This is a genomic window from Pseudomonas sp. GW821-FHT09A09, assembly GCF_059418405.1.
This window is the reverse complement of the sequence record NZ_JBWKPU010000015.1, coordinates 1,751-59,421: the sequence shown is the minus strand read 5'-3', so window position 1 is coordinate 59,421 and position 57,671 is coordinate 1,751. Positions and strand designations below refer to the sequence as shown.

The window sequence follows — 57,671 nt, the reverse complement described above, 5'->3', positions numbered from 1 at the left end:
ATGCTTGACCTGGGTGAACGCCGACAGCGCCGCACTGCCCACCCGCTGCGTCGGTGAATCCCGCGTGACCAGCTCCGGATGCTCGGCCTCCAGGGCCTTGAGCTCGTGGAACAGCCGGTCGTACTCGGCGTCCGGGATGCTCGGCTCGTCGAGGACGTGGTAGCGGTAGTTGTGCTGATCCAGTTCAGCGCGCAGTTCGAGGATGCGGGTGTGGGCGGCGGTCATGGGTGTTCTCTCATAAAGCAAAAGAGCAGCCGAAGCTGCTCAATATGTTAGTGCACGGATTCTACAGACAACGCTTAAGATCGAACCTCAGCGTTTCTGTGTCAGGGCGCGACGCTCGAACTCGACGATGCGCTGACGGTAGTGTTCGATGGTCTGGGCGGTCAGGACGCTGCGTTGATCGTCCTTGAGTTCGCCATTGAGCTCCTGGGACAGCTTGCGGGCTGCCGCCACCATCACGTCGAACGCTTGTTTCGGGTGACGCGGGCCTGGCAAACCGAGGAAGAAGCTCACGGCCGGGGTGCTGAACAGGTCGATGTCGTCCAGATCGAACGTGCCCGGCTTGACCGCGTTGGCCATGGAGAACAGCACTTCGCCGTTACCCGCCATGCTTTCGTGACGGTGGAAGATGTCCATCTCGCCAAAACGCAGGCCGCTTTCCAGGATGTTCTGCAACAGCGCCGGGCCCTTGAAGCCGGCCGCGTCGCGGCAAATCACGCTGATCACCAGCACTTCTTCAGCGGCCGGCTGGTCGTTTACCGACTGACGCGGCGCGGTGCTCTTGCCAATGTTCTCGTCCGGGAAATCATCGTCGCGGCTGCTGAAGCTCGGGCCTTCATCGACGTCGAGGTTCAGGTCGCCCTGATGCGGCTCGGCGACCGCCGCGCTGTTGCGCTTGCCTCGCTTGGAAGACGGCTCACGGGCTTCACGCAGCGGCGCGCTCATCGACGGCAGGTCGTGCTCGTCCAGTTGCGGTTCTTTATGGGTATCCAGCACACGGGGCGGCCCCAGCAGCTCGGCACTGCCGTCGTCGTCCGGCAGGTTGGACAGGTTTCGGTCCAGGCGGAACTTGAGCTTGCCCTTGCCGCCGCGCATCCGGCGCCAGCCATCAAAAAGAATACCGGCAATGACAATAATGCCGATGACGATCAGCCACTCGCGCAGACCGATTTCCATGTAATCCCGTGCCTCTAATAAAAAATGCTGAAAAATAAGGGGTTTAGCACCGTGCAAACCGCTTTAAAACGTGGCGCCAACTCTATGTTCTGACTGACGTTTTGCCCACGCACACGAAAAATTGACATTAAACTAGCACGACCAAAGATAACTTTACACCGTCTGTCAAAATGCCTTGAACAAATATGTCCATTTGCCATATTTCACAGCCGGTTCCATCACCTTACATCCTGCTGAAAATTCTCTTTCAAAGCGTGGTTCAGGATTCCACCATCGCCATCGCTTCTTCCACGTCCACCGCCACCAGGCGCGAACAGCCCGGTTCGTGCATCGTCACACCCATCAGTTGATCAGCCATTTCCATGGCGATCTTGTTGTGGGTGATATAGATGAACTGCACCGTCTGGGACATCTCTTTAACCAAGCGTGCGTACCGTCCAACGTTAGCGTCATCCAGCGGGGCGTCAACTTCATCGAGCATGCAGAACGGCGCCGGGTTCAACTTGAAGATGGCAAATACCAGGGCCAATGCGGTCAGGGCCTTCTCGCCGCCGGACAACAAATGGATGGTGCTGTTCTTCTTGCCCGGAGGCCGCGCCATGATCGTTACCCCAGTATCGAGTAGATCTTCGCCCGTCAGTTCCAAGTAAGCGCTGCCTCCACCGAAAACTTTCGGGAATAAGGCCTGTAAACCGCCATTAATCTGATCAAAGGTATCTTTGAAACGATTACGGGTTTCCTTGTCGATCTTGCGGATCACGTTTTCCAAGGTGTCCAGTGCCTCGACCAGGTCGGCGTCCTGGGCGTCCAGGTAACGCTTACGCTCGGACTGTTGCTGGTATTCGTCGATAGCCGCGAGGTTGATCGCGCCGAGGCGTTGAATACGCGCAGCAATGCGCTCAAGTTCTTCTTCGGCGTCTTTCTCGTTGGCCTGGGCGGTCAGCGTATTGAGCACGCCGTGCAGGTCGTAGCCGTCTTCGAGCAACTGGTCCTGCAAGGTCTTGCGGCGCACGGTCAGGGCTTGCCATTCCATGCGCTGTTGCTCGAGCTGGCCGCGGATCAGTTGGGATTGTTGCTCGGCCTGGGTGCGGCGCTTTTCGGCATCACGCAGTTCGCGGTCGGCGTCTTCCAGGGCGATTTGCGCGGTCTTGAGTTCTTCATCGACGGTCATGCGCTTGTCGAGCAGCTCTTCGAGCTTGAGGCGCAACTCTTCCAGTGGCGCTTCGCCCTCTTCCAAGTTGAGGCTCAGTTGCTCGCGCTTTTCGGTGAGGCGTTCGGACTGCATCTCCAAACGCTCGAGGGCCTGGGCCGTGGACGCGTGCTGAGCCTTGAGCGAACCCAAACGCACCGCCAACTGGTGGGCGTGATCTTTATGCTGACGGGCTTCCTGGCGCACGCGGTCAAGGCGCTCGCGCAGGCTGTCGCGCTGGGCCAGCAGCAGTTCGCGCTGCTCGGTGTCCAGCGCCATGCTGTCGAGGGCTTCCTGCAAATGCAGGCGCGCCTCGCCAATCTGTTCGTGTTCCAGGGCGCGCTGCTCGCCCATCTCGGCGACTTCCTCGTCAAGACGGGTACGGCGCAGGGTCAGTTGCTCGACCTTGGCTTTGCTCGCGGAAAGCTGGGCTTTCAGCTCGCCTTGCTGGCGCGCTTCGTCCTGCAACAGGCGGCGCAGGTGTTCGCGGCCGGTCTCTTGCTGGCGCTGGGTGGCGCGCAAGGTTTGCAGCTGGGTTTCCAGGCCTTCAAGGGTGGCTTCGCGCTCTTCACGCTCGGCGATCAGGTTGACGATTTCCTGGCCTCGGGCCAACACGCCGCTTTCCGCTTCACTGGCGCGACGCACCCGCAAGAAGTGCCGACCGACCCAATAGCCGTCGCGGCTGATCAGGCTTTCACCAGCACCCAGTTGACCGCGCTGGGCCAGCGCCTGCTCCAGCGAATCCACCGGTTTGACCTGGCCCAGCCACGGCGACAGGTCAATCGCCGCCTCGACTTTATCCAGCAAGCTGCCCGGTACTCGCGTGCCGTCCGCTGCCGGGCTGAGCAAACGCAAGTCACCCTGGGCAAAACCCGACAGGTCGAACGCGCCAAAATCATCCACCAGCACCGCTTGCAGGTCAGCGCCCAGCACGGTTTCCACCGCCAGCTCCCAACCGGCTTCCACTTTCAAGCCTTCGGCCAAACGCGGGCGCTCGGCCAGGTGCTGGTCGCGCAACCATTCGGCGGTGCCAGTGCCCGGGTCCAGCGCGGCTTGCTGCAAGGCTTCCAGGGACGCCAGACGCCCGTTCAAGCGCTGTAAATCACCCTGGGCCTGCTGTTGCGCCTGGGTCGCCTGTTGCAGTTGCTGACGCAATTGCTCCAGGCGCTCCACTTGTTGTTCTTCGCTGGCTTCCAGCTCTTCCAGCGTCATTTCGCTTTCGGCCAGTTGCTCGCTCAACTCCATGATCGCCGCGTCTTCCGGGTCGGCGGAGAGCAACGCGCGCTCTTCCTGCATGCGGCGCTGGCGCTCGGCCAGGCGCTCCATGCTGGTTTCCAGTTGCTGGATGCGCGACTGTTGCACCTCAGCCTGACGGCGCGGCTCGGCGGATTGCAGGTTGAAGGTGTCCCACTGCTCCTGCCAGCCGTGCATAGTGGTTTCGGATTCTTCCAGGGCGGCGGCGGCCTCTTCGGCGGCGGCGCTGGTGACTTCCTGCTCGGGGGTGAGCATGTCCAGCTCTTCGCCGAGGGTCAGCAGCAAGGTGCGGTCATGGCCCAGGTGGGATTCGGTCTCCAGGCGCGCGCGCTCGGCTTCCTTCAAGTCATCCTGCAACTGGCGCAGGCGCTGCTGGCCGTGCTGGATGCTTTGCTCGACGCGGGCAATGTCGCCGCCCACCGAATAAAAGCGGCCCTGCACCAGATTGAAGCGTTCGGACAGGTCATGGTGACCGTCACGCAGGCGCTCGATGCTGGCGTCGGCATTGCGCTGCTCGGCCACCAGGGCCTCAAAGCTGATTTCCTGGGTGCCGATGATCGCTTCGCGCTGGCCCACCTGGTCATTCAACGCCTGCCAGCGCAGGGCCGACAGCTGTGCCTTGAGCTGGCGCTCTTCGCCCTTGTATTCCTGATACTTCTCGGCGGCCTGGGCCTGGCGGTGCAGGCGCTCCAACTGGCGCTCCAGCTCTTCGCGCAGGTCGGTGAGGCGGGCGAGGTTTTCGTGGGTACGGCGAATGCGGTTTTCAGTCTCGCGACGGCGCTCCTTGTACTTGGAGATGCCGGCCGCTTCCTCGATAAAGTTGCGCAGGTCTTCGGGCTTGGCTTCGATCAGCTTGGAGATCATGCCCTGTTCGATGATCGAGTAGCTGCGCGGGCCCAGGCCTGTGCCGAGGAAAATATCGGTAATGTCCCGACGGCGACACTTGGTGCCGTTGAGGAAGTAGCTGTTCTGGCTGTCGCGGGTCACTTTGCGGCGGATGGAAATTTCCGCATAAGCTGCGTATTCGCCGATCAAGGTGCCATCGGAGTTATCGAACACCAATTCGATGCTGGCCTGGCTCACCGGCTTACGGCTGGTGGAGCCGTTGAAGATGACGTCGGTCATCGACTCGCCACGCAGGTTTTTCGCCGAGCTCTCGCCCATCACCCAACGGACGGCGTCGATGATGTTCGACTTGCCGCAACCATTGGGCCCGACCACCGCCGCCATGTTACTGGGGAAGTTCACCGTGGTCGGGTCGACGAAGGATTTGAACCCCGCCAGTTTGATGCACTTGAGCCGCACGTTTAGGCGTCCGCCAACGCAGCGATGACCAGCGAGCAACTGCGCTGGCCATAGGCCGAGAGTACTTGGCGGATCTGCACCAGGTCACGGGCGAGCACGGCGGCGAGCAGTTGCTCGAACAGCGTCAGGTACTCGCTCATCGACGCCTTGCGCTGATCCAGCGCCAGGTAATAAGCGCGGTTCATCGCCGGTTGCAGGTTCTCGACGGTTTCCTGCAGGTACGGGTTATTGGCGAAGGGGTACGCGGCGCGCATCACGTTGAAGCTTTCTTCGACGAAGGCGCGGATGTCCTGGCGCTCGAAACTCGCCACCAGGCGCTGTTGGATCTGCAGGAACGGGCCCATGTCAGCCTGGGTCTGCCAGCCTTGGGCCACGGCGTTGCCCAGCAGGATGTACAGCTCGCCCATCAAGGTGCACAGGCTCTGCACCTTGTGCGCGGTGAGCTCGGTGACGTGGGCACCACGGCGCGGCAGGATCGCGATCAGGTGGCGGCGTTCGAGGATCAGCAAGGCTTCACGCACGGAACCACGGCTGACATTGAGTGCCAGCGTGACCTTCTGTTCCTGGATCCGCTCCCCAGGCTTGAGATCGCCGCGAATGATACGTTCGGCGAGGTGGTGAGCAATTTGCTCGGCGAGACTGTCCGGCGCCTTGAACGTCATGTTTTCCCTTCAAAATCTTCTATCGGTACAAGCGCGGCAGTGTAGCGCATTGGCCCGCTGATGGCGCTACGCCCACCGTGGCGAATTTGGCATGAAATAAGCAGCGCTGAAAAGCCAAAAGCCCCTGAAAACGCCGGTTCCAGAAGACTGGACCATAATTGAAAGTGTTGCGACTGCATTTTCTTGACCTTCTGGTCAGAAAATCATTGACCGAAAAGTCAGAGATGACTAGATTCGGCGCAAAGCGGTTAACAACAATAATGAGTCTGCGAGGCCTTCCGTGATCCAGTTTTTACTTAACAGGGAACTCCGTAGCGAGCACGCCCTGGACCCCAACCTGACCGTGCTCAACTACCTGCGTGAGCACCTGGGCAAATCCGGTACCAAGGAAGGCTGCGCCAGCGGCGATTGCGGTGCGTGCACCGTGGTGGTCGGCGAGCTGCATACCGATGCACAAGGCGTCGAGCAGATCCGTTATCGCAGCCTCAACTCGTGCCTGACCTTTGTGTCTTCCCTGCACGGCAAGCAACTGATCAGCGTCGAAGACCTCAAGCACCAGGGCCAACTGCACAGCGTGCAACAGGCCATGGTCGAGTGCCACGGCTCGCAATGCGGCTTTTGCACCCCGGGTTTCGTGATGTCGCTGTTCGCCCTGCAAAAGAACAGCGATGCCCCCGACAGCCAAAAAGCCCACGAAGCCCTGGCCGGCAACCTGTGCCGCTGCACCGGCTACCGCCCAATCCTAGCCGCCGCCGAACAGGCGTGCTGCAACAAACCCCAAGACCAGTTCGACAGCCGCCAAGCCGAGACCATCGCCCAGCTCAAAGCCATCGCGCCAACGCAAACCGGTGAACTCAACAGCGGCGACAAGCGCTGCCTGGTGCCGCTGACCGTCGCCGACCTGGCTGACCTCTATGACGCCTACCCCCAAGCCCGCCTGCTGGCCGGCGGCACCGACCTGGCGCTGGAAGTCACCCAGTTCCACCGCACACTGCCGGTGATGATCTACGTCGGCAATATCGACGAGATGAAGCGCATCGAAGACTTCGACGATCGCCTGGAAATCGGCGCCGCCACCGCCCTCTCCGACTGCTACGCCGCGCTGCACCACGCCTATCCGGACTTCGGCGACTTGCTGCACCGCTTCGCCTCCCTGCAGATCCGCAACCAGGGCACCCTGGGCGGCAACATCGGCAACGCTTCGCCCATCGGCGATTCGCCGCCGCTGCTGATCGCCCTGGGCGCGCAGATCGTGCTGTGCAAAGGCAACACCCGCCGTACCCTGGCGCTGGAAGACTACTTCATCGACTACCGCGTCACCGCCCGCCAAGACAGCGAGTTCATCGAGAAGATCATCGTGCCCAAGGGCCACACGCTGTTTCGCGCGTACAAGGTTTCCAAGCGCCTGGACGATGACATTTCCGCTGTCTGCGCCGCGTTCAACCTGAAGCTCGACAACGGTGTAATCAGCGATGCCCGCGTGGCCTTTGGCGGCATGGCCGCCATCCCCAAACGTGCGAAGCACTGCGAAACCGTGCTGATCGGCGCGACCTGGAACGCTGCCACCGTGGAAAAAGCCTGCGCCGCCCTGGCCGAAGACTTCACCCCGCTTTCTGACTTCCGCGCCAGCAAGGAATACCGCCTGCTCAGCGCCCAGAACCTGCTGCGCAAATACTTCATCGAGCTGCAAACGCCACACATCGAGACTCGGGTGACCGCTTATGTCTAACCATCACGCCGTCGTTAAAACCCAGGCTGAACTGGCCGAGCTGTTCGCCCAGGACCTCACCTCAGGTGTGGGCCGCAGCGTCAAGCATGACAGCGCCGCCAAGCATGTGTCCGGTGAAGCGCAGTACATCGATGACCGCCTGGAATTCCCCAACCAGTTGCACCTGTATGCACGCATGTCCGACCGCGCCCATGCGCGCATCATCAGCATCGACACCGCGCCCTGCTACGCCTTTGAAGGCGTGCGCATCGCCATCACCCACGAAGACGTGCCGGGCCTGAAAGACATCGGCCCGCTGATGCCCGGCGACCCGTTGCTGGCCATCGACACCGTGCAGTTCGTTGGCCAGGTGGTGCTGGCAGTGGCGGCCCGCGACCTGGAAACCGCACGCAAAGCGGCGATGGCCGCCGTGATCGAATACGAAGACCTGGAGCCGGTGCTGGACGTGGTCGAGGCGTTTCGCAAGAAGCACTTTGTGCTCGACAGCCACACCCACCAGCGTGGCGACTCAGCGGGCGCATTGGCCACGGCGAAACACCGTATCCAGGGCACCTTGCACATCGGCGGCCAGGAACACTTCTACCTGGAAACCCAGATCTCTTCGGTGATGCCCACTGAAGACGGCGGCATGATCGTCTACTGCTCCACGCAGAACCCCACCGAAGTGCAGAAGCTGGTGGCCGAAGTGCTGGACGTGTCGATGAACAAGATCGTCGTGGACATGCGCCGCATGGGCGGCGGCTTTGGCGGCAAGGAAACCCAGGCCGCCAGCCCCGCGTGCCTGTGCGCAGTGGTTGCACGCATCACCGGCCAGCCGACCAAGATGCGCCTGCCGCGCGTCGAAGACATGCTGATGACCGGCAAGCGCCACCCCTTCTATATCGAATACGACGTGGGCTTTGACGACAGCGGCCGCCTGCACGGGATCAACCTGGAATTGGCGGGCAACTGCGGCTGCTCACCAGACCTGTCCAACTCGATTGTCGACCGCGCCATGTTCCACTCCGACAACTCGTATTACCTGGGCGACGCCACGGTCAACGGCCATCGCTGCAAGACCAACACCGCGTCCAATACCGCGTATCGCGGCTTCGGCGGCCCGCAGGGCATGGTTGCCATCGAAGAAGTGATGGACGCCATCGCCCGCCACCTGGCGCTGGACCCGCTGGCGGTGCGCAAGGCCAACTACTACGGCAAGACCGAGCGCAACGTCACTCACTACTACCAGACTGTCGAGCACAACATGCTCGAAGAGATGACCGCCGAGCTGGAAGCCAGCAGCCAATACGCCGAGCGCCGCGAAGCGATCCGCCTGTACAACGCCCACAGCCCGATCCTGAAAAAAGGCCTGGCGCTGACCCCGGTGAAGTTCGGCATTTCGTTTACCGCCAGCTTCCTCAACCAGGCCGGTGCGCTGATTCACATCTACACCGACGGCAGCATCCACCTGAACCACGGCGGCACCGAGATGGGCCAGGGCTTGAACACCAAGGTCGCACAAGTGGTCGCCGAAGTGTTCCAGGTGGAAATCGACCGCGTGCAGATCACCGCGACCAACACTGACAAGGTGCCCAACACTTCGCCAACTGCCGCTTCCAGCGGTGCCGACCTGAACGGCAAGGCCGCACAGAATGCTGCCGAAACCATCAAGCAGCGCCTGGTGGAATTCGCCGCACGCAAGTACGACGTGAGCGAAGCGGACGTGGAATTCCACAACGGCCATGTGCGGGTGCGCGACCAGATCCTGACGTTTGAGGCGTTGATCCAGCAGGCGTATTTCGCCCAGGTCTCGCTGTCGAGCACCGGCTTCTACAAGACCCCGAAAATCTACTACGACCGCAGCCAGTCACGGGGTCGGCCGTTCTACTACTTCGCCTTTGGCGCCGCCTGCTGCGAAGTGATCGTCGATACCCTGACCGGCGAATACAAGATGCTGCGCACCGACATTCTCCACGACGTGGGCGCCTCGCTGAACCCGGCCATCGACATTGGCCAGGTGGAAGGCGGTTTCATCCAGGGCATGGGCTGGCTGACCATGGAAGAGCTGGTGTGGAACAACAAGGGCAAGCTGATGACCAACGGCCCGGCCAGCTACAAGATCCCGGCCGTGGCCGACATGCCACTGGACCTGCGGGTGAAGCTGGTGGAGAACCGCAAGAACCCGGAAGACACGGTGTTCCATTCCAAGGCCGTGGGCGAGCCGCCATTCATGCTCGGAATTGCCTCGTGGTGCGCGATCAAGGATGCGGTGGCGAGCCTGGGTGACTATCGCCATCAGCCGAAGATCGATGCGCCGGCGACGCCGGAGCGGGTGTTGTGGGGATGTGAGCAGATGCGGCAGTTGAGTGCGGCGAAGGCTGTTGAGACTGAAACCGAGCTGGCTTCGCTTTAGGACCGAGGTGCTGCTATCGCCGGCAAGCCGGCTCCTACAGGGAACGCGATCAACTGTAGGAGCTGGCTTGCCAGCGATAGCGGTCTCACAGACACCACAAGAGGTGACTATGAATTATTGGATCAGCGCCCTCGCCGACCTGCAAAACCGCGGTGAACCCTGCGTACTCGTCACCATCATCGAAGAACTCGGCTCCACGCCACGCAACGCCGGTTCCAAGATGGTGATCAGCGCCGCGCAAACCTTCGACACCATCGGCGGCGGCCACCTGGAATACAAGGCGATGCAGATCGCCCGGGACATGCTCGTGCGTGGCCAGCAGAACACCCACCTGGAGCGCTTTAGCCTCGGTGCCAGCCTGGGCCAGTGCTGCGGTGGTGTGACCGTGTTGCTGTTCGAACCCATGGGCCAGGTGCAGGCGCAGATCGCTGTGTTTGGCGCCGGCCACGTGGGCCGCGCACTGGTGCCGTTGCTGGCCAGCCTGCCGTGCCGGGTGCGCTGGATCGATTCCCGTGACCAGGAGTTTCCGGAACATATCCCACAAGGCGTGCGTAAAATCGTCAGCGAAGAGCCGGTCGACGAAATTGCCGACCTGCCGGTGGGCAGTTACTGCATCGTGATGACCCACAATCACGCGCTGGACCTGGAACTCACCGCTGCCCTGCTCAAGCGCAACGACTTCGCCTACTTCGGCCTGATCGGCTCGAAGACCAAACGCGTCAAGTTCGAACACCGCCTGCGTGATCGCGGCTTCGACGCCGCGCAACTGCAACGCATGCGCTGCCCCATGGGCCTCACCGAGGTGAAGGGCAAATTGCCGGTGGAAATCGCGATCTCCATCGCCGGCGAAATCATCGCCACCTATAACGCCAATTTCGGCCAGCACACCGCAAGCGCCGAACCCATTGCCAAACTGCTGCCGGCGTCACGTCGCAGCCAAGCCATTTGAATTGAGATCACCATGCCTTTGACTCGCAAAGCCTACCGTGCCGCCCTCCTGCACAGCATCGCCGACCCTGCGCAAGTGGGGATCGAAGCCTCCTATGAGTACTTTGAAGACGGCCTGCTGATGATCGAAAACGGCCAGATCAGCGCCATCGGCCATGCCGGTGACTTGTTGCCGACGCTGCCTGCCGACATCGAAGTCACTCACTACCAAGATGCGCTGATTACCCCCGGCCTGATCGACACCCACATCCACCTGCCGCAAACCGGCATGGTCGGCGCCTACGGCGAGCAGTTGCTGGATTGGCTCAACACCTACACCTTCCCGTGTGAAAGCCAGTTCGCCGACAAGGCCCATGCCGAGGAAGTCGCCGACATTTTCATCAAGGAACTGCTGCGCAACGGCACCACCACCGCACTGGTGTTCGGCAGCGTGCACCCGCAGTCGGTGAATGCCTTTTTCGAAGCGGCCGAGAAGCTCGACCTGCGTATGATCGCCGGCAAGGTGATGATGGACCGCAACGCGCCGGACTACCTCACCGACACCGCCGAAAGCGGCTACCAGGAAAGCAAGGCGCTGATCGAGCGCTGGCACGGCAAAGGCCGCCTGCACTACGCGGTCACCCCACGCTTTGCACCGACCAGTACGCCGGAACAACTGGCACTCGCCGGGCAATTGCTGGGCGAATACCCGGACCTTTACATGCAGACTCACATCAGTGAGAACAAGCAGGAAGTGGAGTGGGTGAAAGAGCTGTTCCCGGAGCGCAACGGCTACCTGGATGTGTACGACCACTACAAGCTGCTCGGCGAACGCTCGGTGTTTGCCCATGGTGTGCATTTGTGTGATGACGAGTGCGCGCGCCTGGCAGAAACCGGCTCGGCGGTTGCGTTCTGCCCTACGTCAAACTTCTTCCTCGGCAGTGGCTTGTTTAACCTGCCAATGGCGGAAAAACACAAATTGAACGTAGGCCTGGGCACCGACGTGGGCGGCGGCACCAGCTTCTCGCTGCTGCAAACCCTGAACGAAGCCTACAAGGTGATGCAGTTGCAGGGCGCGCGGTTGAGCCCGTTCAAGTCGCTGTACCTGGCAACCCTGGGCGGTGCGCGTGCGCTGCGCCTGGAAGACAAGATCGGCACGCTGCAGCCAGGCACCGATGCGGACTTCCTGGTGCTGGACTACAACGCCACGCCACTGCTGAGCTATCGCTTGAAGCAGGCGAACACCATTGCCGAGACGTTGTTTGTGCTGATGACGCTGGGGGATGATCGGACGGTGTTGCAGACGTATGCGGCGGGGCAGCTCGTGCACCAACGCTAAGTTCAGGTACACCACAAAACCAAATGTGGGAGCGGGTTTATGTGGGAGCTGGCTTGCCTGCGATGCAGACACCTAGGTCTTTCTGTTAGACCCAGGTGATGCCATCGCAGGCAAGCCAGCTCCCACACAAGCCGGCCCCCACATTTTTTATCGGGATCAGAGTTTGATCGAGGAACGCCCTGGCTTCTTGGTCTGCAACAGGTGCGAAAACACCGCATGCAAATCATCCGACGCGCTCTCTTCATCGAGGTTGAGCTTGCTGTCGATGTGATCCATGTGATGCATCATCAAATCCACCGCCAGCACCGCGTCCCGCGCTTCGATCGCATCGATCAACTGGGTGTGTTCATCGTAGGAGCAGTGCGAGCGGTTGCCGCTTTCGTACTGGGCGATGATCAACGACGTCTGGGACACCAGGCTGCGCTGGAAGCTGATCAACGGCGCGTTCTTCGCCGCTTCGGCCAGCTTGAGGTGGAATTCACCGGAAAGGCGGATGCCCGCACCGCGATCGCCCCGGGAGAAACTGTCGCGCTCATCGTTGACCATCTGGCGCAGTTCGGCCAGTTGTTCGGCCGTGGCGTGCTGTACCGCCAGTTCGGTGATCGCCCGCTCCACCAGACGCCGCGCCATGAACACCTGGCGGGCCTCTTCGACACTCGGGCTGGCAACCACGGCGCCACGATTGGGCCGCAGCAGCACCACGCCTTCATGGGCCAGGCGCGACAGCGCACGGCGAATGATGGTGCGGCTGACGCCAAAGATTTCGCCCAGTGCCTCTTCACTCAATTTGGTACCGGGTGCCAGGCGTTGTTCGAGGATCGCCTCGAAGATATGCGCGTAGACGATATCGTCCTGGGTTCCGCTGCGACCGGCCTTGCCAGCTCGCGGTTGTTTCTTGAGAGGTTGCAACTGTTCGTTCATGGGCACTCGGGTTTGGAGAACGGCGGCGAATTAACGGTAATACGGCAACAGCGTGTCGCTGGCAAGTATCACCTAAAAACAGGGCACATTGTACACAACCGGTTGCGCCAACACACTGTACGGCTGTTTGCGGTGTCGGCTGTATTGCAATGAGTGGTTACGTTTGAGTTTAGGCTTGAATTCACGCCTTCATCGGTAAAAAGCCTCAGGTAAAAGGAACACCTCGCCATGACACACGCCACCCAAGCGCCGTTGCGCCCGTTGGCCGACACTTCGCCGTCCGCGGTCGTCGCCGGTTTCATCGCCATGATGACCGGCTACACCAGCTCCCTGGTGCTGATGTTCCAGGCCGGCCAGGCCGCCGGCTTGACCACGGCGCAGATTTCCTCGTGGATCTGGGCGATCTCCATCGGCATGGCGGTGTGCAGCATCGGCCTGTCCCTGCGCTATCGCACGCCGATCACCATTGCCTGGTCCACCCCCGGCGCGGCGCTGTTGATCACCAGCCTGGGCGGCGTGAGTTATGGCGAAGCCATTGGTGCCTACATCACCTGCGCAGTGCTGGTGACGATTTGCGGGCTGACCGGCAGCTTTGAAAAACTGGTCAGGCGTATCCCGGCATCGCTGGCGGCGGCCTTGCTCGCCGGCATCCTGTTCAAGATCGGCAGCGAGATCTTCGTCGCCGCGCAGCATCGCACCGGCCTGGTGCTGGGGATGTTTTTCACCTATCTGGTGATCAAACGCCTGTCACCGCGCTATGCGGTACTGGCCGCATTGGTGATCGGCACCGCACTGTCGGGGCTGATGGGGTTGCTGGATTTCAGCGGCTTTCACCTGGAAGTGGCCACGCCGGTGTGGACCACCCCGCACTTCTCCCTGGCCGCCACCATCAGCATCGGCATCCCGCTGTTTGTGGTGGCGATGACCTCACAGAACATGCCGGGTGTTGCCGTGCTACGTGCCGATGGTTACAACGTGCCGGCCTCGCCGCTGATCACGGCCACCGGCCTGGCTTCCCTGGTGCTGTCGCCCTTCGGCTCCCACGGCATCAACCTGGCAGCGATCAGCGCGGCCATCTGTACCGGCCCCCATGCCCATGAAGACCGCAACAAACGCTACACCGCGGCGGTGTGGTGCGGTGTGTTCTACGGGATTGCCGGGGTGTTCGGCGCTACCTTGGCGGCACTGTTCGCAGCCCTGCCCAAGGAGCTGGTGCTGTCGATTGCAGCCTTGGCGCTGTTTGGCTCGATCATCAATGGCTTGAGCATTGCCATGAATGAGCCGAAGGAACGGGAAGCGGCGCTGATCACCTTTATGGTCACCGCGTCTGGCTTGACGCTGTTTTCCATCGGCTCAGCGTTCTGGGGGATTGTGGCGGGAGTGTTGACGCTATTGATTCTGAACTGGCGCAAGGCATAAAAAAACGGCGACCCTCAGGTCGCCGTTTTTTTGAGTATCACTTAGCCGCGTTGATCGGCTTTTCCGGATACCACACGTCCAGCAGCGGGCTGACTTCAGCCTTGGTCAGCTCGGAACGGGTTTTCAGCCAGGCTTCAACAGCAGCACGTTGCTCTTCGGACACCGAGCCGCGCTTCTGCAGGCAAACCAGACCGAAGTCGTCGCCGCCCACGTAGCCCAGGCCGTTGGCTTCCATGGCTTCTTTGATGAATGCTTCGAGGAAAGCGTCGATAGCTTCTTCACTCAGGCCTTCGTTGAAGTCCAGGTTCAGTTCGAAACCCAGCTCTTGAAATTCATCAACGCACAGTTTTTTGCGCAGACGCTGGGAACGGTTAGTCGCCATTGGAACAATCCTCTTAAGTAATAACGGGCGGCACTTTAGCAGTTTAAGGCGGCGATTGCCCGACTCTCTGGGACAGGCGGCCATTAGCCCGCAAAAAAAACGCCTAATACCAGCTATCGTTCAGCTACAAGTGGATCCACCTTGGGGCATAATGCCGACACTTTCATGACCATTGAGGGATTTTTCCTATTTACCCCTCGCCTTTTTCACCCTCCTCAGCAGTAGGGTTTTACTTCTTATGATCAAATCTTTGCGTCCATTTCTGCTTGCCAGCGTTCTCCTGCCCCTGGCCTTTTCCGTCACCGCCGCCCCGATCAACAACACCCTGCCGCCGAATGTCCAACAGGCCCTGCAGAAAGCCAAGATTCCCAATACCTCGCTGTCCCTGGTGATGCTGCCGCTCAACGGCCCCGGTACACCGACCGTGTTCAACGCCGACGTGTCGGTCAACCCCGCCTCCACCATGAAGCTGGTCACCACCTACGCCGCCCTGGAAATGCTCGGCCCCAACCACCAGTGGAAAACCGAGTTCTACACCGACGGCACCCTCAGCGGTGGCGTGTTGCACGGCAACCTGTACCTCAAGGGCGGCGGCGACCCCAAGCTGAACATGGAAAAGCTCTGGCTGCTGATGCGTGACCTGCGTGCCAATGGCGTGCAGCAAGTCACCGGCGACCTGGTGCTGGACCGCAGCTTCTTCAACCAACCGCAATTGCCCGAGTTCAACGACGACGGCAACGACGAGAACAAGCCGTTCCTGGTCAAGCCGGACGCCCTGTTGGTCAACCTCAAGGCCTTGCGCTTCGTGACCCGCAACGATTCGGGCCGGGTGATCGTGTCGGTCGAACCGCCGATTGCCAGCATTCGCATCGACAACCAAGTGAAAGTCTCCAACGCCAAGCAGTGCACCGGCGACGTGCGCTACAACCCGGTCACGGCGGCTGATGGCAGCGTGACCGTCACCGTCAGCGGCCAGTTGGGCGATGGCTGCAGCTCGCAGACCTACCTGTCGCTGCTCGACCACGCCACCTACACCGCCGGCGCCGTGCGTGCGATCTGGCAGGAACTGGGCGGCACCATCCAGGGCCGTGATATCCAGGCGCCGGTACCCAAAGACGCCAAGGTGCTGGCCCGCGCATTCTCGCCGGACCTGGCGGAGATCATCCGCGACATCAACAAATACAGTAACAACACCATGGCCCAGCAGCTGTTCCTGAGCCTGGGCGCGCAGTTCCGCAACGATGCCGACGGCGACGATGCCAAGGCTGCGCAACGCGTGGTGCGTCAATGGCTGGCGAAAAAAGGCATCACGGCACCGCACCTGGTGATGGAGAACGGCTCCGGCCTGTCCCGCGCCGAACGGGTCAGCGCCCGTGAGATGGCGGCCATGCTGCAAGCGGCCTGGAAAGGACCTTACGCGGCGGAATACATCAGCTCGCTGCCGATTGCCGGCACCGACGGCACCATGCGTAAACGCCTGAAAACCACGGCCATGCGCGGTGAAGCCCACGTGAAGACCGGCACCTTGAATACCGTGCGCGCCATCGCCGGGTTCAGCCGCGACAACAACGGCAACAGCTGGGTGGTGGTGGCGATCCTCAACGACTCGAAACCGTGGGGCGCTTCGTCTGTGTTGGATCAGGTGCTGCTCGACCTGTACCGCCAACCCAAGGCCGTGGCTGCCGCCCCGGTCCTGTAGGCCTTTGTAGGAGCCGGCTTGCCGGCGATGGCACCCGAAAGATCACCCTTGAACTTTCGCCTCATCGACGGCAAGCCGGCTCCTACAGGGAGAATCAGGCGCTTAGGCGTTCGGCCTCCACACGGTCCCGGCCCGCCTGTTTAGCCACATACACCGCCGAATCCGCACGCAGCAGCAGCCCATCGATGCCTTCATCGATACGCCAACTGGCCACGCCAAAGCTGGCGGTCACCACCCCCACCGACTCCATCGGCGCACCGCGCAACGCTTGCCACAGCTCCATCGCCAGGCTGTAGGCCTGGCCTGCATCGGTGTTGGGGCACAGCACCACAAACTCTTCGCCCCCCAGGCGGCAGAACACGTCGGTGCGGCGCAGGCGCTGGCTGATGCGCTTGCACACTTCCTGCAACACGCCGTCGCCCACACCGTGGCCGTGCTGATCGTTGATGCGCTTGAAGTGATCGATATCGAGCATAATCAACGACAGCGCCCCCGACGTGCGGTTGAGCCGGATCATCTCGGCCTTGAGGCGATCCTGGAAATAGCGCCGGTTATGGATGCCGGTCAGGGCGTCGGTAATCGAGAGCGCACGCAGCTCCTCCTCCACCCGCTTGAGGTCGGAAATGTCCGACACATAGCCATGCCACAACGTACCGCCGCCCGGCAGTTCTTCTGGCGTCGCTTCACCCCGAATCCAGCGCAGGCCGCGTTGCGGCAACAGCACGCGATACTCTTCGCGCCAATGGCTCAACTGCAACGCTGACAGGCGAATCGACACCCGCACCCGCTCTGCGTCCAGCGGGTGAATGCGCTCGAACACCTTGCTCGCGTCCTGCTGCAGCACGCCCGGCTCGATTTCATAGATATCGCGCATGCCATCACTGGCGTAGATGAAACGCCACTGGTCCTGAGGTTCGAGGGTGAACTGGAAGATCCCGCCGGGCACATGGGCGCTGAGCTTTTTCAGCAAGCGATCGCGTGCGGCCAAGGCTTCGTAGGCGCGCTTTTGCTCGGTGACATCCAGGTAGATCGCCAGGTGTCCGATCCACAGGCCATGGTCATCCAGCAACACGGTGCCAAGCATGTTCACGGTCAACGGGCTGCCGTCCTGGCGCAGCAGGGTCCACTCCCGGGCCTCGTGCAGGTTGTCCGGGCTTTCCACCAGCATCGCCTGGCTGGGGGGAATGCGCTTGCCCAAGGTCACGCTCAAGCTGGCGGCGCGTGCGTCCAGCTCCGATGCCAGGTGCAGGCTTTCCAGGGTCATGCGCCCCAGCACCGCGTCAGCCTTGAACCCCAGCATCTGCTCGGCACCGGCGTTAAAGGTGTTGATGACCCCGCGCAAGTCCGTGGCGATGATCGCGACCTGGGTGGCGGCATTCAGCACACTGCGCAATTGCCCATGGGCGCCGCGCAATTCCTGCTCACGCAAACGCAACTGCTCGGTACGCTGCTCGACCATTTTCAGTGCCCGCTGGCGCTGGCTGACCAACACATAGAGCAAGGCGCTGAGCAACAGGCTGAGCAGCCCGCCCATGGTCAAGATGGTGCTCAGGGAAGAATGGTTGGCCAGGTCAAAAACCTTGCTTGCCCGCAGGTTCAGGGCGTAGACATGGTCGCCCAGGCTGAGACGACGCGCAGCAGCAAGGTCGCTGTCACCCACGGCATTGCTGGAGGCGTACAGCACCCGTTGCTGGGTGTCGGAGGTGTCGATGATCTGCATCACCAGGTTGTCGCGGTTCGGCTTGGGCAAGCCGTCGGCGACCAGTTGGCGCATGCTGATCACCGCCATCACAAAACCGAAGGGTTCGGTTTCCGACAGCTTGCTGACCGGCGCCACCAGCAACACGCCGGCAGCATAAGCGGGCTCAACGCCCACCAGTTGCATGGGTTGGGACACCGCAGGCTTGCCGGTCTTCTGTGCACGTTCAAGGGCCGAACGCCGCAGGGGCTGGGCCAGCAGGTCAAAGCCCAGGGGCGAGCCGAGCAAGCTCTGGGTCTGGCTGTACAGCACCGGCACGTATTCATCCCGTTCGGCAGCGGGAGCCAGGTCGCCCGACGAATTCAGCTCCCGAATGCTGAAGGGCGTGCCGCGCTGACGGGAGATTTCCTGTTCAAACTGGCTGCGCTGGTCGCGAAAAATCCGAGGGGCCCAGGCGTAGGCCCGGGCGCGCAACAATAGGGGCTGGGCGAAGCCGTCAAACTCTTCGCGGGAGACATCATCGGAGTTGACGAAGAAACGCCGCAGGCTGCCCAGGCGTTGTTCCTGGTCCTCGAAGCGCTCTTGAAGGCGGGTGTAGCGTTCGTTGACGAGCAGCTGGAAACGCTGGCGAACTTGCTGTTGATAGAGGTCGGCAGCCGCCCAGGCGATGATGGCCGTCAGCGCGCAACCGGCCAATAACACCACCAATGCCACCAGCCAAGCCGACGCCTGCTCACTGATAAAGCCAAGGATTTTCGGGCGGACGGCTTGCATCGGCATAGGCAACACTCACAACGCCAGCGTGCGGGGGGTGTCACTTTGGCTAGGCCTTAGTTATAGCGAGCGGCCCAGGGTTTGACCAGCGTAAAAAAGCCGCAAACCCGGAATTATCAGGCGTGCGGCTTTTGTGTCACGGCGATCAGCGCGCGGTGATTTTCCACGCGCGATGGATCTTGGCGTTGCGCGCAAAATCCGGGTCGATGGTCTTGTCGCTGATTTCCTCGACCGCGTAGCGTTCGCTGAGGTTGTCCTCCAGCGCGAACTTGCGGAAGTTGTTCGAGAAGTACAGCACGCCGCCCGGCGCCAGGCGCGCCATGGCCAGGTCGAGCAACTGCACGTGATCGCGCTGCACGTCGAAGATGCCTTCCATGCGCTTGGAGTTGGAGAAGGTCGGCGGGTCGATGAAGATCAGGTCGAACTCATCGCGGCTGGCCTCCAGCCAGGCCATCACATCACCCTGCTCCAGGCGGTTCTTGTCGGAGAAACCGTTGAGGGAGAAGTTGCGGCGGGCCCAGTCCAGGTAGGTCTTGGACAGGTCGACGCTGGTGGTGCTGCGTGCGCCGCCCTTGGCTGCGTGCACACTGGCGGTCGCGGTGTAGCAGTACAGGTTGAGGAAGCGCTTACCGGCCGCTTCTTTCTGGATGCGCAGGCGCATCGGGCGGTGGTCGAGGAACAGGCCGGTGTCCAGGTAGTCGGTGAGGTTGACCAGCAGCTTCACGCCGCCTTCGCTGACTTCGGTGAACTTGCCTTGGGCGCTCTGGCGCTCGTACTGCTTGGTGCCGCTCTGACGCTCGCGGCGCTTGACCACCACACGGCTCTTGTCGATGTTCAGCGCCTGGGGAATGGCGGCCAGGGCATCGAACATGCGTGCGGAGGCTTTTTCCGGGTCGATGGACTTCGGCGCCGCATATTCCTGCACGTGGACCCAATCGTGGTACAGGTCGATGGCCATGGAGTATTCCGGCATATCGGCGTCGTACACACGGTAGCAATCCACGCCTTCACGCTTGGCCCACTTGCCCAGCAACTTGAGGTTCTTCTGCAGGCGGTTGGCGAACATCTGCCCGCCCTCGCTCAGCCGCGCTTGCTCGACCACAGGTGCCGGTGCGGGTTTGATCGGGTTGCCGTTCTTGTTGTATTGGCGCTCTTGCGGCGCGGCCGGGGTTTGATCATAAGCGGCTTGCTCACGCTCAGCCTGACGCTGCTCCGGGGTACGGCGCTCGCCAGTGACGAACTGATCCGGGTTGACCTTGATCAGCAGCAGCTTGCACGGCAACGCGCCGTTCCAGAACGAATACTGCTTGTGGCTGCGGATGCCCATGCGCTTGCCCAGGTCCGGCGCGCCGGTGAACACCGCGGCTTCCCAGCCCATGCACGCCTGGCGCAGACGCTCGCCGAGGTTCTGGTAGAGGTACAACAGGCTGGCTTCGTCACCCAGGCGCTCGCCGTACGGCGGGTTGCAGATGACCAGGCCTTTCTGGTTCTGGTCCGGGCGCGGCTCAAAAGTGCCGACTTCGCCCTGGTACACCTTGATCCAGTGGCTCAGGCCGGCACGTTCGATGTTGTTGCGCGCGGGCTGGATCAGGCGCGGGTCGGCTTCGTAGCCACGGATCCACAGCGGCGGCTTGTTCATGCCGATGGCGGCACGTTCGGTGGCCTCGGCGTGCAGCTTCTTCCACAACGCAGGGACGTGGCCCAGCCAGGTGGTGAAGCCCCACAGTTCACGATTCAGGTTGGGCGCCATGTCGGCGGCGATCATCGCGCCTTCGACCAGGAAGGTGCCCACGCCGCACATCGGGTCGCTCAGCGCGCCGCCTTCAGCAGCAATGCGCGGCCAGCCGGCACGGATCAGGATCGCGGCGGCCAGGTTTTCCTTCAGCGGGGCCGCGCCCTGCTGCAGGCGATAGCCGCGCTGGTGCAGGCTGTGCCCGGACAGGTCGAGGGAGAGGATGGCTTCGCCACGGTCCAGGCGCAGGTGGATGCGCAGGTCCGGGTTGATCTTGTCGATGGACGGGCGCTCACCGGTCGGCGTGCGCAGCTTGTCGACGATGGCGTCCTTGACCTTCAAGGCGCCGAAGTGGGTGTTGTCGATGCCCGAACCGTGGCCGCTGAATTCCACCGCGAGGGTGCCGTCAGGGACCATGTGGTCGGCCCATTCGATATCCAGCACGCCGTGGTAGAGGTCTTCGGCATCCTTCATCGGGAAGCGCTTGAGGACCAGCAACACGCGGTTGGCCAGGCGTGACCAGAGGCACAGGCGGTAGGCGGTTTCCATGTCGGCCATGCCGCGCACGGCCGAGGTGTGCTCGCGGGCTTCCTCAAGGCCAAGCCCGACGGCTTCCTCGATCAGCAGGCCTTCGAGGCCCTTGGGGCAGGTGAGGAAGAGTTCAAAACGGTCCGACATGGGGCATTCCAGGCTTTTCAGCAATAAATGAACGGGCGACGCATCGCCGGTTCGGTTTTCAATCAAGCACTTTTCTTGAAGAGCGCTCGCGTGGCACGAATGTACCGTCCCACCCCGGCTGCCGGGCCTTTTGGCCGTGATTGCCGGGGCAGATAAATAAATAGTTGCAACAAAAAGAAATATTCCGACCCTTCGTCGAATAATAACCGACTGCAACGAGCGGGCATTCTCACTAAAGGATTAAACCCATCCTCTATGCAGGGTGCATCATAGCTGGCTTTGCCAGACAAATGGGGCGAAAAGCCAGCCCAGCTTATGGCTATAGCATCGTTATCGTTACGTGCTTATGACAAAACGGTCATTGAATCCATGTGACCTATTGGTTAGAACTCAACACAGGTTGGCGCCGTAACGACGCCGACACATTGGCTCGCCACGCCGGCAGCGAGCCCACCAACGGCAGAAAAACTCTGCCCGGCCTCGGACGAGGCCGAAGGATATCTAGACAGTCAACAAGTGAGGGAAACACCCTATGAGAAGACTTAAGCGTGATCCGTTGGAAAGAGCATTTTTACGCGGATATCAATATGGCGTTCATGGAAAATCCCGTGAGCTTTGCCCATTTACTCTACCGTCGGTACGCCAAGCCTGGATCAACGGCTGGCGAGAAGGACGCGGCGACAACTGGGACGGTATGACTGGCACTGCGGGCATCCACAGACTCAACGAACTTCACGCCGTCGGCTAATCAGGGCACTTAATTCCGACACACCACCTTTGGATTTGTAACGACTTACCATGCACGCCCCATCCGGGCGGCGGGCTTCGGCCCAGGGGGCTCCTTTATGGAGCCCTTTTTATTGGCTGGAAAAAACTACCCGACGTACTCGGACTCAGGGTGGGAGCGGGCGTGTGTGGGAGCCGGGCTTGCCCGCGATGCAGCCACCTCGGTGTGTCAGTCACACCGCAGTGATGCCATCGCAGGCAAGCCAGCTCCCACACAAGCCTGCTCCTGCAATAAAAGTGTCAGCGCAGTGCAGCGATCGCATCCACCGACTGGCGAATCAGTTCCGGGCCCTTGTAGATAAAGCCCGAGTACAACTGCACCAGGCTGGCACCGGCCGCGATTTTCTCGGCTGCATGCTTGCCTTCGGTGATGCCACCCACGGCGATGATCGGCAGGCGCCCTGCCAGTTCGGCCGCCAGCACCTTGACGATATGGGTACTCTTGTCACGCACCGGCGCGCCCGACAGACCGCCCGCCTCGTCACCATGGGCGAGCCCTTCGACGCCAACACGGCTGAGGGTGGTGTTGGTGGCGATCACTGCGTCCATGCCCGAATCCACCAGGGCCTGGGCGACCAGCACGGTTTCTTCATCGCTCATGTCCGGAGCAATCTTGATCGCCAACGGCACGCGCTTGCCGTGGCGCACGGCCAGGTCTTCCTGGCGCTGGCGCAGGGCTTCGAGCAGTTGCTTGAGGGAATCACCAAACTGCAGGCTGCGCAGGCCCGGGGTATTCGGCGAGCTGACGTTGACGGTGACGTAGCTGGCATGGGCGTAGACCTTGTCCAGGCAGATCAGGTAGTCATCCACCGCACGTTCAACCGGGGTGTCGAAGTTCTTGCCGATATTGATCCCGAGAATGCCGGTGTACTTCGCCGCCTGCACCCGGGACAGCAGGTGATCAACCCCCAGGTTGTTGAAGCCCATGCGGTTGATGATCGCCTCGGCTTCCGGCAAGCGGAAGATGCGTGGCTTGGGGTTGCCCGGTTGTGGCCGTGGGGTCACGGTGCCGATTTCGACAAAACCGAAACCCAACTGTGCGAAGCCGTCGATGGCCGCGCCGTTCTTGTCCAGGCCGGCAGCCAGGCCGACCGGGTTGGGGAAGTCCAGCCCCATCACCGACACCGGCATTTTTGCCGGCGCCTTGCATACCAGGCCATTGAGCCCCAGTCGGCCACCGGCGCCGATCAGGTCCAGGGACAGATCGTGGGAGGTTTCCGGGGAGAGTTTGAACAACAGCTGGCGGGCCAGGGTATACATGGGCGGGCTAGACTCGGGTGGCGGCAAAAGGTGGCGGCGATTATAGCCGGGGTGGCCGTGTACACGCGAGGCATGCCGTCCAATCATCAATAACGCTGCGCGACCAGTGCCTCATAACGCGCCCAGATTTTCTGCGCATAGCGCATGCGCAAGGCCTCACGCTGCGGCCCCGGGCCTGCGCCCACATTGTAGGAACCCACCGCCGTCCAGTTGTAGCCGAAACGCTGGACGAACTCGGCAAGAATCGAAGCGCCCACCTCCACCGACAGGCAAGGCTCGCTCAACAAGCGCTCCTCGGTAATGCCCTGCTTGAGCAGGCGCGGCAAGTGAATGCTGTTGATCTGCATCAAGCCGATGTCACGCGTGCCGTTGCGGTTGGCGTGGTTTACCGCTTGCGTGCGATAACCCGACTCCACGGCAGCGATGGCCTGTAGCAGCTCGGGCTCAAGGTCATAGCGGCTGGCAGCCTCGTTCCAGCAGTTGGCCAGCGCTTGATTGCCGCCCAGGCACGCCACCAGCAACAGGCTTTTGCTCCAGGTACTAGCCATTGCTGGCTTGACCACAGGCGGAACACACACCCCGCTTTTCAGCCTGCACCGGGCAGGTAAAGCGATAACCCCGGCCGTAGATCGTCTTGATAAACCCCTTGTCGGTCTTCAAGTGCTTGCGCAACGCGTAAATGCACCGCGTCAGCGACTCCTCGGCCACTTCGCCCCGAGGCCACGCCTGCTCCAGCAAACGGTCCTTGGTCATCAGCGCGCCACCGGAGCCCAATAATAGACGCAGAACCTGGCCCTCCTTGGGAGGCAACTGAATATCCGCGCCCACTCCCGTCAACCGCCCATCGCCGTGCAAGGTCCAGCGATCAAACACGAGGGACGTCGACACTCCATCACTTGCGACGGCCATGCACACCTCTGTATTCGACTTTCGACATTGAAACCCTCATTGCCACTACTGGCTGCCCAATCAACGCCATGACTATAAAAACCTGTTCCGCAACCCACGCCAGGACAAAGCCGATTTACCCGTCGATTTTCGGAAGTACCCAGTAAGAAAATTCTCCACCCACGCCAAGGCTCACCACTGCTCATTCATTTGCCCGCCAATACATCGAACGAATTCAGGGGGGCGCTGGCTCGTTCGCCTGCTGGGGTACGTCCAACTCCGCCACCCATTGCTTGATCAACTTGACCTGCGCCGGTGTACCCCTGACCAGCAAACTGTTGATGTCGGGATAGGCAATGACGGCGAACCCCTTGTCGGCCAAAAGGTGCTTGCGGTTACGCACCAGCAAGGTCTCGATCATGGAGTTCATCCCCGGCACCGTAGGTTCATCTGCACTGGCCCCGGACTTACGGTCCGCCACAAAGTGATGGAGCACTGCCACCACCCCAAACGCCTGCTCGGGCACCTTTGCAGGCTGGCGATCCATCAATTGCGCCAACCGCAGCACGCGGTCGACATAGCTCGGCGGCCCGGACACATAGAACATGCGCTGCCCGCTCTCACGCAGAGGGAAGCGGGACTCTTCCAGCCCTGTCCCTTGCATGAGGCTGCGTAGCCTGCCGACGGATATATGCCGGAGCACGACCGCCGAACGTCTGATTTCGGCGGCCTCGTAGAGGTACAGCGCTTGTCGGTCACGGTGCCAGATCAGCCCCTCCTGCCTGGCCAGCGCCTCCAACACCTGCTCGGGCGCAGCAAAATCGAACGATCCACTGACGCGCTTGCGATCCACCTGCCGGCTGACCACAACCGCAACCCCAAGAGGCCCGGACAACGCGTTGAGTACGCTGCCCAGGCTTGCATCCTGCGCCTGATAGACCTCGCCCCAGGCCGCCGCGCAACCGAGCAGCAACACAGCACACAACACACACCGGCATAGCCAGTGACAGGTCAACGTTGCGGCGGAATCAGCGTGCAAAGTGGGTTTACCTCAGCGGTCCGGCGTAGAGAAGCGGCCATACTGAAAGGCAAGCGGCGCTCAATCTTGATGAAAAGCTGATGACATTGCGTGGCATGTGCCTTGCTACACACTTGGCATCAGGGCCTGCGCCACCGTCGGAGCAGGCCTACGGACAAAGGCGTCGTTACCCTTCAATGGCTCATAGCGCCATCCGAGGGAACGACGCTTTTTTTTGAGAGAAAAGGTAGGTGTTGATGAACGATTCGGTCGGCAACAGCCCGGTGAATAATCCACTGGCGTGGGTCAACGGCAGTGACGCCCCGGAAAAGAGCAGCCTGGACCTGGGTTTCATGGCGCTGACCGATTGCGCATCGCTGGTGGTCGCCGCCACCCAGGGTTTCGCCCAACCCTACGGGCTGACACTGAACCTCAAGCGCCAGTCCTCCTGGGCCAACCTGCGCGACAAACTGGTCAGCGGTGAGCTGGACGCCGCCCATAGCCTGTACGGGCTGATCTACGCCGTACACCTGGGTATCGGCGGTGTAGCGCCCACCGAGATGGCGGTGCTGATGGGGCTCAATCAAAACGGCCAGAGCATCAACCTGTCCCACGGTTTGCAACAGCAAGGCGTGACCACTCCCGAGGCACTGGATCGCCACGTGCACCAAAGCCGAACAAAACTGACCTTCGCCCAGACATTTCCCACGGGTACCCACGCCATGTGGCTGTATTACTGGCTGGCGAGCCAGGGCATCCACCCGTTGCAGGACGTGGACAGTGTGGTGGTCCCGCCGCCGCAGATGGTCGCGCACCTGCAGGCCGGGCGCATCGACGGTTTTTGTGTCGGTGAGCCCTGGTGTGCCAGCGCAGTCAAGCAACAACAGGGCTTCACCCTGGCGACCACCCAGGCGATCTGGCCCGACCATCCGGAAAAGGTACTCGGCTGTACCCAGGCGTTCGTCGAGCAATACCCCAACACGGCGCGGGTGCTGGTGATGGCCATTCTTGAAGCCAGCCGTTTTATTGAAGAAAGCCAGGAAAACCGTCGCTCTACCGCACAACTGCTCAGCGCCCGCGACTACCTGGATGCCCCGCTCGACTGCATCGAACCCCGACTGCTGGGCAACTATGACGATGGGCTGGGCAACCAGTGGCAAGACCCTCACGCCTTGCGTTTTTTTGCGAGTGGAGAGGTCAACCTGCCCTACCTGTCGGACGGCATGTGGTTCATGACCCAGTTCCGCCGCTGGGGTCTGTTGCGCGAAGACCCGGACTACCTGGGCGTCGCCCGCCATGTCCAGCAACTGGACCTGTACCGTCAGGCCGCCAGCGCGGTGGGCGTTTCAAGCAACCCCCAGGACATGCGCAGCAGCCAACTGATCGACGGCAAGGTCTGGGACGGCAGCAACCCCGCCGCCTACGCGCGCAGCTTCCGCCTGCACGCCATGGCCGACCACGCCAGCCGCCAAGCCTTGCGCTGACAGGAGCACGACTATGTTGCGAATCCTGTTGATCAACGACACACCGCGCAAAGTCGGCCGGCTCCGGGCCGCGCTGATTGAGGCCGGGTTCGAGGTCATTGATGAGTCGGGCCTGACCATCGACCTGCCGGCGCGCGTCGAAACGGTGCGACCGGACGTGATCCTGATCGATACCGAGTCACCCGGGCGCGACGTGATGGAGCAGGTGGTGCTGGTCAGCCGCGACCAGCCACGGCCGATCGTGATGTTTACCGACGAGCACGACCCGAATGTGATGCGCCAGGCGATCAAGTCGGGCGTCAGCGCCTACATTGTCGAAGGCATCCAGGCCCAGCGCCTGCAGCCGATTCTCGACGTGGCCATGGCGCGCTTCGAGAGCGACCAGGCCCTGCGCGCCCAGCTCCAGGCGCGGGACCAGCAACTGGCCGAGCGCAAACGCATCGAGCTGGCCAAGGGCATGCTGATGAAAATGAAGAGCTGCAATGAGGAAGAGGCCTACACCCTGATGCGCCGCCAGGCCATGAGCCGCCAGCAGAAACTGATCCAGGTGGCCGAGCAGATTATCGCCATGAGTGAGCTGCTCGGCTGATTTGGCTCAGCTCTTGCTAAGCATTCATCACAGGTAACCAACGGCGGTTGCCCCTCCACGACAAAGACGTCGCACATCCGGTTTGCCCCCGCAAACCCGGTGGCGGCGTTTTTTCGTTTTGGCCCCAGTGCATGGGGCCGGTGGGGCAGCCTTCGCCGGCTGTTCCATCACCCGGCCTTCTTACAAGACTCCCAACCGTTGAGGTGCGTGATGAAATCAAGCTTCTGGAAATCCGGGCACACCCCGACCCTGTTTGCCGCGTTCCTGTATTTCGACCTGAGTTTCATGGTCTGGTACCTGCTGGGCCCGCTGGCGGTGCAGATCGCCGCCGACCTGCACCTGACCACCCAGCAGCGCGGCCTGGTGGTGGCGACGCCGATCCTGGCGGGCGCCGTATTGCGCTTCCTGATGGGCATGCTGGCCGACAAGCTGTCGCCCAAAACCGCCGGGCTGATCGGCCAGGTGATCGTGATCGCCGCGCTGTTCGGCGCCTGGAAGCTGGGCATTCACAGCTATGAACAAGCCTTGTTGCTGGGCGTATTCCTGGGCATGGCCGGTGCGTCATTTGCCGTCGCCCTGCCGCTGGCCTCGCAGTGGTACCCGGCCGAACACCAGGGCAAGGCCATGGGCATCGCCGGCGCCGGCAACTCCGGTACCGTATTTGCCGCCTTGCTCGCACCAGTGCTGGCCGCAGCGTTTGGCTGGAGCAATGTGTTTGGCTTCGCGCTGATCCCGCTGGTGCTCACCCTGATCGTCTTCGCCTGGCTGGCGCGCAATGCACCGGAACGCCCGAAGGCCAAATCCATGGCCGACTACTTCAAGGCCCTGGGTGACCGCGACAGCTGGTGGTTCATGTTCTTCTACAGCGTGACGTTTGGCGGTTTCATCGGCCTGGCCAGCGCCCTGCCCGGCTACTTCAACGACCAGTACGGCCTGAGCCCGGTCACGGCCGGCTACTACACCGCGGCCTGCGTGTTTGGCGGCAGCCTGATGCGCCCGTTGGGCGGCGCATTGGCTGACCGGTTCGGTGGCATCCGCACCCTGCTCGGCATGTACAGCGTGGCGGCGATCTGCATCGCGGCGGTGGGGTTCAACCTGCCCAGTTCCTACGCGGCATTGGCGCTGTTCGTCTGCACCATGCTCGGCCTCGGCGCAGGCAATGGCGCGGTGTTCCAACTGGTACCGCAGCGCTTTCGCCGTGAGATCGGCGTGATGACCGGCCTGATCGGCATGGCCGGTGGGATCGGCGGTTTTGCCCTGGCGGCCGGCATGGGCGCGATCAAGCAAAGCACCGGCAGTTACCAGATGGCGCTGTGGTTGTTCGCCAGCCTTGGCGTGCTGGCCTGGTTCGGCCTGCACGGGGTGAAACGCCGCTGGAGAACCACTTGGGGTTCGGCCGCCGTGACCGCTGCCCGCGTCTGATGAGCCTGCAACTGAGCGTCGCCCACGCCAGCGCCATCGGCCCACGGGCAGAAAACCAGGACGCCCTGCGCGTGGTCACGCCGGTCGCGGAACTGGCCGCCAGCAAAGGTTACCTGTGTGCATTGGCCGACGGTGTGAGCCAATGCGCCGATGGCGGGTTGGCTGCACGCTCGACCTTGCAGGCCCTGGCCCTGGACTATTACGCCACGCCGCAAACCTGGGGCGTGGCCCAGGCCCTGGAACGCCTGCTGCTCGCACAAAACCGCTGGCTGCAGGCCAATGGCGGTGGCCAGCCGTTGCTGACCACCCTCAGCGCCCTGGTGTTTCGCGGCCAGCGCTTCACCCTGGCGCACGTCGGCGATTGCCGGGTGTATCGCTGGCTGGACGGCGAGCTGCAGCGCATCAGCGAAGACCATGTGTGGGAGCAACCGGGCATGCAGCATGTGCTAAAGCGCGCACTCGGCCTGGATCAGCACCTGGTACTGGATTTTCTCGACGGCGAACTGCGTTCGGGCGAATGCTTTCTGCTGCTCAGCGATGGTGTGTGGGCCACCCTGGGCGACCGCAGCATCAGCACGATCCTGCGTGAACAAACCGACCTCGACCTGGCCGTGAACACGCTGGTCAACGCCGCTCATTTGGCCGGCAGCCAGGACAACGCCAGTGCCCTGCTGGTGCGAATCGACGCACTGGGCGCCGCCACCCTCGGCGATGCCTTGGTGCAGTTGCAGCAATGGCCCTTGCCGCCGCTGCTGAAAGCCGGTCAACGCTTTGAGGGCTGGCAGGTGGAGTGCGTGCTGGCGCAGAGTCGACAGTCGTTGTTGTACCGGGTACGCGATGCCCAGCAGCAACCCTGGCTGCTGAAAACCTTACCGCTCAACCGTGATGACGACAACGATGCCGGCCAGGCCTTGCTCTCGGAAGAGTGGTTTTTGCGACGGGTGGCCGGGCGCGCGTTTCCGGAAGTGCATGCCGCCAGCGGGCGTCAGCACTTGTACTACGTGATGCGCGAATATCCCGGGCAAACCCTGGCTGCGCTGTTCGAGCAGCAAGGCCCGCTGCCCTTGGCGCAATGGCAGTCCATCGCCGAGCGATTGCTGCGTGCCGTGGGCCTGCTGCATCGACGGCAGATCCTGCACCGCGACATCAAACCGGAAAACCTGCTGCTGGGGGACGACGGCGAACTGCGCGTGCTGGATTTCGGCCTGGCTTATTGCCCGGGCCTTTCTGAAGATCGCGCTCACTTGCTGCCTGGCACCCCGAGTTTTATCGCGCCGGAGGCCTTTGCCGGTGACCGTCCTACAGCACAGCAGGATTTGTACAGCGTCGGCGTCACCTTGTATTACCTGCTCACCGGGCATTACCCCTACGGTGAAATCGAGGCTTTCCAACGGCCGCGCTTCACCCAAGCTGTCAGCGCCAGCCGCTACCGCCCGGACCTGCCGGATTGGCTGCCACTCAGCCTGGAACGCGCGGTGGCGGCGCAACCCGCGCAGCGTTATGAAACCGCCGAAGAATGGCTGCTGGTGCTGGAACAGGCAGATCGCCGCGAACTGAGCGTGCAACCCAGGCCACTGCTGGAGCGTGAACCGCTGAAGGTCTGGCAGACCCTGGCTGTGGCGTCGCTGCTGATCAATCTGGTGCTACTGTATTGGTTACTGCACCACTAGGGAGCAAATCCTCACTGCAGTTTTTGCGCAAGCCCCGTAAACCCGGGCACAAGGCAACTTGGCACAACCGCTGCATTAGCTGGAACAACACCCCACATACAGCCGAACCTTCAACGTCGAAGGGTCGAGCTTCCCGAGAGAACGGGACCAGGACAAAGGCGTCCTCGCTAGGTAACTAGCGGGGACGCCTTTTTTTGTTTGCGCGTGATTGGTCGAGCCATTGCGGAGAACGACATGAAAAAACTCAAACTGGTGATGATCGGCAACGGCATGGCCGGGGTTCGCACCCTTGAAGAATTGCTCAAGCTGAGCAGCGACCTGTACGACATCACCGTGTTCGGCGCCGAGCCGCACACCAACTACAACCGCATCCTGTTGTCACCGGTGCTGGCCGGCGAGCAAACCTTCGAAGAGATCGTGCTCAACGACTTGAGCTGGTACCTGGACAACAACATCAAGCTGCTGCTCAACCGCAAAGTGGTGCAGATCGACCGCGTCAAACGCGTGGTCATCGCCGAAGACGGCACCGAGGCGGAATACGACCGCCTGCTGATCGCCACCGGTTCTACGCCTTTTATCCTGCCAATTCCCGGCAATACGTTGCAGGGTGTGATCGGCTACCGCGACATCGCCGACACCCAAGCCATGATCGACACCGCCAAGACCCACACCCACGCCGTGGTCATCGGCGGTGGCCTGCTGGGCCTGGAGGCCGCCAACGGACTGATGCTGCGCGGCATGCACGTCACCGTGGTGCATATCGGCGAGTGGCTGCTGGAGCGTCAGCTGGACAAGACCAGCGGCCAATTGTTGCAGACCGAGCTGGAAAGCCGTGGCCTGGTGTTTCGGCTGTGCGAGCAGACCCAGGCGCTGCATGACGCGGGCAACGGTCGCGTCGGCTCGGTACAGTTCAAGAACGGCGACATCATCCCCGCCGACCTGGTGGTGATGGCGGCAGGTATCCGGCCCAACACCGAGCTGGCGGAAAAATCCGGCATTCCCTGCAACCGTGGGATTCTGGTCAACGACACCCTGCAAACCTACGACCCGCGCATCTACGCCATCGGCGAGTGCGCCAGCCATCGCGGCATCGCCTATGGCCTGGTGGCGCCGCTGTTCGAGCAGGCCAAGGTCTGCGCCAACCACCTCGCACAGTTGGGCTTTGCCACCTACAAAGGCTCGGTCACCTCGACCAAGTTGAAGGTCACCGGCATCGACCTGTTCTCGGCCGGCGACTTCATGGGCGGCGAAGGCACCGAGACCATCACCCTCTCCGACCCGATTGGCGGCGTGTACAAGAAACTGGTGATCAAGGACGACATCCTGGTCGGCGCCTGCCTGTACGGCGACACCGCCGACGGCGGTTGGTATTTCCGTCAGATCCGTGAGAACCACGCCATCGGCGAGATCCGCGATCACTTGATGTTCGGCGAAAACGCCTTGGGCGATGTCGGCCATCAAGGCCAGGACAAAGCCATGAGCATGGCCGACAACGCCGAGGTCTGCGGTTGTAACGGCGTGTGCAAGGGCACCATCGTCAAGGCGATCCAGGAACAGGGGCTGTTCAGCGTCGACGAGGTGAAAAAACACACCAAGGCTGCCAGCTCCTGCGGCTCCTGTGTCGGCCTGGTCGAGCAGATTTTGATCAACACTGTGGGCGGCGCGGCCGACGTCAAGCCGAAAAGCGAAAAAGCTATCTGCGGCTGCAGCGACCTCAACCACGGGCAGATCCGCCAGGCCATCCGCGACCAGCACTTGCTGACCATCGCCGGCACCATGAGCTACCTGAACTGGCGCACGCCCAACGGCTGCGCCACCTGCCGCCCGGCCTTGAACTACTACCTGATTTCCACCTGGCCCGGCGAAGCCAAGGATGACCCGCAATCGCGCCTGATCAATGAACGGGCTCACGCCAATATCCAGAAAGACGGCACCTATTCCGTGGTCCCACGGATGTGGGGCGGCGTGACCAACCCGTCGGAGTTGCGGCGCATCGCCGATGTGGCCGACAAGTACAACGTGCCGATGGTCAAGGTCACCGGCGGCCAGCGCATCGACCTGCTGGGGATCAAAAAGCAGGACTTGCCTGGCGTGTGGAAAGACCTGGACATGCCGTCCGGCCATGCCTATGGCAAATCCATCCGCACCGTGAAGACCTGCGTCGGCAGCGAGTTCTGCCGCTTCGGCACGCAGAACTCCACGCAACTGGGCATCGAGTTGGAGCATGACCTGTTCAACATGTGGTCGCCGCACAAGGTCAAGTTGGCAGTGTCCGGTTGCCCACGCAATTGCTCGGAAGCGGGCATCAAGGACGTAGGCATTATCGGCGTCGACTCCGGTTGGGAGATGTACATCGGTGGCAACGGCGGCATCAAGACCGAAGTCGCGGAGTTCTTCGTCAAGCTGAAAACCGCCGAAGAAGTGCGCGAGTACAACGGCGCCTTCCTACAGCTGTACCGCGAAGAAGCCTTCTACCTGGAGCGCACCGTGCACTACCTGCAACGGGTGGGCATGGAGCACATCAAGAAGGCGGTGCTGGAAGATCCGGCCCGCCGCCAGGCCCTTAACGAGCGCCTGCAATTCTCGCTGTCGTTCGAGCAGGACCCGTGGAAGGAGCGCCTGGAACAACCGCTGCTGAAGAAGGAGTTCGAGGTTATCCCCGTCAAACAACTGGAGGTGCCGGCATGAACTGGCTGGATATCTGCGCCCTCGATGACATCAACACCCTGGGATCACGCATCATCCACGGGCCCAAGGGTGATATCGCGATTTTTCGTACCAGTGACGATGAAGTCTTCGCACTCGATGACCGTTGCCCGCACAAAGGTGGCCCGCTGTCCCAAGGCCTGATCTACGGCAAGCGCGTGGCCTGCCCGCTGCACAACTGGCAGATCGACCTCGCCTCCGGCGAAGCCCAGGCGCCGGATGTCGGTTGCGCTCACCATCACCCGGCCCGCGTGGAAAACGGCCGCGTGATGCTGGCCCTGCGGGACGCGGTGTGATGAACCGCCAGACCACCGCCTCTACCTGCTGCTACTGCGGCGTAGGTTGCGGCGTGTTGATCGAACATGACGGCGAGCAAATCATTGGCGTGCAAGGCGACCCCGACCACCCGGCGAACTTCGGCAAGCTGTGCAGCAAGGGCTCCAGCCTGCACCTGACCGGTGATTTATCCGCCCGCGCCTTGTACCCCGAGTTGCGCCTGGGCAAAGGCCTGGCGCGCACCCGCACCGATTGGGACACCGCGCTGGAGCACGCGGCCAACGTGTTCGCCCAGACCATCGCCGAACACGGGCCGGACAGTGTGGCGTTCTATATCTCCGGGCAATTGCTCACCGAGGACTACTACAGCTTCAACAAACTGGCGCGGGCGTTGGTGGGCACCAACAACATCGATAGCAACTCGCGGCTGTGCATGTCTTCGGCGGTGGTCGGCTACAAGCGCAGCCTGGGCGCCGACGCACCGCCGTGCAGCTATGAAGACCTGGAGAACAGCGACTGCGTGATGATCGTCGGCAGCAACATGGCCTACGCGCACCCGGTGTTGTTCCGACGCCTGGAAGAAGCCAAGGCGCGGCGCCCGCAGATGAAAGTGCTGGTGATCGACCCACGTCGCACAGACACCTGCGACTTGGCTGACCTGCACCTGGCGATCCTGCCGGGGACAGACGTCGCGCTGTTCCATGGGATCCTGCACCTGCTGCTGTGGGAAGACTGGATCGACCGTGCGTTTATCCAGGCGCATACCGAGGGGCTGGCGGAGCTGAAACGCCTGGTGCATGACTACACACCGCAGATGGTCACGCAGCTGTGTGGCATTAGCGTTGAGCAGCTGCGCCTGTGTGCGGAATGGGTCGGTACCTCCAGCAGTTTTCTGTCGTTGTGGTGCATGGGGCTTAACCAGTCCACGGCGGGCAGCGCAAAAAACAGTGCCCTGATCAACCTGCACCTGGCCACCGGCACGATTGGCCGGCCCGGCTGCGGGCCGTTTTCCCTGACCGGCCAGCCGAATGCCATGGGCGGACGCGAGACCGGCAGTTTGTCGAACCTGTTGCCTGGGCACCGAGAGGCCGCCAACCCTGAACATCGCGAACAAGTCGCGAGGTATTGGGGAATTGATTCGTTGCCGGCGTCTACCGGGTTCACGGCTATCGAGCTGTTCGAGCAGGTCCAAGCTGGCAAGGTCAAGGCGCTGTGGATCGCCTGCACCAACCCCGCGCAATCGCTGCCAGACCAGAACCGTGTGCGCGAAGCCTTGGCCGCCTGCCCCTTCGTGGTGTTGCAGGAGGCGTTTCGCACCACCGAGACCGCCGCCTACGCCGACCTGCTGTTGCCCGCCGCCAGTTGGGGGGAGAAGGAAGGCACGGTGACCAACTCCGAGCGGCGTATTTCCCACGTGCGCCGTGCCATCGTCCCACCGGGAGAAGCGCGACCGGACTGGGCAATTACCGTGGATTTCGCCCAGCGCCTGGAGCGCCGCCTGCGTCCGGGTTTGAGCAGCCTGTTTGCCTTTGAGCAGCCCGCGCAGATTTTTGATGAATACAAAATGCTGACCCGTGGCCGTGACCTGGACTTGTCGGGCATCAGCCACGCCTTGCTCGATTGTATCGGCCCGCAGCAATGGCCGTTCCCCCAGGGCGCCGAGGGCGGCACCCCACGCCTGTACACCGACGGTGTGTTCCCCACCGACAGCGGGCGGGCGCACTTTGTTGCCGATCCTTACCGCGCCGCGAAAGAGCAGCGTGACGCGCGCTTCCCATTGACGCTGATCACCGGCCGCCTGCGAGACCAGTGGCATGGCATGAGCCGTACCGGCACGGCGGCGCAGTTATTCGGGCATGTCAGCGAAGCGCTGTTGAGCCTGCACCCGGATGAATTGCGCAGGCACCGCTTCAAAGAGGGTGACCTGGTCAACCTAAAAAGTCGTCGCGGCCAGGTGATCGTAGCGGTCAGCAGTGATGACAGCGTGCGCCCGGGGCAGGCATTTCTGCCCATGCATTGGGGTGATCGTTTTCTCAAGGGCGGCGTGAATGCGCTGACCCAGCCGGCGTTTGATCCCCTGTCCAAACAACCGGAACTCAAGCACAGCGGCGTGCGCCTGGAGGCGGTGCAACTGCCATGGCAGCTGTTCGCGTTGATCGAAGGCGATGTGCAGCAACACTTCGAAGCCCTGCGCCCGCTGTGCGAGGGTTTTGCCTACGTCAGCCTCAGCCTGGCCGGGCGGGAGCGGCCCGCATTGTTGATACGCGCAGCCCATAGCGAGGCGCCCGACCTGCAACTGTTGACCCGAATCGATGAACTGCTGGGCCTCAACGACGGGCCGGTGATGGCGTACGACGACCCGCGCCGCTCGATCGGCAAGCGCGTGAAGATCGAAAAAGGCCGCATCACCGCCTTGCGTCTGGCCGGAGAAACCCTGGCCCGGCATTGGTTGCAAAGCCTGTGGCTGGAAGGCCGCGCCGACCATCAACTGCGGCGCTGGCTGTTGGCACCGTTGAGCGCGCCTCCGGGTGGGGCGGCGGCAAGCAGCAAGGTGTTGTGCAACTGCAAGAACGTCAGCGAAAACGCCGTGTGTGCCGGTATCGCCCGTGGCCTGAGCCTGGACGGGCTCAAGCGGGAACTGGGGTGTGGTACGCAATGCGGCTCCTGTGTACCGGAAATCAAACGTCTTTTGGCCAGCAGCCCGCAGCCAATCGCGATCAGTGTGTAAGGGGAACAACATGAGTGCAAAAGTCTGGTTGGTGGGCGCAGGCCCCGGTGACCCCGAGCTGTTGACCCTCAAGGCGGTGCGCGCCCTGCGTGAGGCCGATGTGGTGCTGATCGATGACCTGGTCAACCCGGCCGTGCTGGAGCACTGTGCCGGTGCGCGGGTGATCACCGTTGGCAAGCGCGGTGGTTGCCGCTCGACCCCGCAGGATTTTATCCATCGCCTGATGCTGCGCTATGCCCGACAAGGCAAGTGCGTGGTGCGGCTTAAAGGGGGTGATCCGTGCATTTTTGGCCGGGGGGGCGAAGAAGCGACCTGGCTGCGTGAACACGGGGTGGAGGTGGAGCTGGTCAACGGCATTACCGCCGGCCTGGCGGGAGCGACGAATTGCGCTGTTCCACTGACCTTGCGCGGTGTGAGCCGTGGCGTGACGCTGGTGACGGCGCACACCCAGGATGACAGCCGCCTGAACTGGCGTGCACTCGCAGAAGGCGGCACCACATTGGTGGTGTACATGGGGGTGGCCAAGCTTGAGGAGATTCGCCAGCAATTGCTCGACGGCGGAATGGCTGCCGATATGCCGGTGGCGATGATCGAGAATGCATCACTGCCCCAGCAGCGGGAATGCCGCAGCACCCTGCTGCATCTGCATGAAGATGCGCACGCATTCGCCTTGAAGAGCCCGGCAATCCTGGTGATCGGCCGCGTTGCCGCTTCTGCTCAAGCCGCTTGCGCCATTGCGGTCGCCAGCGCCTGAGGCAAATTCAAGGCGAAAAAAAGCCCGGCCTAAGCCGGGCTTTTTTCTACCACTCAGTAATTACTGAGCAGCTTGAGCTTCTACCGAGGCTTCTACGCGACGGTTGATAGCACGGCCTGCTTCAGTTGCGTTGTCAGCAACTGGACGGGATTTACCGTAGCCAACCGAGCTAACGCGGTTAGGAGCGATACCGTCTTTGACCAGAACTTGCTTAACAGCGTCAGCACGACGCTGGGACAGCTTCTGGTTGTAAGCGTCTGGACCTACGGAGTCAGTGTGACCTTCAACCACGGTGGTGGTTTGTGGGTACTGCTTCATGAAGTCGGCCAGGTTTTTCACGTCGCCGTAGCTGTTAGGCTTAACAACGGATTTGTCGAAGTCGAACTTAACGTCCAGCTCAACACGAACAACCTGAGCAACTGGAGCTTCTGGCTCTGGAGTTGGCTCTGGAGCTGGTGCTGGGGTAGGAGCTGGAGCAACTGCGCCAGCGTTGCCGCCGAAGTTCACACCCAGGCCAACCAGTGCGGAGTAATCCCACTTGCCGTTGTCCAGGTTGTAGTCAGACTCAACACCAGCACGGGCGAACAGGTTGTTGGTGAAGTAGTACTTCACACCAGCGCCAGCGATAGCCAGGGTCGACTGGTCGCGACCGCTGTGGCCGTCAGCCTGTACATTGGTACGGGATTGGTGACCGAAACCACCTTCTACGTATGGACGCAGGGAATCAACACCGGCCTGACCGAAGTGGTACTGAGCAGTCACGCTGCCAGTGTCACCTTTGATCTTCTGGTTGCCAGTACCGTCGTTCGAACGGGTGTGGTTGGTGGTGTCGTAGTTCAGGTTGATCGACACGTCGTCGGTCAAGAAGTAACCGATGCTTGCGCCAGGGTTGAAGCCGTCTTCGATGTGCTTGACGCTATCGTTGTACTGCTTCTTGTAGAACAGCTGGCCTTCAACTGCGCCTTGGCCTTGTGCCAGAGCGCCGAAAGAAGTGGCAGCAATAAGAGAACCAATGGCAAAGCCCAAGGTGTTTTTCAGTTTCATCCGTTAAATCCCCATCTGGTGATTGTAAAGCAGTCCCACAAACCGGGGGACAACTCGGCGACAAGTCTAACAGAACTTGCCTACACGTAAGAGATATTTGCCACGCACTAAGTTTCAGTCTCGCCCGCAAATTTCTCACGTAATTTATCAAGAGCACGTTTGTAACGCATTTTTGTAGCACTCAAACCCATATGCATGATGTCAGCGATTTCCTGAAACTCCAGTTCTGCGACAAATCGTAGCACCAGAATTTCGCGGTCAATCGGGTTCACATGCACCAACCAGCGATCAAGTCCGCCCTTTTCCTCGGGTGCTGGCGCCTTCTCTTCAGACGCTTCCTCCAGGGGGTCCAGACTCAACGCGTCCATCAAGCGACGCTTTCGCCGTTCCTTGCGATACTGCGTGATGCACTCGTTGTACGTGATGCTATATAGCCATGTCTTGAACTTCGATTTGCCCTCGAAGTTCTTCAGGCCATACAGCACCTTGAGCATCACTTCCTGACAGACATCATCCGCATCTCTATCGTTCCCTAAATACCTTGAACAAACGTTGAACAGAGTGCGTTGATATCTGCGCATCAATTCTTCGTACGCGCGTGTTACGTGAAACAGCTCCGTGTGCGAGCGCGCGACCAACTCCTCATCAGAGAGCTCACGGGGGTCATAGCGCGTGGACAGCGTTTGGGCTTTATTCAAAACAAGTCGTGCCGACAGTCAGGTCAATGTCCGCTACAGCCCGGCTACCCGGGTTTGCGGCGGCGTACATTAGCAGGGTTTGCCGGGTTAGCGGCTACTGACCTGCTGCTCCAGGAGGATCCGGTTGGACAGCGACACCAGGTCGCCGTCATCGGTCAGCACCGTCGTCTTGACTGTGCCGATCTCCTCGATCTGTCCTTCGACCTCGCCTATACGCACCTGTTGCCCAACCTGATACAGCTCACGCACATAGATTCCCGCAAGAATCTGCCCGGCAATTTCCCGGCTTCCCAACCCCATGGCCAGCGCAACGGCCAGACCAACGGTAATCAAAACGATCACGATCACGTGGTTGAGCAGGTCAGTCTTGACCTCCAACTGGCTGATCGCGACCGAAATACTGATGATGATGACCAGCCCCTGGGCAATTCGCCCAAGGCCGGCAGCATAGTCCAACCCCACGCCTTCAGCGGCGCCGCGCACCAGCCCATTGGCCAGTTGCGCCAGCAAAACACCTACCAGCAGTACCAGCGCGCCGCCGAAAACCTTCGGCAAATACAGTGCCAGCATGTCGAGCGTAGCTGAAACTCGCTCAAGGCCAAGGGATTGAGCCGCAGAAACCAGAAAAATAAGTAGAACGAACCAATAGACGATCTTGCCGATCAAGGTGGAAATCGGCACTTGCAGGCCGGCACGTCCCAGCAGCTTGGTCAGGCCGGTGCCTGCCATCAAGCGATCCAGGCCGAGTTTTGCGAGCAATTTGGACAGCAGGGTGTCGAGCAGCTTGGCCACGACAAAGCCCAGCAGTACCAGGACCAGGGCACCAAACAGGTTGGGAATGAAGTTCGCCACCTTGGTCCACAATGCGGTCATCGCGGTGACCAGGCTCTGGGTCCAGAGATCAAGTTCCATATTCAATCAGCCTTATCAGCAGTGCGAGCAAGAGGTTTACGACGGGACACCGGCGATACGTGGGCCGAACCATTGTTCAGGGCCATCATCAACGCCGGCAGCCAACGACCGAGCAGGCCGAACAGGTCACCCGCCCCTACCTGACGGTTGGCGGTTTTCAACACGCGGCCCAGGCAGGCATCGTCATCCCGGTTGGATGGCGAGGCATTGAGCATGTCACGCAAAGACTGTTCGAACGGATCGTGCATAAAGACCTCTCGCAAGTGATTTAAAAGACGAGGGTAAAATTCTTGGGGTCACATGGGACCTTTCCTACGTTCAGGTCATATTCAGGTCAAACCCAGCGTAATCGTCGAAAAAGCCACCATTGTCCGAGCGCAACTGCCACCATCATCAGGCAGGCAATCACGAATCCGTAGGGGCTGGCGGAGAACGGAATACCGCCCACATTGATGCCCAGCAAGCCGGTGAGAAAACTCATCGGCAGGAATATCCCGGTAATGATACCGAAGCGGTACATGGTGCGGTTCATGCGCACGCTCAAGCGCCGGTCTTCAGCCTCCAGCACAAGCCCCACGCGCTCCCGGGTCAATTCAAGCTCTTCCAGGTAGCGGGTCAGGCTGTTGTTCAATTCGTTCCAATAGTCGGCATCGTCGTCACAAAACCACGGCAATTTGATTCGCGTCAGTTGGGCAAAAATATCCCGCTGCGGCGCGAGGAATCGCTTCAGCCCAGCGGCTCGCCGACGGATCTGCAAAACGTTGCCATGCTCCGGGGTATACCGTTCGTCGGCATCGAGTTTTTCTTCTTCGGAATCGACGATTTCAGACAGGTCAGTGACCAGGTCCTGCACTTTATGGGTCAGGTACTGCGCCATATAAAGGATGAGTTCCGAAGCGGTTTTCGGCCCTTTGCCGTCCGCCAGCTGCACCAGCAGCTCGTCAGTGGCGCGCAAGGGGCGCAGACGCAGGGAAATCACACGATTGGCCGCCGCAAAGATCCGCACCGAGACCATGTCTTCCGGCTCGGCGCCCGGGTTGAGGTTGATCCCGCGCAGAAACAGCAGCAATTCGTCATCCGGCAGCGGCAACAAGCGCGGACGGGTGTTTTCTTCCAGCAGCAAGTCGCAGGCGAACTCGCTCAAGCCACTGGACCGGCGCAGCCAGGTCTGGGTCTGCGGATGGCTGCGATCCCAATGCAGCCACAGGCTTTCCTGCGGTTGCAGTTGCAGGTCGTCTAGCTCAGTCCGGGCAATCGAACGCGCGCCGCCTTTACCGTCCAGCACCAGGGCATGCACCAGCCCCCATTGCGCGTTTTCTTCCTCGAACATCCTCACCCCTTTGGTCTGCAGCGGTTTATTCAGGCATTTTCAGCGGGCTTGGCGACACGATCACGCCGTTATTGTCGGCATACACGTACTCACCCGGACGGAATGTCACGCCGGCAAAGGTCACGACCACGTTCAGGTCGCCAATGCCGCGCTTGTCGGTCTTCATCGGATGCGTCGCCAGTGCCTGCACCCCCAGGTCGGTCTGGGCAATGACATCAACGTCGCGGATGCAACCGTAGATCACCATCCCTTCCCAGCCGTTTTTCGCGGCTTTCTCGGCGATCATGTCACCCAGCAACGCGCGGCGCAGGGAGCCGCCACCGTCCACCACCAGCACTTTGCCGGCGCCCGGCAGGTCGGCTTGCGCCTTGACCAGGGAGTTGTCTTCGAAGCACTTGATGGTGACGATCTCGCCACCAAAGGAATCTCGGCCGCCAAAATTGCTGAACATCGGCTCAAGCACCTGCACCAGTTCAGGGTAGGCGTCGCACAGGTCGGGGGTCACGTAATGGTTCATTGAAAAATTCCTTTCTGCCAAAGAGGTGTCTTTCGAAAGAAGCGCCAGGCACAGCGGGGGCAGACCTTCCCATCCCCGACGGCGCAACGCAATAGCCACTGCGCGACTGAATATGACCAGAAGCGTTTAACGCGTCATATCTTAGCCGCAACCACACACGAGTGAAACGCCCTTGGCAGAGCGCTTCGTCAAACCGTTGCCGCCACCTCCGATTGTGCCCCGAATAAAGGTGTCAGCGGGTCTTTCAGCCATTGCGCCACCAACGGCCAGACCTCGGCCTGGGCGGCCTTGCTGACCAGCATCTCCACATGACCGAAATCCCCGGTAAACCCTTGCTGGCGGCCCAGGCACAGGTATTGACGGTGCTCTGAACCGACTTGCTCGAACAACTTGCGACACGCCCAGTCCGGGTCTTGCTGGTCACCCGCCGCACTCACCGCCAGCAGCGGCACATCGACCTCTGCCAAGCCTTTCCACCAATCGTTCTTGCCTTCGCCAAAGCGGCCAAACAGGCCGTTCCAGCGCATGGCCTCGATCATCACACCGGCCGGTTCATCCTCGGGGCCACGCTTGAGGCGCGAGCCGGACACCTCGCCAAAGCGTTTCAACAGCAAGCGGCCCGTCCACTCCACCGGCGGCAGTTTCAACGGCCAATGGGTGCGGCTGACCTGACTGCCAAACAGCGCCACCGACGCCACTGCCGGCGCGCCCAGGTGCTGCCCGCCAAGGGCCGCCGCCAGGCTGATGCCGCCCAGGGAATGGCCGATCCAATGGGGAACCTGCGCACTTTGCTCGCGCACGAACGCGCCGATCGCCGGCAAATCGTAACGCGCGTAGTCGGCCACGCGGTTGCGGGCATAGTCATGATTGCGCTTGGACAGGCCATGGCCGCGCATTTCCGGGATCCAGACATCAAACCCCAACCGCGCCAGGTAAGCGCCCAGGCCGATGCCTTTAGGCGAGTACCAGAAGCGCCGGTTGGAAAAACTGCCATGCAATAAAATAACCGGGATGCCCCGGTTTTCCGGGACATCGGCCAGGCCCAAGCGGGTCACGGCCAACTCGACGGTACCGTCGGGGCTGTTACCGGGCTTGAGGCGGTACACGTCTTCACTCAGGTCGCCACGACGTTCAGCGCTGATCAGGGCGACGGGAAACAGGTTGCTGCTGCTTTGCATAATGCTCTTGCACAAAAAAGGGCGGCGTCCGCAAGGATTCCCGCCCTGTACAGATAAGAATGCCGGTCACCCTGTGAGAGTGACCGGCACTTTTGACGTAACGACCTTAGACGGACGCTTGGCCTTCTGCCAGGAAGAACCAGGTTTCCAGCACGGAGTCGGGGTTCAGCGAGACACTTTCGATGCCCTGCTCCATCAGCCATTTGGCCAGGTCAGGGTGGTCGGAAGGGCCTTGGCCGCAGATGCCGATGTACTTGCCAGCCTTGTTGCAGGCCTGGATGGCATTGGCCAGCAGCTTCTTGACCGCAGGATTACGCTCGTCGAACAAGTGGGCAATGATCCCCGAGTCGCGGTCCAGGCCCAGGGTCAGCTGGGTCAGGTCGTTGGAGCCGATGGAGAAACCGTCGAAGAACTCCAGGAACTCTTCAGCCAGGATCGCGTTGGACGGCAGTTCGCACATCATGATCACGCGCAGGCCGTTTTCACCACGGGTCAGGCCATTTTCGGCCAGCAAGTCCACCACCTGGCTCGCCTCGCCCAGGGTGCGCACGAACGGCACCATAATCTCGACGTTGGTCAGGCCCATCTCGTTGCGCACGCGCTTGAGGGCACGGCACTCGAGTTCGAAGCAATCGCGGAACGATTCGCTGATGTAACGCGAAGCGCCACGGAAGCCCAGCATCGGGTTTTCTTCTTCCGGCTCGTAGAGCTTGCCGCCGATCAGGTTAGCGTATTCGTTGGACTTGAAGTCCGACAGACGCACGATGACCTTTTTCGGGTAGAACGCCGCCGCCAGGGTGCTGATGCCTTCGACCAGTTTCTCGACATAGAAGCCGACAGGGTCGTTGTAGCCAGCAATGCGCTTGTCGACGCTTTCCTTGAGGTCCAGCGGCAGGCCGTCGTAGTTCAGCAAGGCCTTGGGGTGCACGCCGATCATGCGGTTGATGATGAACTCCAGGCGGGCCAGGCCCACACCGGCGTTCGGCAACTGTGCGAAATCAAAGGCGCGGTCCGGGTTGCCGACGTTCATCATGATCTTGAACGGCAGGTCCGGCATGGCGTCGATGGAGTTCTGCTTGATATCGAAGCCCAGCTCGCCTTCGAAGATGAAACCGGTGTCGCCTTCGGCACAAGACACGGTAACGCCCTGGCCATCTTTGAGCAGTTGGGTGGCGTTGCCGCAGCCCACGACCGCCGGAATGCCCAGTTCACGGGCGATGATCGCCGCGTGGCAAGTACGCCCGCCACGGTTGGTGACGATGGCGCTGGCGCGCTTCATCACCGGTTCCCAGTCCGGGTCGGTCATGTCGGAGACCAGCACGTCACCTGGCTGGACCTTGTCCATTTCGGACACGTCCTTGATGATCCTTACCTTGCCGGCGCCGATGCGCTGGCCAATGGCGCGACCTTCCACCAGCACGGTGCCGGTTTCTTTCAGCAGGTAGCGTTCCATGACGTTGGCCGAGGTGCGGCTCTTCACGGTTTCAGGACGGGCCTGCACGATGTACAGCTTGCCGTCGTCACCGTCCTTGGCCCATTCGATGTCCATCGGGCACTTGTAGTGCTTTTCGATGATCATCGCTTGCTTGGCCAATTCGCTGACTTCAGCGTCGGTCAGGCAGAAACGCGCGCGTTCGGCCTTGTCGACTTCAACGGTTTTTACCGAGCGACCGGCCTTGGCCTCGTCGCCGTAGATCATCTTGATTGCCTTGCTGCCCAGGTTACGGCGCAGGATGGCCGGGCGACCGGCCTCAAGGGTGTGCTTGTGCACGTAGAATTCGTCGGGGTTGACCGCGCCTTGTACGACGGTTTCGCCCAGGCCGTAGGCACCGGTGATGAACACCACGTCACGGAAGCCCGATTCGGTGTCCAGGGTGAACATCACGCCGGCTGTGCCGGTTTCCGAACGCACCATGCGCTGCACACCGGCAGACAAGGCCACCAGCTTGTGGTCGAAACCCTGGTGTACGCGGTAGGAAATGGCGCGGTCGTTGAACAGCGAGGCGAACACTTCCTTGGCCGCACGGATGACGTTTTCCACACCGCGGATGTTGAGGAAGGTTTCCTGCTGGCCGGCGAAGGAGGCGTCCGGCAAGTCTTCGGCGGTGGCCGAAGAGCGCACGGCAACGGCCATGTCCGGGTTGCCAGCCGATAAAGTGGCGAAGGCGTTACGGATTTCTTCGTTGAGCTTCTCGGGGAACTCGGCTTCCATGATCCATTGGCGGATCTGGCTGCCGGTCTTGGCCAGGGCGTTGACGTCGTCGACGTCCAGGGCGTCCAGCGCGGCGTGGATCTGGGCGTTGAGGCCGCTCAGCTCGAGGAAGTCGCGGTAGGCCTGGGCCGTGGTGGCGAAACCACCGGGCACCGAGACCCCAGCGCCTGCAAGATTACTGATCATCTCGCCGAGGGATGCGTTCTTGCCCCCCACATGCTCTACATCATGGACGCCGAGCTTATCGAGGGAAACTACGTACTCTACCAAGGTGATCTCTCCACTTTCTGTGTTGGAAAAGCTCAGGACGCCGGCTGCTCAGTAGGAGCGTTCGCCAGCGTTTGTGGCCTGGACCTGGAAAATAAGTGAGAATGCGGCCCACTGCGGGACGGCAAAATCGCGCCTATCATATCCAAGATTCGTCATCAGCTTAAGGCCCAGGGCTCAAATGAAACGATCTGCTTTCTTTATCTCCGACGGCACCGGCATTACAGCCGAAACATTGGGTCAAAGCCTGCTCGCACAGTTCGAAAACATTACCTTCGCCAAATTCACACGGCCCTATATCGACAGCGTGGATAAAGCGCGGGCCATGGTACAACAAATCAATCTGGCGGCCGAAAAAGACGGTTTTCGTCCGATCATTTTCGACACCATCGTCAACCAGGACATTCGTGAGATTCTCGCAACGTCGAATGGTTTCATGATCGACATCTTCTCCACGTTCCTGGCGCCACTGGAACAGGAGCTGAGCGAACACTCCTCCTACTCCGTAGGAAAGTCCCATTCCATTGGCCACAACTCCAACTATATGGAGCGGATCGAGGCGGTGAACTTCGCCCTCGACAACGACGACGGGGCCCGCACCCACTATTACGACAAAGCTGATTTGATCCTGGTGGGCGTGTCGCGCTGCGGCAAAACGCCCACCTGCCTGTACATGGCCATGCAGTTCGGTATTCGTGCGGCCAACTACCCGCTGACCGAAGACGACATGGAGCACCTGACGCTGCCATCGGCCCTGCGCTCGCACCGGCACAAGCTGTTTGGCCTGACCATCGACCCGGATCGCCTCACCTCCATTCGCAACGAACGCAAGCCCAACAGCCGCTACTCCAGCTACGCCCAGTGCGAATTCGAAGTGCGCGAAGTGGAAAATCTGTTCCGTCGCGAGAACATTGCGCACATCAATTCCACGCATTTTTCGGTGGAAGAGATTTCGGCGAAGATTTTGGTGGAGAAGGGTGTGGAGCGCAGGTTCAAATAATTGTGTTGCCCGGGCTGGCCTCTTCGCAGGCAAGCCAGCTCCCACATTTGACTGCATTCCAGAGTTGGATCTCGGTCAAATGTGGGAGCGGGCTTGCCCGCGAAGAACGATAACGCGGTGAGCCTGCCAATTAGAGGTGAAACCGCCCGCCCCCCTGCCCCAGCGCGGTAGCCAACGCATCAAACCCCGCCCGTAGCAACTGATCATCCCCCGACGTATTGCAGATACTCGCCCGAATAAACTGCGGCACCGCCGTCTGCCCCACGGCAAATGCCTCGGCAGTGGCGATCAGGTAATTATTCTGCTTGAGCTCCGCCTCGATTTCCGACGCCCGCCAAGGCTCTGGCACTTCAATCCAGAAGTGCGGGCTGTTGAGGTGGGTACGGTATTGCAGGCCATTCAACAGATCTTTCACCAATGCCTTGCGCCGGCTGATCTCATTGATCTGTTGGCGCAGCAGGTATTCCGCTGTGCCGTTTTCGATCCACTGGGTGGCCAGTTCGAGGGTCACCGGGGTGGCCATCCAGCACGTCGAGCGCAGCGCTGCCGAGATACGGCTGACCAGTGCCGGCGGCGCATGCACGTACCCCACGCGCAACCCGGCTGACACCGCCTTGCTCAAGCTGCTGATCAGAATCGTACGCTCGGGCGCGAAAAAGCTCAGGGGTGGCGGGCGATCCTCCACCAGCACCCCGTGGGCTTCGTCTTCCAATATCAGCAGGTTGTGCTCACGGCAGACCTTGGCCAGGGCCTCCCGACGCGGGATCGACAGCACTGCCGTGGTCGGGTTCTGGATGGTCGGTGTGCAGTACAGCGCCGACACCCGGTGATTGCGGCAAACCTCATCCAGCGCGCCCGGCAGCACGCCCTCTTCGTCCATCTCCAGGCCGATCAGCCGCACGCCGAGCATACGCGCAGCGGTGATCAACCCGGGGTAAGTCAGTTGTTCGGTGACCACCGTATCGCCCGCCCGCAACAACGCCATCATGGCGCACAACAAACCGTGCTGACCGCCATTGACGCAGATGACCTGCTCGGGAATCGGGTGAAAGTCGCTCTGCACCAGCCACTGCGCGCCCGCCTCACGGTAGCGCGGCAAACCGGCGTCCGGGGTGTAAGCGCTAATGTCCTGGAGGAATTTGGCGTTGGTCGACAGGGTTTGGAAGCTCTGGGCCAGGAACACCGTTTCCTGACCCGGGATATGCATGTTGCGGCTCATGTCGAAGTATTGGCGCGGCTCCTCGCTGAAATTGCGAAAGCCTTCGTCGCGCTGGCGCTCCATCCCACGCTTGCGCACGAATGTGCCGTCACCCACCCGCGCCACCACCAACCCCAGGCGTTCCAGCTCGCCGTAGGCCCGGCTGATGGTGCCGATCGTCACACCCAGATTGTCGGAAAGCACCCGATGGGGCGGCAGTTTTCTTCCCGGTTCAATCAAGCCTTCGAGGATGCCCCGTTCCATGACATCGGACAGGCGCTTGTACTTCACGCCCTGCCCGTTGGACAACCCCTCACGCATAATTGACACCATGTCAATATTTGTTTTGACAGCCATCTTTCGCCCTAATAGTGTGCTTTTACGGGTTCAATCGCCGAATTTTACAACTCATTACAAGCTCAATATAGAGTTCAATTCCGGCTCAGGGAAGCAATAAACGATGCCAATGTCCGCCGTTCTCGAAAACACAACAAAAACAAATTCCCGGAAACAGTGGCTGGCTGGCCTCGTGACCAGTGTAATGTTTCTTATCGTGTGCCTGAGCTGGGGCACCACCTGGCTGGGCATCAAGATCGCCGTCGAAAGCGTGCCACCGCTGACGTCCGCAGGCTTGCGCTTCCTCATCGCCTTCCCGCTGTTTCTGTGTTTTGCCCTGGTGCGTCGCGAGCCGATCCTGTTCCCCCGTGAGAGCCGCTGGTTCTTCGTATTCGTGACCCTGTCCTACTTCAGCGTTCCCTATTACCTGCTCAACTACGGCGAGATGCATGTCTCGTCCGGCCTCACCGCCCTGCTGTTCAGCTGCATGCCGGTGTTCATCCTGATCTTCTCGGCGCTGTTCCTGCGCGAGCGCATCTACTTCTCCCAGGTCGTCGGCATCGGCATCGGTTTCGGCAGCCTCTACATGATCATCAAGAGCCAGGGCCTGCACCTAGACCACGCCGAGTTCTTCGGGGTGCTGGCAATCCTGACCGCCGCGATCATGCATGCCCTGTGCTACGTCATTACCAAGCAGAAAGGCAGCGCCATCAGCGTGATCACCTACAACACCCTGCCCATCGGCATCGCCGGGCTGATGCTGTTCGTGGCTGGCCTGTGGTTCGAAACCCCGGCCTTCGACACCATCACCCTGCGCTCCTGGAGTGCGCTGTTCTACCTGGGGCTGGTGGCGTCGGTCGGCGGGTTTATCGTGTACTTCATGCTGCTCAAGCGCCTGAGCCCGATCATCCTGTCGTTCGTGTTCATCATCTTCCCGGTGTTCGCGGTGATCATCGGCGCCTGGTACGAAGGCGTGGCGATTTCCCGTGACCTGATGCTGTACTCGGCCATCCTGCTGGCCGGTTTTGCGATCACCAAGTTGCCGATTGAAAAGCTCCTGGCCAAGAAACCTTGACCCCCTCACCACCACGCGAGAGAAACATGGACGTCCTCCGCCCAAAAGCCCTTGAACAGATCTACGCCCACGCCAACCGCAGTTACCCCGAGGAATGCTGCGGCTTCATCTTCGCCGACGGCAGCGTGTACCTGGGCAGCAATATCCAGAATGAGCTGCACCGCAAGAACCCCGAGATGTACCCGCGCAGCGCGGCCAACGGCTACACGTTTTCGGTGGCCGACACCCTGCTGATGAACAAGGCGTTTCGCAGCGACAACCCGGTGGTGGTGATCTACCACTCACACCCGGATGTCGGCGCCTATTTCAGCGATGAAGACCAGGACAAGGCCTTATTCATGGGCGAACCGATCTACCCCGTCAGCTACCTGGTGGTGGACGTTCGCCAGGGCCAGGCCCTGGGCTCAAAGCTGTTTGCCTGGGACGGCAGGCATTTCGCCCTCAACCCTTTCAACGACCTGCACACGGAGTTGTCCATGAACGCTGTCTCTTTCCCCGACATTCTGGTTCGCGTGGCCAAGCTGCCGGAATCGACCCTTGAGGGCACCGGATCGACATTGCGCGAAGTCATTGAAAACCTCTGCAACAGTCACCCTCAGTTACGCCCGCACCTGTTCCACGAGAAGAACAACCAGCTCAAGGAACACTTCCTGTTCACCGCCGAGGAAGAACTGATCGGCGCCGACGATGCACTGCCGGAAAAAGCCCGGATCGAAGTGCTGCTCGCCACCTCGGGCGGCATGGACGTTGACGCGTTGAGTAATGAGGAGGTACAGCGCTACGTGCGCCACATCACCCTGCCCGGCGTCGGCCGCGAAGGCCAGTTGAACCTGAAGAAAGCCAAGGTGCTGATCATCGGCACCGGTGGCCTGGGCTCGCCCATCAGCCTGTACCTGGCGGCGGCCGGCGTCGGCACCCTGGGCCTGGTGGACTTCGACGTGGTGGAAAGCAGCAACCTGCAACGCCAGATCGTCCACGGCAACAGCACCCTGGGCCTGCCCAAAGTCGAGTCCGCCAAGGCGCGCCTGCAGGACCTCAACCGCCATATCCAGATCAACGCCCACGACACCGCCTTGAACGCTGACAATGCCCTGGAACTGGTGGGCGCCTACGACCTGGTGATCGACGGCACCGATAACTTCGACACCCGCTACCTCGTCAACGACGCCTGCGTACAGCTCGGCAAACCCTTGGTGTACGGCGCCATCTACCGCTTCGACGGGCAGATCAGCGTGCTCAACTACAAAGGCGGGCCCTGCTATCGCTGCCTGTTTCCTTCGGCCCCTCCCGCCGAACTGGCGCCCAATTGCAGCGCCGGTGGCGTGATCGGCGTGCTGCCCGGCGTGGTCGGGATGATCCAGGCCACCGAGGCCATCAAGTTGCTGATTGGCATTGGCGAGCCGCTGTCCGGTCGCCTGATGCGCTTCGACGCACTGGCGATGAAGTTCAGCGAAATCCGCTTCAAGCGCCGCGCCGACTGCCCCTGCTGTTCAGCGCTGCGCCACAGCGAACCGTTCACGTCGGCGGTTTGCGCCGACGCCGTACCCGTCCAACCGTCCCTGGCCGAAGAGCGCTACATCAAGCCCCGCGTGCTCAAGCAATTGCTCGAGCACCCGCGCAGTGCAGACGTGCTAGTGGATGTGCGCGACGCCAGCGAACTGGAGGTGTGCAAATTGCCAGGGGTGGTGCACATCCCCTTGGCCGAGCTGGATGGGCAACTCGACAGCCTCAGCCGCGACAACACCCATTACCTGATCTGCTACGCCGGGACCCGCGCCGAGCAAGCCGCCAGCACCTTGCTGGCGGCCGGCTTCGCCAACACCAAGGTCTTGCAGGGTGGCATGAAGCACTGGGTACGCGACGTCGAACCCGACATGCCGTTGTACTGACCCGAGGGCTGAGCAATGTTGCATAACTCGATTCTCGACGTGATCGGCCATACGCCGATCGTGCGCCTGGCGCAGTTTTCCGAAGACCTCGGCATCGAGGTCTACGCCAAGCTCGAATCCCTTAACCCGGGCGGCAGCCACAAGGCGCGCATCGCCCTGGGCATGATCCTCGACGCCGAGCGTCGCGGCGTGCTGATCCGTGATTCGGGGCAGACCATCATCGAACCCAGCGGCGGCAACACCGGCATCGGCCTGGTGATGGCCGGCAACGTGCTGGGCTACAAAGTGGTGCTGGTGATTCCCGACAACTACAGCCCCGAAAAACAGAAACTGCTGCGCCTGTACGGGGCCAAGGTGGTGCTGTCGGACAGCCGCCTGGGCAACAATTCCCACGGCGAAAAATGCATGGAGCTGCAGCTGGAAAACCCAAGCTACGTGATGCTCAACCAGCAGCGCAACGGCGCCAACCCCCAGACCCACCGCGACACCACCGCACCGGAGATCCTCCGTGCGTTCGGCGAACAGCGCGTGGACTACTTCGTCAGCGGCATCGGCACCGGGGGTCATATCACCGGCATCGGCGAAACCCTCAAGGCGGCCTGGCCGGCGCTGCGCGTGATGGGCGTGGAGCCGGAGGAATGCGACCTGCTGAAAAACCAGCACGCGCCGCACCATATCCAGGGCCTGTCGATCGGCCTGATCCCGAGCATTCTCAACGTGGATGTGCTCGACGGCATGCTCAAGGTGTCGCGCCAGGCATGCATCGACATGATGAAACGCATCATGCGCACCGACGCCATCAGCCTTGGCCTGTCCTCCGCCGCCAACATGGTAGCTATCGCCCAGTTGGCACCCGAACTGCCGCCCGAAACGGTGGTGCTGACCATGGTCTACGACAATGCCGACAGTTACCTGCCCAGTTTCGAATAACCGGTTTTCCAACCATTCAGAATGCGGGGGTGCCTCCATGGGGGGCTTTATCGACATGCAACAGCTGCACGATGAGCTGCTCACCCACCTCATCAAAACCCTGACGCCGACGCAGATGAAGCAGCTGGAACCACACCTGGCCCCGCTGATCCAGAATGCCGCCCAGGCCGTGGCCGAGGACCTGATCGCCTACGCCTACCGCGACCCGGCGTCACGCGGGCGCGGCGAGTTGATTCTGGAGTCCTACGCCTCGTTCAAGGCCGTGCTGTTCTACCGCCTGGCGCACCTGGTGTGGAACTTCCCCGACCAGACCAACGGCGTGTTTTCGCGCATCGCCCTCAAGCTCAGTAACCAGGGCAAGGTGCTCTCCGGTGCCGAAATCCACCCGGCAGCCCGCATCGGTCGGCGCTTCGTACTGGACCACGGCTACGGCACAGTGATCGGCGAGACCTGCGAGATCGGCAACGACTGCTACATCCTCTGCGGCGTCACCCTCGGCGCGCGCGGCATCGCCAACAACCCGGATGGCAAGCGCCACCCGCGCCTGGGCAACAACGTCGAGGTCGGCTCCGGTGCCCGCGTGCTGGGCTATGTGCTGATTGGCGACAACGTGTTCATCAGCCCGTCCTGCGTGATCACCCAGGACGTGCCGGCGGGCACCAAGGTCAAGGTGGTCAACCAGATCCAGCTGCAAAAAAATGATGAATCGGACCACAGCAACTACCTGGGCGCCTTTGCCCTGGATGAGCGCCTGCACGTGGTGGGCGAGGTCAACGCCAGCCACAAGGTCACCGTGCTGGACGCCGACTTCCACCCCTTGCCGGGGTTGATGCTTGAGCCCACGGTGAAAGAACGCCATCACCTGCAATTTCGCCTGCGCCGCCTTGAGTTCGGCAACCACCTGCCGCGCCTGCCGTTGAACCTTAAAGTCAGCGGGCCGGAATTCGAAATCACCCTGCTCTCCCCCCCTGGCTTGAGCGCAATGGTGCGTCACCTGTTGCAAGCCAGCCCACTGATTGTCGGAGGTTGAACATGTCTGTGCACACCATGGAGACCCTGGCGCTGTTCGACAGCGCGCCTTACCAGAACACCTTCAGCGCCCGAGTGATTGCGGTCGGCGAGCACGGCATTGCCCTTGAGCACACGCTGTTCTACCCCACAGGTGGTGGCCAGCCAGGAGACACTGGCTACTTCACCCTGGCGGATGGCACGCGGGTCGAGGTGGTGGGAACGGTCCGCGACCCGGTGATGCGCTCGATCATCTGGCACCAGGTGGAACATTGCCCTGGGCAATTGACCGTTGGAGCACAGGTGGACGCGGGCCTGGACTGGGAGCGCCGCTACCAGCACATGAAGATGCACACTTGCCTGCACCTGTTGTGCTCACTGATCGATGCGCCGGTGACCGGTTGCAGCATCAGTGCCGACAAAGGCCGCCTGGATTTCGACCTGCCGGAAATGACACTCGACAAAGACAACCTCACCCACGACCTGAATGCGCTGATCCAGCAGGCTCACGCGGTCAACACCCTGTCGATGCCCGCCACGGAATACGCCACCCTGCTGCAGATCACACGCACCCAGGCGGTGGCACCGCCAGTGATCCAGGGTTCGGTACGGGTGATCGAAATTGCCGGGATCGATATCCAACCGTGCGGCGGCACCCACGTGGCCAACACCGAGGAAATCGGCCGGGTGTTCTGCGAAAAGATCGAGAAGAAGAGCAAGCACAATCGCCGGGTGATCCTGCGCTTTGAGTGAGCGACCGAGGCTAGCGTGGGTGTTGCCCCACACTAGCCAGTACCCGAGGTTTACTTTTTATTGCTTGCTGACTTGCTGGGTCAGGTCTTCGAAGCGTTTTTCAAGCGTCGACATTGTCTGCTCGAAGTACTGTTCCATCCGATCGATCTGAGCCTCAAGATTCTGGTTTTCCTGCTTGAGGTAATCAATGCTGGCCGTTGCTGGCGCTGTTGGAGCAGGCGTTTGGGCCGTTTCGTGCTCCGGTGAAGCCGTCTGGCCGGCGTCCGATTGCGCAGGAACCGTTTGGTCTTGAGGCGCACGGTTGTTGAGCAGTTGAGCCAAGTTATCCAAACGTTCCGTGAGGGTTTTCATCGCCGTATTGAAGGCGTCGAGTAACCGCTTGAACTCACTTTGTAGCCTGGTGATATCTGCTGACAGTTGGCCAACCCCTTGAGCGCTCTGAGCATCAGCAACCGGGGCCTGGGTAGCCGGTGTAGCAGCGGCGTCAGACGGCGCGACTTGCCCCTCGGCTTGCCGGTTCTCTGGCTGGGTCTGCGCAGCCACGGGCGCCTGCTCAGGCTTGGGGGCCGAAGTACTGAGCTGCTGAGTCAGGCCTTCTATTTTTGTATTGAGCTCAGTGATCTTCGCCGAGAACTTTGAGATCAAGGCCTTGTACTTGGCGACAAGGTTCTGATTTTTCTGCGTCAATTCTGCCAACTCGCCGTTGGGCTCGGCGCCCTGGGGCTGCCGATTGACGATGCTGTTATGCCTGGAAAACTGGCCACGTTGCTCTGCCCCCACCGGAGGGCGGGGCGGCATGGATTCGGTCGTGGTAGTGGCTGGGCGGGTGCTTGGGTCACTGGAAGAAGCGGATTGCGGTGTTGGCGGCATTTCGTAGCGATATTGGGGCGCATACTGCTGATTATTGACACTGTTCATAAAGCACCTCTCAGTTTCGCGGTTGGCCCGCGTGCAGGGTTTGTCAGACGATTTGGCTAACAAGTCATCCAGCTACCTGATTGGCACGTATAGGAAACCAGTTCCCTGAGGCAGAGAAATCCACGTGGGTATTTGTTTCAGGGTAAAAAAACCGTCGATACCCAAGCCACGTTTCGTACAGGAAACTGACAGGAAATTTATGCGCTTGTAACATTCAGAAACGTACAATCCCGCCTGTGGCCATCCTCCCCTGACGCGCTGCAAACCGACCATGGAAAAGAGCGCCCGCCCATTCCCGGTGGGTCTTTCGAACAGAAGCTAAGCTCACCCCCATCGCACCTCTCTAGAACCTGAACGCTGCAGGAATGACTGCCTATGAACAAAGTGTTCCGCCACTACATCCCGGCGTCCACATTGCGCTTGCTGCCCAACCGTTGGGATTTGGTCGCCCTGCCGCTGGTAATCGGCTTCCTCCTGTTTTTCTCCATCACTGCCCGTGAAACCTGGGCGCCCATCACCACCCTGCAAAGCGAAGTCATTTCCCTCGACCCGGCCAACCTGCCGGAATACGCGATGCGCACCACCCTGCGCATGCTCGCGGCGATGGTCGCAGCGTTGGTGTTCACCTTTTTGTACGGCACCCTGGCCGCCAAAAGCCGGCGCGCCGAGAAACTGCTGGTGCCGGTGCTCGACATCCTGCAATCGGTACCGGTGCTGGGGTACATCTCGTTCACGGTGACGTTTTTCCTGCTGCTGTTTCCCGGGCGCGTGCTGGGGGCCGAGTTCGCGGCGATTTTTGCGATCTTCACCAGCCAGGCCTGGAACATGACGTTCAGCTTCTACCAGTCGCTGCGCATGCTGCCCCATGACCTGGTGGAAGTGTCCACCAACCTGCGGCTCTCCGGCTGGCAGAAGTTCTGGAAGCTCGACGTGCCGTTCGCCATGCCGGGGCTGGTGTGGAACATGATGATGAGCATGTCCGGGGGCTGGTTTTTCGTGGTTGCCTCCGAAGCCATCACCGTGGGCGACAAGACCATTACCCTGCCCGGCGTGGGTTCGTACCTGGCCCTGGCCATTGCCCAAAAAGACCTGCACGCCGTGGGCTACGTGATACTGGCGATGATCGCGGTGATCCTGATCTACGACCAGTTCCTGTTCCGTCCGCTGGTGGCCTGGGCCGACAAGTTCCGCATGGAAACCACCGCGTCCCAAGGCGACGCGCCGCAATCCTGGGTGCTGAACCTGATTCAACGCACACGCATCGTGCAGCGCATCCTGCGCCCCATCACCCGTGCGATCAGCCGTATCGGCAACAAGCGCTTCAGCCTCGCCGGCGGTGCATTCAAGGCATTGCCGGTAGAAACACCCGCCGCGTCAAAAGTGATCGACTGGGTGTGGGGCACGCTGATTGCCCTGATGGCCGCCTATGCGCTGTATCACATCGTGATGTACGTCGGCACCGAAGTGGGCCTGGCCGAAGTGGGCCACGTGCTGGTGCTGGGCCTGATTACCCTGCTGCGGGTGGCCGGGCTGATCCTGATCGCCTCGCTGATCTGGGTGCCCCTGGGCGTGATGATCGGCCTGCGCCCCAAGCTGGCAGAGAAGATTCAGCCACTGGCGCAGTTCCTCGCGGCGTTCCCGGCGAACCTGCTGTTCCCGGTGTTCGTCATCGTGATCCTGCACTACCACCTCAACCCGGATATCTGGCTGAGCCCGCTGATCGTGCTGGGCACCCAGTGGTACATCCTGTTCAACGTGATTGCCGGCGCCACCGCGTTCCCCAACGACTTCAAGGAAGCCGCCGCCAACTTCCGCATTCGCGGCTGGTTGTGGTGGCGCAAGGTGATGCTGCCGGGGATTTTCCCCTACTACGTCACCGGCGCCATCACCGCCTCGGGCGGGGCGTGGAACGCCAGCATCGTGTCCGAGTACGTGTCCTGGGGCCAGGACAATGTGGTCGCCCACGGGCTGGGCGCCTACATCGCACAAACCACGGCGGCCGGCGACTTCCCGAAGATCGCCCTGGGCGTAGTGGTGATGTCGATCTTTGTGGTGGCGTTCAACCGCGCGGTCTGGCGACCGATGTACGCCATTGCTGAAAACAAACTTCGTTTGAACTGACGGGATGCGTCGTGATGACTACCTCTACTGAACACACCGTCGACACCCCGGAAATCTACTCGCTGAAAAACGTGAACCGGGTGTTCGGCAAAGGCAAGGACGAGCTGCAAGTCCTCAGCGGCGTGGACCTGAGCCTGCACGAGGGCGAAATCGTCGGCATGCTGGGCCGTTCCGGCTCCGGCAAGTCGACCTTGCTGCGCATCATCGCCGGCCTGATCCAGCCGTCGTCGGGCGAAGTCCGCTACCAGGGCGCCCCGCTCAACGGCCCGGCCGAAGGCGTGGCCATGGTGTTCCAGACCTTTGCCCTGTTCCCCTGGCTGACCGTGCTGGAAAACGTGGAAGCCGGCCTGCAAGCCTTGCAGGTCGAGCGCAAGGAAACCCGTCGCCGCGCCCTGGCGGCCATCGACCTGATCGGCCTGGACGGCTTCGAAAACGCCTACCCGCGTGAGTTGTCCGGTGGCATGCGCCAGCGCGTGGGCTTTGCCCGGGGCCTGGTGGTCAACCCGACCCTGCTGCTGATGGACGAACCCTTCTCGGCCTTGGACGTGCTCACCGCAGAAACCCTGCGCACCGACCTGCTGGACCTGTGGAGCGGCAAGCAGCTGCCGATCAAGTCGATCCTGATCGTGACCCACAACATCGAAGAAGCGGTGTTGATGTGCGACCGCATCCTGGTGCTGTCCTCCAACCCCGGCCGTGTGGTGGCCGAGATCAAGGTGCCGTTTGCCCACCCGCGCAACCGCCTGGACCCGACCTTCCGGCAGATGGTCGACGACATCTACGCATTGATGACCGACCGCCGCAGCGCCGATGCCAGCGCCGGCAAACCGGAGCTGAAAATGGGCAGCCTGCTGCCGGAAGTGTCCACCAACCTGATGGCCGGCCTGATCGAAACCCTGGCCGCCGAGCCCTACAACGGCCATGCCGGTTTGCCCACAGTGGCGGAACGCCGTCTGTTGGAAGTCGACGACCTGTTCCCGGTGGCGGAGATGCTGGAGCACCTGGGCTTCGCCGAGCTAAAAGGCGCCGACATCACCCTCACCGACGCCGGCAAGCTGTTCGCCGACTACGGCACCCAGGAACGCAAGACCCTGTTCGCCGAGCATTTGATCCAGCACGTGCCGTTGGCCGCGCGTATTCATCAGGTGCTGCTTGAACGCAGCGGGCACCGTGCGCCACGAGTGCGTTTCGAGCAGGAGCTGGAAGACTCGATGACCGAAGCCTTCGTGGAAAAAACCCTGGAAAGCGTGGTGGCCTGGGGGCGGTATGCGGAGATCTTCTCCTATGACGACCATACCGAGACGTTCAGCCTGGAAGATGTTGAAGGCAGTATGTAAAAACCCTCGACCAACACCATCCCAATGTGGGAGCTGGCTTGCCTGCGATAGCAATAGTGAATCCACTACCGCCATCGCAGGCAAGCC

At 61.3% G+C, this 57,671-nt stretch carries 45 protein-coding genes (1 of these 45 cut by a window edge); 23 read left to right on the top strand and 22 right to left on the bottom strand.

Annotation, left to right across the window (positions count from 1 at the left end):
- The 4 genes from ligA to AC07OV_RS15350 form a co-directional block, all read right to left on the bottom strand.
- Positions 1–225, bottom strand: partial view of an NAD-dependent DNA ligase LigA gene (gene ligA / locus AC07OV_RS15365; RefSeq protein WP_495092506.1) — the start only. Its footprint begins 2,136 nt before the window's first position; only the first 225 of its 2,361 coding nucleotides appear in the window; it begins with the start codon at positions 223–225; its stop codon lies beyond the left edge, outside the window.
- Between the two features lie 87 nt (positions 226–312).
- Complete coding sequence (gene zipA, locus AC07OV_RS15360; protein ID WP_176996313.1) at positions 313–1,179, bottom strand: cell division protein ZipA; 867 nt, start codon at positions 1,177–1,179, stop codon at positions 313–315.
- 259 nt (positions 1,180–1,438) lie between these two features.
- On the bottom strand, positions 1,439–4,927 hold the full coding sequence (gene smc / locus AC07OV_RS15355; RefSeq protein WP_494997604.1) for a chromosome segregation protein SMC: 3,489 nt from the start codon (positions 4,925–4,927) through the stop codon (positions 1,439–1,441).
- Positions 4,928–4,929: 2 nt separating this feature from the next.
- On the bottom strand, positions 4,930–5,589 hold the full coding sequence (locus AC07OV_RS15350) for a GntR family transcriptional regulator (protein WP_176996315.1): 660 nt from the start codon (positions 5,587–5,589) through the stop codon (positions 4,930–4,932).
- 280 nt (positions 5,590–5,869) lie between these two features.
- On the opposite strand from AC07OV_RS15350, the gene xdhA reads away from it, so the two are divergent.
- The 4 genes from xdhA to guaD all read left to right on the top strand — a co-directional run bounded on the left by xdhA (position 5,870) and on the right by guaD (position 11,976).
- Positions 5,870–7,318 carry a xanthine dehydrogenase small subunit gene (gene xdhA / locus AC07OV_RS15345; RefSeq protein ID WP_495092505.1) on the top strand — a complete coding sequence of 483 codons (1,449 nt, stop codon included), beginning with the start codon at positions 5,870–5,872 and terminating at the stop codon, positions 7,316–7,318.
- Positions 7,311–9,710: a xanthine dehydrogenase molybdopterin binding subunit gene (gene xdhB, locus AC07OV_RS15340; protein WP_494997607.1), complete on the top strand. Its 2,400-nt coding sequence runs from the start codon at positions 7,311–7,313 to the stop codon at positions 9,708–9,710. Before xdhA ends, xdhB begins: the two co-directional genes overlap by 8 nt.
- A 109-nt stretch (positions 9,711–9,819) precedes the next feature.
- Complete coding sequence (gene xdhC, locus AC07OV_RS15335; protein ID WP_494997608.1) at positions 9,820–10,659, top strand: xanthine dehydrogenase accessory protein XdhC; 840 nt, start codon at positions 9,820–9,822, stop codon at positions 10,657–10,659.
- A gap of 12 nt (positions 10,660–10,671) precedes the next feature.
- On the top strand, positions 10,672–11,976 hold the full coding sequence (guaD, locus tag AC07OV_RS15330; RefSeq protein ID WP_495092504.1) for a guanine deaminase: 1,305 nt from the start codon (positions 10,672–10,674) through the stop codon (positions 11,974–11,976).
- 156 nt (positions 11,977–12,132) lie between these two features.
- Here the strand turns inward: guaD and AC07OV_RS15325 are convergent, their stop codons facing one another.
- Complete coding sequence (locus AC07OV_RS15325; RefSeq protein ID WP_176996320.1) at positions 12,133–12,897, bottom strand: GntR family transcriptional regulator; 765 nt, start codon at positions 12,895–12,897, stop codon at positions 12,133–12,135.
- A gap of 228 nt (positions 12,898–13,125) precedes the next feature.
- Between AC07OV_RS15325 and AC07OV_RS15320 the strand changes: the two genes are divergently transcribed.
- Positions 13,126–14,316, top strand: a complete 1,191-nt coding sequence (locus AC07OV_RS15320) for a benzoate/H(+) symporter BenE family transporter (RefSeq protein WP_495092503.1) — start codon at positions 13,126–13,128, stop codon at positions 14,314–14,316.
- Between the two features lie 37 nt (positions 14,317–14,353).
- Here AC07OV_RS15320 and AC07OV_RS15315 read toward each other — a convergent pair whose 3' ends face one another.
- Positions 14,354–14,698, bottom strand: a complete 345-nt coding sequence (locus AC07OV_RS15315) for a YggL family protein (RefSeq protein WP_016979277.1) — start codon at positions 14,696–14,698, stop codon at positions 14,354–14,356.
- Positions 14,699–14,936: 238 nt separating this feature from the next.
- On the opposite strand from AC07OV_RS15315, the gene dacB reads away from it, so the two are divergent.
- Positions 14,937–16,397 carry a D-alanyl-D-alanine carboxypeptidase/D-alanyl-D-alanine endopeptidase gene (gene dacB / locus AC07OV_RS15310; RefSeq protein WP_176996322.1) on the top strand — a complete coding sequence of 487 codons (1,461 nt, stop codon included), beginning with the start codon at positions 14,937–14,939 and terminating at the stop codon, positions 16,395–16,397.
- A 94-nt stretch (positions 16,398–16,491) separates the two neighbouring features.
- Here the strand turns inward: dacB and AC07OV_RS15305 are convergent, their stop codons facing one another.
- Together AC07OV_RS15305 and rlmKL are read right to left on the bottom strand one after the other, a co-directional pair.
- Positions 16,492–18,876, bottom strand: a complete 2,385-nt coding sequence (locus AC07OV_RS15305) for a sensor domain-containing diguanylate cyclase (protein WP_176996323.1) — start codon at positions 18,874–18,876, stop codon at positions 16,492–16,494.
- 139 nt (positions 18,877–19,015) lie between these two features.
- The gene (gene rlmKL / locus AC07OV_RS15300; protein WP_495092502.1) at positions 19,016–21,280 is read right to left on the bottom strand and encodes a bifunctional 23S rRNA (guanine(2069)-N(7))-methyltransferase RlmK/23S rRNA (guanine(2445)-N(2))-methyltransferase RlmL; all 2,265 of its coding nucleotides are present in this window, start codon (positions 21,278–21,280) and stop codon (positions 19,016–19,018) included.
- Between the two features lie 532 nt (positions 21,281–21,812).
- Between rlmKL and rmf the strand changes: the two genes are divergently transcribed.
- Entirely contained in the window at positions 21,813–22,028 is a 216-nt protein-coding gene (gene rmf / locus AC07OV_RS15295; protein WP_002553055.1) for a ribosome modulation factor, read from the top strand.
- Positions 22,029–22,306: 278 nt separating this feature from the next.
- Here rmf and AC07OV_RS15290 read toward each other — a convergent pair whose 3' ends face one another.
- The 4 genes from AC07OV_RS15290 to AC07OV_RS15275 all read right to left on the bottom strand — a co-directional run bounded on the left by AC07OV_RS15290 (position 22,307) and on the right by AC07OV_RS15275 (position 25,190).
- Positions 22,307–23,326, bottom strand: coding sequence for a quinone-dependent dihydroorotate dehydrogenase (locus AC07OV_RS15290; RefSeq protein ID WP_494998916.1), 1,020 nt, complete (start codon positions 23,324–23,326; stop codon positions 22,307–22,309).
- 86 nt (positions 23,327–23,412) lie between these two features.
- Positions 23,413–23,874: a transglycosylase SLT domain-containing protein gene (locus AC07OV_RS15285; RefSeq protein ID WP_495092501.1), complete on the bottom strand. Its 462-nt coding sequence runs from the start codon at positions 23,872–23,874 to the stop codon at positions 23,413–23,415.
- A complete protein-coding gene (locus tag AC07OV_RS15280; RefSeq protein ID WP_176996327.1) occupies positions 23,867–24,235 on the bottom strand; it encodes a winged helix-turn-helix domain-containing protein in 369 nt (122 codons plus the stop codon). The genes AC07OV_RS15285 and AC07OV_RS15280 overlap by 8 nt, the downstream gene beginning before the upstream one ends.
- Before the next feature lie 214 nt (positions 24,236–24,449).
- Positions 24,450–25,190 (bottom strand): secretin N-terminal domain-containing protein, encoded by a 741-nt coding sequence (locus tag AC07OV_RS15275; protein WP_495092500.1) that lies wholly within the window; start codon positions 25,188–25,190, stop codon positions 24,450–24,452.
- 299 nt (positions 25,191–25,489) lie between these two features.
- On the opposite strand from AC07OV_RS15275, the gene AC07OV_RS15270 reads away from it, so the two are divergent.
- The 8 genes from AC07OV_RS15270 (at position 25,490) to cobA (ending at position 36,861) form a co-directional block, all read left to right on the top strand.
- Positions 25,490–26,716: a CmpA/NrtA family ABC transporter substrate-binding protein gene (locus AC07OV_RS15270; RefSeq protein ID WP_494998920.1), complete on the top strand. Its 1,227-nt coding sequence runs from the start codon at positions 25,490–25,492 to the stop codon at positions 26,714–26,716.
- A gap of 13 nt (positions 26,717–26,729) precedes the next feature.
- The gene (locus AC07OV_RS15265; RefSeq protein ID WP_176996329.1) at positions 26,730–27,305 is read left to right on the top strand and encodes an ANTAR domain-containing response regulator; all 576 of its coding nucleotides are present in this window, start codon (positions 26,730–26,732) and stop codon (positions 27,303–27,305) included.
- 210 nt (positions 27,306–27,515) lie between these two features.
- The gene (locus tag AC07OV_RS15260) at positions 27,516–28,727 is read left to right on the top strand and encodes a nitrate/nitrite transporter (RefSeq protein ID WP_105697579.1); all 1,212 of its coding nucleotides are present in this window, start codon (positions 27,516–27,518) and stop codon (positions 28,725–28,727) included.
- Positions 28,727–30,397, top strand: a complete 1,671-nt coding sequence (locus tag AC07OV_RS15255) for a bifunctional protein-serine/threonine kinase/phosphatase (RefSeq protein ID WP_494998934.1) — start codon at positions 28,727–28,729, stop codon at positions 30,395–30,397. Before AC07OV_RS15260 ends, AC07OV_RS15255 begins: the two co-directional genes overlap by 1 nt.
- 234 nt (positions 30,398–30,631) lie before the next feature.
- Positions 30,632–33,085 (top strand): nitrite reductase large subunit NirB, encoded by a 2,454-nt coding sequence (gene nirB / locus AC07OV_RS15250; RefSeq protein ID WP_494998922.1) that lies wholly within the window; start codon positions 30,632–30,634, stop codon positions 33,083–33,085.
- On the top strand, positions 33,082–33,399 hold the full coding sequence (nirD, locus tag AC07OV_RS15245) for a nitrite reductase small subunit NirD (RefSeq protein ID WP_494998923.1): 318 nt from the start codon (positions 33,082–33,084) through the stop codon (positions 33,397–33,399). The genes nirB and nirD overlap by 4 nt, the downstream gene beginning before the upstream one ends.
- On the top strand, positions 33,399–36,107 hold the full coding sequence (locus AC07OV_RS15240) for a nitrate reductase (RefSeq protein WP_495092499.1): 2,709 nt from the start codon (positions 33,399–33,401) through the stop codon (positions 36,105–36,107). Before nirD ends, AC07OV_RS15240 begins: the two co-directional genes overlap by 1 nt.
- Positions 36,108–36,117: 10 nt before the next feature.
- Positions 36,118–36,861, top strand: coding sequence for a uroporphyrinogen-III C-methyltransferase (gene cobA / locus AC07OV_RS15235; protein ID WP_495092498.1), 744 nt, complete (start codon positions 36,118–36,120; stop codon positions 36,859–36,861).
- A gap of 60 nt (positions 36,862–36,921) precedes the next feature.
- On the opposite strand, the gene AC07OV_RS15230 is transcribed toward cobA, so the two are convergent.
- From AC07OV_RS15230 to ppsA, 8 genes are all read right to left on the bottom strand, one after another.
- Positions 36,922–37,905, bottom strand: coding sequence for an OmpA family protein (locus AC07OV_RS15230; RefSeq protein WP_176996335.1), 984 nt, complete (start codon positions 37,903–37,905; stop codon positions 36,922–36,924).
- Between the two features lie 107 nt (positions 37,906–38,012).
- Complete coding sequence (gene sigX, locus AC07OV_RS15225) at positions 38,013–38,603, bottom strand: RNA polymerase sigma factor SigX (protein ID WP_003193286.1); 591 nt, start codon at positions 38,601–38,603, stop codon at positions 38,013–38,015.
- A gap of 87 nt (positions 38,604–38,690) precedes the next feature.
- The gene (locus AC07OV_RS15220) at positions 38,691–39,515 is read right to left on the bottom strand and encodes a mechanosensitive ion channel family protein (protein WP_122717981.1); all 825 of its coding nucleotides are present in this window, start codon (positions 39,513–39,515) and stop codon (positions 38,691–38,693) included.
- Positions 39,516–39,517: 2 nt separating this feature from the next.
- On the bottom strand, positions 39,518–39,763 hold the full coding sequence (locus AC07OV_RS15215; protein ID WP_005790375.1) for a hypothetical protein: 246 nt from the start codon (positions 39,761–39,763) through the stop codon (positions 39,518–39,520).
- Between the two features lie 86 nt (positions 39,764–39,849).
- Positions 39,850–40,845, bottom strand: coding sequence for a zinc transporter ZntB (locus AC07OV_RS15210; RefSeq protein ID WP_495092497.1), 996 nt, complete (start codon positions 40,843–40,845; stop codon positions 39,850–39,852).
- A gap of 25 nt (positions 40,846–40,870) precedes the next feature.
- Positions 40,871–41,362 (bottom strand): ribonuclease E activity regulator RraA, encoded by a 492-nt coding sequence (gene rraA, locus AC07OV_RS15205; protein WP_494998927.1) that lies wholly within the window; start codon positions 41,360–41,362, stop codon positions 40,871–40,873.
- A 188-nt stretch (positions 41,363–41,550) separates the two neighbouring features.
- Complete coding sequence (locus AC07OV_RS15200; RefSeq protein WP_176996338.1) at positions 41,551–42,540, bottom strand: alpha/beta fold hydrolase; 990 nt, start codon at positions 42,538–42,540, stop codon at positions 41,551–41,553.
- A 106-nt stretch (positions 42,541–42,646) separates the two neighbouring features.
- A complete protein-coding gene (gene ppsA / locus AC07OV_RS15195) occupies positions 42,647–45,022 on the bottom strand; it encodes a phosphoenolpyruvate synthase (RefSeq protein WP_495092496.1) in 2,376 nt (791 codons plus the stop codon).
- 178 nt (positions 45,023–45,200) lie between these two features.
- On the opposite strand from ppsA, the gene ppsR reads away from it, so the two are divergent.
- The gene (ppsR, locus tag AC07OV_RS15190) at positions 45,201–46,019 is read left to right on the top strand and encodes a posphoenolpyruvate synthetase regulatory kinase/phosphorylase PpsR (RefSeq protein ID WP_176996340.1); all 819 of its coding nucleotides are present in this window, start codon (positions 45,201–45,203) and stop codon (positions 46,017–46,019) included.
- Positions 46,020–46,149: 130 nt separating this feature from the next.
- Here ppsR and AC07OV_RS15185 read toward each other — a convergent pair whose 3' ends face one another.
- Positions 46,150–47,574, bottom strand: coding sequence for an aminotransferase-like domain-containing protein (locus AC07OV_RS15185; RefSeq protein WP_494998928.1), 1,425 nt, complete (start codon positions 47,572–47,574; stop codon positions 46,150–46,152).
- Positions 47,575–47,734: 160 nt separating this feature from the next.
- Here AC07OV_RS15185 and AC07OV_RS15180 point away from each other — a divergent pair, with 160 nt between their 5' ends.
- Genes AC07OV_RS15180 through AC07OV_RS15160 form a run of 5 tightly spaced genes read left to right on the top strand, consistent with a single transcriptional unit; the run spans position 47,735 to position 53,208 of the window.
- A complete protein-coding gene (locus tag AC07OV_RS15180) occupies positions 47,735–48,628 on the top strand; it encodes a DMT family transporter (protein WP_176996383.1) in 894 nt (297 codons plus the stop codon).
- Positions 48,629–48,654: 26 nt separating this feature from the next.
- Positions 48,655–50,517, top strand: a complete 1,863-nt coding sequence (moeB, locus tag AC07OV_RS15175; protein ID WP_495092495.1) for a molybdopterin-synthase adenylyltransferase MoeB — start codon at positions 48,655–48,657, stop codon at positions 50,515–50,517.
- Positions 50,518–50,532: 15 nt separating this feature from the next.
- Positions 50,533–51,447, top strand: coding sequence for a PLP-dependent cysteine synthase family protein (locus tag AC07OV_RS15170; protein ID WP_494998930.1), 915 nt, complete (start codon positions 50,533–50,535; stop codon positions 51,445–51,447).
- 37 nt (positions 51,448–51,484) lie between these two features.
- Positions 51,485–52,477, top strand: coding sequence for a serine O-acetyltransferase (locus AC07OV_RS15165; protein WP_176996344.1), 993 nt, complete (start codon positions 51,485–51,487; stop codon positions 52,475–52,477).
- A 2-nt stretch (positions 52,478–52,479) separates the two neighbouring features.
- The gene (locus AC07OV_RS15160) at positions 52,480–53,208 is read left to right on the top strand and encodes an alanyl-tRNA editing protein (RefSeq protein WP_494998931.1); all 729 of its coding nucleotides are present in this window, start codon (positions 52,480–52,482) and stop codon (positions 53,206–53,208) included.
- Positions 53,209–53,265: 57 nt separating this feature from the next.
- Here AC07OV_RS15160 and AC07OV_RS15155 read toward each other — a convergent pair whose 3' ends face one another.
- Positions 53,266–54,126: a hypothetical protein gene (locus AC07OV_RS15155; protein WP_495092494.1), complete on the bottom strand. Its 861-nt coding sequence runs from the start codon at positions 54,124–54,126 to the stop codon at positions 53,266–53,268.
- Between the two features lie 375 nt (positions 54,127–54,501).
- On the opposite strand from AC07OV_RS15155, the gene AC07OV_RS15150 reads away from it, so the two are divergent.
- Together AC07OV_RS15150 and AC07OV_RS15145 are read left to right on the top strand one after the other, a co-directional pair.
- On the top strand, positions 54,502–56,247 hold the full coding sequence (locus tag AC07OV_RS15150) for an ABC transporter permease (RefSeq protein WP_176996347.1): 1,746 nt from the start codon (positions 54,502–54,504) through the stop codon (positions 56,245–56,247).
- A gap of 14 nt (positions 56,248–56,261) precedes the next feature.
- Complete coding sequence (locus AC07OV_RS15145) at positions 56,262–57,584, top strand: ABC transporter ATP-binding protein (RefSeq protein WP_176996348.1); 1,323 nt, start codon at positions 56,262–56,264, stop codon at positions 57,582–57,584.
- Positions 57,585–57,671 lie beyond the last annotated feature (87 nt).

Coding starts and splice junctions, on each gene's coding strand:
- zipA (WP_176996313.1), bottom strand. CDS start 1,179: ATGGAAATCGGTCTGCGCGAGTGGCTGATCGTCATCGGCATTATTGTC.
- AC07OV_RS15350 (WP_176996315.1), bottom strand. CDS start 5,589: ATGACGTTCAAGGCGCCGGACAGTCTCGCCGAGCAAATTGCTCACCAC.
- xdhB (WP_494997607.1), top strand. CDS start 7,311: ATGTCTAACCATCACGCCGTCGTTAAAACCCAGGCTGAACTGGCCGAG.
- xdhC (WP_494997608.1), top strand. CDS start 9,820: ATGAATTATTGGATCAGCGCCCTCGCCGACCTGCAAAACCGCGGTGAA.
- guaD (WP_495092504.1), top strand. CDS start 10,672: ATGCCTTTGACTCGCAAAGCCTACCGTGCCGCCCTCCTGCACAGCATC.
- AC07OV_RS15325 (WP_176996320.1), bottom strand. CDS start 12,897: ATGAACGAACAGTTGCAACCTCTCAAGAAACAACCGCGAGCTGGCAAG.
- AC07OV_RS15320 (WP_495092503.1), top strand. CDS start 13,126: ATGACACACGCCACCCAAGCGCCGTTGCGCCCGTTGGCCGACACTTCG.
- AC07OV_RS15315 (WP_016979277.1), bottom strand. CDS start 14,698: ATGGCGACTAACCGTTCCCAGCGTCTGCGCAAAAAACTGTGCGTTGAT.
- dacB (WP_176996322.1), top strand. CDS start 14,937: ATGATCAAATCTTTGCGTCCATTTCTGCTTGCCAGCGTTCTCCTGCCC.
- AC07OV_RS15305 (WP_176996323.1), bottom strand. CDS start 18,876: ATGCCGATGCAAGCCGTCCGCCCGAAAATCCTTGGCTTTATCAGTGAG.
- rlmKL (WP_495092502.1), bottom strand. CDS start 21,280: ATGTCGGACCGTTTTGAACTCTTCCTCACCTGCCCCAAGGGCCTCGAA.
- rmf (WP_002553055.1), top strand. CDS start 21,813: ATGAGAAGACTTAAGCGTGATCCGTTGGAAAGAGCATTTTTACGCGGA.
- AC07OV_RS15290 (WP_494998916.1), bottom strand. CDS start 23,326: ATGTATACCCTGGCCCGCCAGCTGTTGTTCAAACTCTCCCCGGAAACC.
- AC07OV_RS15285 (WP_495092501.1), bottom strand. CDS start 23,874: ATGGCTAGTACCTGGAGCAAAAGCCTGTTGCTGGTGGCGTGCCTGGGC.
- AC07OV_RS15280 (WP_176996327.1), bottom strand. CDS start 24,235: ATGGCCGTCGCAAGTGATGGAGTGTCGACGTCCCTCGTGTTTGATCGC.
- AC07OV_RS15270 (WP_494998920.1), top strand. CDS start 25,490: ATGAACGATTCGGTCGGCAACAGCCCGGTGAATAATCCACTGGCGTGG.
- AC07OV_RS15265 (WP_176996329.1), top strand. CDS start 26,730: ATGTTGCGAATCCTGTTGATCAACGACACACCGCGCAAAGTCGGCCGG.
- AC07OV_RS15260 (WP_105697579.1), top strand. CDS start 27,516: ATGAAATCAAGCTTCTGGAAATCCGGGCACACCCCGACCCTGTTTGCC.
- AC07OV_RS15255 (WP_494998934.1), top strand. CDS start 28,727: ATGAGCCTGCAACTGAGCGTCGCCCACGCCAGCGCCATCGGCCCACGG.
- nirB (WP_494998922.1), top strand. CDS start 30,632: ATGAAAAAACTCAAACTGGTGATGATCGGCAACGGCATGGCCGGGGTT.
- nirD (WP_494998923.1), top strand. CDS start 33,082: ATGAACTGGCTGGATATCTGCGCCCTCGATGACATCAACACCCTGGGA.
- AC07OV_RS15240 (WP_495092499.1), top strand. CDS start 33,399: ATGAACCGCCAGACCACCGCCTCTACCTGCTGCTACTGCGGCGTAGGT.
- cobA (WP_495092498.1), top strand. CDS start 36,118: ATGAGTGCAAAAGTCTGGTTGGTGGGCGCAGGCCCCGGTGACCCCGAG.
- AC07OV_RS15230 (WP_176996335.1), bottom strand. CDS start 37,905: ATGAAACTGAAAAACACCTTGGGCTTTGCCATTGGTTCTCTTATTGCT.
- AC07OV_RS15220 (WP_122717981.1), bottom strand. CDS start 39,515: ATGGAACTTGATCTCTGGACCCAGAGCCTGGTCACCGCGATGACCGCA.
- AC07OV_RS15215 (WP_005790375.1), bottom strand. CDS start 39,763: ATGCACGATCCGTTCGAACAGTCTTTGCGTGACATGCTCAATGCCTCG.
- AC07OV_RS15210 (WP_495092497.1), bottom strand. CDS start 40,845: ATGTTCGAGGAAGAAAACGCGCAATGGGGGCTGGTGCATGCCCTGGTG.
- rraA (WP_494998927.1), bottom strand. CDS start 41,362: ATGAACCATTACGTGACCCCCGACCTGTGCGACGCCTACCCTGAACTG.
- AC07OV_RS15200 (WP_176996338.1), bottom strand. CDS start 42,540: ATGCAAAGCAGCAGCAACCTGTTTCCCGTCGCCCTGATCAGCGCTGAA.
- ppsR (WP_176996340.1), top strand. CDS start 45,201: ATGAAACGATCTGCTTTCTTTATCTCCGACGGCACCGGCATTACAGCC.
- AC07OV_RS15185 (WP_494998928.1), bottom strand. CDS start 47,574: ATGGCTGTCAAAACAAATATTGACATGGTGTCAATTATGCGTGAGGGG.
- moeB (WP_495092495.1), top strand. CDS start 48,655: ATGGACGTCCTCCGCCCAAAAGCCCTTGAACAGATCTACGCCCACGCC.
- AC07OV_RS15170 (WP_494998930.1), top strand. CDS start 50,533: ATGTTGCATAACTCGATTCTCGACGTGATCGGCCATACGCCGATCGTG.
- AC07OV_RS15165 (WP_176996344.1), top strand. CDS start 51,485: ATGGGGGGCTTTATCGACATGCAACAGCTGCACGATGAGCTGCTCACC.
- AC07OV_RS15160 (WP_494998931.1), top strand. CDS start 52,480: ATGTCTGTGCACACCATGGAGACCCTGGCGCTGTTCGACAGCGCGCCT.
- AC07OV_RS15155 (WP_495092494.1), bottom strand. CDS start 54,126: ATGAACAGTGTCAATAATCAGCAGTATGCGCCCCAATATCGCTACGAA.
- AC07OV_RS15150 (WP_176996347.1), top strand. CDS start 54,502: ATGAACAAAGTGTTCCGCCACTACATCCCGGCGTCCACATTGCGCTTG.
- AC07OV_RS15145 (WP_176996348.1), top strand. CDS start 56,262: ATGACTACCTCTACTGAACACACCGTCGACACCCCGGAAATCTACTCG.